At 58.6% G+C, this 57,671-nt stretch carries 51 protein-coding genes and 1 pseudogene (2 of these 52 cut by a window edge); 17 read left to right on the top strand and 35 right to left on the bottom strand.

The window, feature by feature from the left end:
- The 10 genes from acnA to EP28_RS09140 all read right to left on the bottom strand — a co-directional run.
- Positions 1 to 1,396 carry the 5' portion of an aconitate hydratase AcnA gene (gene acnA, locus EP28_RS09185; protein WP_049983736.1) on the bottom strand. The gene continues 1,394 nt to the left of window position 1, outside the view, so only the first 1,396 of its 2,790 coding nucleotides appear in the window; it begins with the start codon at positions 1,394 to 1,396; the stop codon falls past the left edge of the window.
- Between the two features lie 186 nt (positions 1,397 to 1,582).
- A complete protein-coding gene (locus tag EP28_RS09180) occupies positions 1,583 to 3,988 on the bottom strand; it encodes a heavy metal translocating P-type ATPase (RefSeq protein WP_080506118.1) in 2,406 nt (801 codons plus the stop codon).
- 59 nt (positions 3,989 to 4,047) lie between these two features.
- A complete protein-coding gene (locus EP28_RS09175; RefSeq protein ID WP_049983735.1) occupies positions 4,048 to 4,797 on the bottom strand; it encodes a helix-turn-helix domain-containing protein in 750 nt (249 codons plus the stop codon).
- A gap of 61 nt (positions 4,798 to 4,858) precedes the next feature.
- Positions 4,859 to 5,143: a DUF7967 family protein gene (locus EP28_RS09170; RefSeq protein WP_049983734.1), complete on the bottom strand. Its 285-nt coding sequence runs from the start codon at positions 5,141 to 5,143 to the stop codon at positions 4,859 to 4,861.
- A 37-nt stretch (positions 5,144 to 5,180) separates the two neighbouring features.
- Positions 5,181 to 5,843 carry a DUF6735 family protein gene (locus tag EP28_RS09165; protein WP_049983733.1) on the bottom strand — a complete coding sequence of 221 codons (663 nt, stop codon included), beginning with the start codon at positions 5,841 to 5,843 and terminating at the stop codon, positions 5,181 to 5,183.
- A 68-nt stretch (positions 5,844 to 5,911) separates the two neighbouring features.
- Positions 5,912 to 6,292: a hypothetical protein gene (locus tag EP28_RS09160; protein ID WP_049983732.1), complete on the bottom strand. Its 381-nt coding sequence runs from the start codon at positions 6,290 to 6,292 to the stop codon at positions 5,912 to 5,914.
- A gap of 106 nt (positions 6,293 to 6,398) precedes the next feature.
- Complete coding sequence (locus EP28_RS09155; RefSeq protein ID WP_049983731.1) at positions 6,399 to 6,587, bottom strand: DUF8012 family protein; 189 nt, start codon at positions 6,585 to 6,587, stop codon at positions 6,399 to 6,401.
- A gap of 142 nt (positions 6,588 to 6,729) precedes the next feature.
- Positions 6,730 to 7,617 (bottom strand): biosurfactant protein 1, encoded by an 888-nt coding sequence (locus tag EP28_RS09150; RefSeq protein ID WP_049983802.1) that lies wholly within the window; start codon positions 7,615 to 7,617, stop codon positions 6,730 to 6,732.
- Between the two features lie 99 nt (positions 7,618 to 7,716).
- On the bottom strand, positions 7,717 to 8,643 hold the full coding sequence (locus EP28_RS09145; protein WP_049983730.1) for a transcription initiation factor IIB: 927 nt from the start codon (positions 8,641 to 8,643) through the stop codon (positions 7,717 to 7,719).
- A gap of 224 nt (positions 8,644 to 8,867) precedes the next feature.
- On the bottom strand, positions 8,868 to 9,764 hold the full coding sequence (locus EP28_RS09140; protein WP_049983729.1) for a DNA-binding protein: 897 nt from the start codon (positions 9,762 to 9,764) through the stop codon (positions 8,868 to 8,870).
- A gap of 739 nt (positions 9,765 to 10,503) precedes the next feature.
- On the opposite strand from EP28_RS09140, the gene EP28_RS09135 reads away from it, so the two are divergent.
- On the top strand, positions 10,504 to 11,427 hold the full coding sequence (locus tag EP28_RS09135; protein ID WP_049983728.1) for a winged helix-turn-helix domain-containing protein: 924 nt from the start codon (positions 10,504 to 10,506) through the stop codon (positions 11,425 to 11,427).
- Positions 11,424 to 12,236, top strand: coding sequence for a DUF6036 family nucleotidyltransferase (locus EP28_RS09130; protein WP_049983727.1), 813 nt, complete (start codon positions 11,424 to 11,426; stop codon positions 12,234 to 12,236). The genes EP28_RS09135 and EP28_RS09130 overlap by 4 nt, the downstream gene beginning before the upstream one ends.
- A 165-nt stretch (positions 12,237 to 12,401) precedes the next feature.
- On the opposite strand, the gene EP28_RS09125 is transcribed toward EP28_RS09130, so the two are convergent.
- From EP28_RS09125 to EP28_RS09050, 16 genes are all read right to left on the bottom strand, one after another.
- The gene (locus EP28_RS09125; RefSeq protein WP_049983726.1) at positions 12,402 to 12,725 is read right to left on the bottom strand and encodes a DUF7558 family protein; all 324 of its coding nucleotides are present in this window, start codon (positions 12,723 to 12,725) and stop codon (positions 12,402 to 12,404) included.
- Complete coding sequence (locus EP28_RS09120; protein WP_049983725.1) at positions 12,725 to 13,015, bottom strand: DUF8069 family protein; 291 nt, start codon at positions 13,013 to 13,015, stop codon at positions 12,725 to 12,727. The genes EP28_RS09125 and EP28_RS09120 overlap by 1 nt, the downstream gene beginning before the upstream one ends.
- A 220-nt stretch (positions 13,016 to 13,235) precedes the next feature.
- Entirely contained in the window at positions 13,236 to 13,676 is a 441-nt protein-coding gene (locus EP28_RS09115; RefSeq protein WP_049983724.1) for a DUF8030 family protein, read from the bottom strand.
- A gap of 74 nt (positions 13,677 to 13,750) precedes the next feature.
- Positions 13,751 to 15,004, bottom strand: coding sequence for a phage NrS-1 polymerase family protein (locus tag EP28_RS09110; RefSeq protein WP_049983723.1), 1,254 nt, complete (start codon positions 15,002 to 15,004; stop codon positions 13,751 to 13,753).
- Positions 15,005 to 15,451: 447 nt separating this feature from the next.
- Positions 15,452 to 19,861, bottom strand: a complete 4,410-nt coding sequence (locus EP28_RS09105; protein WP_230455310.1) for an ATP-binding protein — start codon at positions 19,859 to 19,861, stop codon at positions 15,452 to 15,454.
- A complete protein-coding gene (locus EP28_RS09100; protein WP_049983721.1) occupies positions 19,827 to 22,034 on the bottom strand; it encodes a VirB4 family type IV secretion system protein in 2,208 nt (735 codons plus the stop codon). Before EP28_RS09100 ends, EP28_RS09105 begins: the two co-directional genes overlap by 35 nt.
- Entirely contained in the window at positions 22,027 to 23,148 is a 1,122-nt protein-coding gene (locus tag EP28_RS09095) for a TraC-like domain-containing protein (protein WP_049983720.1), read from the bottom strand. Before EP28_RS09095 ends, EP28_RS09100 begins: the two co-directional genes overlap by 8 nt.
- Positions 23,149 to 23,150: 2 nt before the next feature.
- A complete protein-coding gene (locus EP28_RS09090; protein WP_049983719.1) occupies positions 23,151 to 24,266 on the bottom strand; it encodes a TrbL/VirB6 family protein in 1,116 nt (371 codons plus the stop codon).
- A 2-nt stretch (positions 24,267 to 24,268) separates the two neighbouring features.
- On the bottom strand, positions 24,269 to 25,105 hold the full coding sequence (locus EP28_RS09085) for a hypothetical protein (protein ID WP_049983718.1): 837 nt from the start codon (positions 25,103 to 25,105) through the stop codon (positions 24,269 to 24,271).
- A 3-nt stretch (positions 25,106 to 25,108) separates the two neighbouring features.
- On the bottom strand, positions 25,109 to 26,845 hold the full coding sequence (locus tag EP28_RS09080; protein WP_049983717.1) for a DUF8186 domain-containing protein: 1,737 nt from the start codon (positions 26,843 to 26,845) through the stop codon (positions 25,109 to 25,111).
- Positions 26,846 to 26,872: 27 nt separating this feature from the next.
- A complete protein-coding gene (locus EP28_RS09075) occupies positions 26,873 to 27,295 on the bottom strand; it encodes a DUF7985 family protein (RefSeq protein WP_049983716.1) in 423 nt (140 codons plus the stop codon).
- 6 nt (positions 27,296 to 27,301) lie between these two features.
- On the bottom strand, positions 27,302 to 27,550 hold the full coding sequence (locus tag EP28_RS09070; protein ID WP_049983715.1) for a hypothetical protein: 249 nt from the start codon (positions 27,548 to 27,550) through the stop codon (positions 27,302 to 27,304).
- A gap of 203 nt (positions 27,551 to 27,753) precedes the next feature.
- Entirely contained in the window at positions 27,754 to 27,936 is a 183-nt protein-coding gene (gene xseB / locus EP28_RS09065; protein WP_049983714.1) for an exodeoxyribonuclease VII small subunit, read from the bottom strand.
- A gap of 2 nt (positions 27,937 to 27,938) precedes the next feature.
- Positions 27,939 to 28,982, bottom strand: a complete 1,044-nt coding sequence (gene xseA, locus EP28_RS09060; RefSeq protein WP_049983713.1) for an exodeoxyribonuclease VII large subunit — start codon at positions 28,980 to 28,982, stop codon at positions 27,939 to 27,941.
- A gap of 85 nt (positions 28,983 to 29,067) precedes the next feature.
- Complete coding sequence (locus EP28_RS09055; RefSeq protein WP_049983712.1) at positions 29,068 to 29,628, bottom strand: TATA-box-binding protein; 561 nt, start codon at positions 29,626 to 29,628, stop codon at positions 29,068 to 29,070.
- Between the two features lie 71 nt (positions 29,629 to 29,699).
- Entirely contained in the window at positions 29,700 to 29,867 is a 168-nt protein-coding gene (locus EP28_RS09050) for a DNA-binding protein (protein WP_004048632.1), read from the bottom strand.
- Between the two features lie 221 nt (positions 29,868 to 30,088).
- Here EP28_RS09050 and EP28_RS09045 point away from each other — a divergent pair, with 221 nt between their 5' ends.
- The 7 genes from EP28_RS09045 to EP28_RS09015 all read left to right on the top strand — a co-directional run bounded on the left by EP28_RS09045 (position 30,089) and on the right by EP28_RS09015 (position 38,212).
- Positions 30,089 to 30,766: a metal-dependent transcriptional regulator gene (locus EP28_RS09045; RefSeq protein ID WP_049983711.1), complete on the top strand. Its 678-nt coding sequence runs from the start codon at positions 30,089 to 30,091 to the stop codon at positions 30,764 to 30,766.
- Positions 30,767 to 30,894: 128 nt separating this feature from the next.
- Positions 30,895 to 32,154 carry a multicopper oxidase domain-containing protein gene (locus EP28_RS09040; RefSeq protein WP_049983710.1) on the top strand — a complete coding sequence of 420 codons (1,260 nt, stop codon included), beginning with the start codon at positions 30,895 to 30,897 and terminating at the stop codon, positions 32,152 to 32,154.
- A gap of 1 nt (position 32,155) precedes the next feature.
- Positions 32,156 to 33,412 (top strand): ZIP family metal transporter, encoded by a 1,257-nt coding sequence (locus EP28_RS09035; protein ID WP_049983709.1) that lies wholly within the window; start codon positions 32,156 to 32,158, stop codon positions 33,410 to 33,412.
- A gap of 84 nt (positions 33,413 to 33,496) precedes the next feature.
- Positions 33,497 to 33,859 carry a cupredoxin domain-containing protein gene (locus EP28_RS09030; protein ID WP_230455306.1) on the top strand — a complete coding sequence of 121 codons (363 nt, stop codon included), beginning with the start codon at positions 33,497 to 33,499 and terminating at the stop codon, positions 33,857 to 33,859.
- A 318-nt stretch (positions 33,860 to 34,177) separates the two neighbouring features.
- Positions 34,178 to 36,853: a heavy metal translocating P-type ATPase gene (locus EP28_RS09025; protein ID WP_121564801.1), complete on the top strand. Its 2,676-nt coding sequence runs from the start codon at positions 34,178 to 34,180 to the stop codon at positions 36,851 to 36,853.
- Between the two features lie 22 nt (positions 36,854 to 36,875).
- Positions 36,876 to 37,802, top strand: coding sequence for a cation diffusion facilitator family transporter (locus tag EP28_RS09020; protein ID WP_049983707.1), 927 nt, complete (start codon positions 36,876 to 36,878; stop codon positions 37,800 to 37,802).
- A gap of 2 nt (positions 37,803 to 37,804) precedes the next feature.
- Positions 37,805 to 38,212, top strand: coding sequence for a SpoIIAA family protein (locus EP28_RS09015; RefSeq protein ID WP_230455305.1), 408 nt, complete (start codon positions 37,805 to 37,807; stop codon positions 38,210 to 38,212).
- Between the two features lie 144 nt (positions 38,213 to 38,356).
- Here EP28_RS09015 and EP28_RS09010 read toward each other — a convergent pair whose 3' ends face one another.
- From EP28_RS09010 to EP28_RS13770, 6 genes are all read right to left on the bottom strand, one after another.
- A complete protein-coding gene (locus tag EP28_RS09010; protein WP_049983705.1) occupies positions 38,357 to 39,097 on the bottom strand; it encodes a TMEM165/GDT1 family protein in 741 nt (246 codons plus the stop codon).
- Positions 39,094 to 39,798, bottom strand: a complete 705-nt coding sequence (locus tag EP28_RS09005) for a metal-dependent transcriptional regulator (protein ID WP_049983704.1) — start codon at positions 39,796 to 39,798, stop codon at positions 39,094 to 39,096. Before EP28_RS09005 ends, EP28_RS09010 begins: the two co-directional genes overlap by 4 nt.
- A gap of 511 nt (positions 39,799 to 40,309) precedes the next feature.
- Positions 40,310 to 41,278 (bottom strand): arylsulfotransferase family protein, encoded by a 969-nt coding sequence (locus EP28_RS13780; protein ID WP_230455304.1) that lies wholly within the window; start codon positions 41,276 to 41,278, stop codon positions 40,310 to 40,312.
- 220 nt (positions 41,279 to 41,498) lie between these two features.
- Entirely contained in the window at positions 41,499 to 41,777 is a 279-nt protein-coding gene (locus tag EP28_RS08995) for a DUF7521 family protein (protein WP_049983702.1), read from the bottom strand.
- The gene (locus EP28_RS13775) at positions 41,774 to 42,151 is read right to left on the bottom strand and encodes a winged helix-turn-helix domain-containing protein (protein WP_080506116.1); all 378 of its coding nucleotides are present in this window, start codon (positions 42,149 to 42,151) and stop codon (positions 41,774 to 41,776) included. The genes EP28_RS08995 and EP28_RS13775 overlap by 4 nt, the downstream gene beginning before the upstream one ends.
- Positions 42,152 to 42,523: 372 nt before the next feature.
- Positions 42,524 to 43,483, bottom strand: coding sequence for a transcription initiation factor IIB (locus EP28_RS13770; protein ID WP_080506115.1), 960 nt, complete (start codon positions 43,481 to 43,483; stop codon positions 42,524 to 42,526).
- Positions 43,484 to 43,758: 275 nt separating this feature from the next.
- Here EP28_RS13770 and EP28_RS13765 point away from each other — a divergent pair, with 275 nt between their 5' ends.
- From EP28_RS13765 to EP28_RS08985, 4 genes are all read left to right on the top strand, one after another.
- Positions 43,759 to 44,073, top strand: a complete 315-nt coding sequence (locus EP28_RS13765; protein WP_308201076.1) for a disulfide bond formation protein B — start codon at positions 43,759 to 43,761, stop codon at positions 44,071 to 44,073.
- Between the two features lie 368 nt (positions 44,074 to 44,441).
- Complete coding sequence (locus EP28_RS13760; RefSeq protein ID WP_199712343.1) at positions 44,442 to 45,014, top strand: CPBP family intramembrane glutamic endopeptidase; 573 nt, start codon at positions 44,442 to 44,444, stop codon at positions 45,012 to 45,014.
- Positions 45,015 to 45,176: 162 nt separating this feature from the next.
- A complete protein-coding gene (locus EP28_RS08990) occupies positions 45,177 to 46,334 on the top strand; it encodes a multicopper oxidase domain-containing protein (protein ID WP_049983701.1) in 1,158 nt (385 codons plus the stop codon).
- A gap of 154 nt (positions 46,335 to 46,488) precedes the next feature.
- Positions 46,489 to 47,691 carry a hypothetical protein gene (locus EP28_RS08985; protein WP_049983700.1) on the top strand — a complete coding sequence of 401 codons (1,203 nt, stop codon included), beginning with the start codon at positions 46,489 to 46,491 and terminating at the stop codon, positions 47,689 to 47,691.
- A gap of 146 nt (positions 47,692 to 47,837) precedes the next feature.
- On the opposite strand, the gene EP28_RS08980 is transcribed toward EP28_RS08985, so the two are convergent.
- A complete protein-coding gene (locus EP28_RS08980) occupies positions 47,838 to 48,023 on the bottom strand; it encodes a DUF7333 family protein (protein ID WP_049983699.1) in 186 nt (61 codons plus the stop codon).
- A gap of 169 nt (positions 48,024 to 48,192) precedes the next feature.
- On the bottom strand, positions 48,193 to 50,691 hold the full coding sequence (locus tag EP28_RS08975; RefSeq protein WP_049983698.1) for a heavy metal translocating P-type ATPase: 2,499 nt from the start codon (positions 50,689 to 50,691) through the stop codon (positions 48,193 to 48,195).
- An 897-nt stretch (positions 50,692 to 51,588) separates the two neighbouring features.
- On the opposite strand from EP28_RS08975, the gene coxB reads away from it, so the two are divergent.
- The 3 genes and pseudogenes from coxB to EP28_RS14760 all read left to right on the top strand — a co-directional run.
- Positions 51,589 to 52,380: a cytochrome c oxidase subunit II gene (coxB, locus tag EP28_RS08970; protein WP_049983697.1), complete on the top strand. Its 792-nt coding sequence runs from the start codon at positions 51,589 to 51,591 to the stop codon at positions 52,378 to 52,380.
- Positions 52,377 to 54,875: a cbb3-type cytochrome c oxidase subunit I gene (locus EP28_RS08965; RefSeq protein WP_049983696.1), complete on the top strand. Its 2,499-nt coding sequence runs from the start codon at positions 52,377 to 52,379 to the stop codon at positions 54,873 to 54,875. The genes coxB and EP28_RS08965 overlap by 4 nt, the downstream gene beginning before the upstream one ends.
- Before the next feature lie 199 nt (positions 54,876 to 55,074).
- A pseudogene (locus tag EP28_RS14760) lies at positions 55,075 to 55,641 on the top strand (hypothetical protein); the annotation flags it as partial.
- On the opposite strand, the gene EP28_RS08955 reads toward EP28_RS14760, so the two are convergent.
- A complete protein-coding gene (locus EP28_RS08955; protein WP_173231026.1) occupies positions 55,576 to 57,525 on the bottom strand; it encodes a copper-translocating P-type ATPase in 1,950 nt (649 codons plus the stop codon). The pseudogene EP28_RS14760 and the gene EP28_RS08955 sit on opposite strands and share 66 nt — an antisense overlap.
- Positions 57,526 to 57,558: 33 nt before the next feature.
- On the opposite strand from EP28_RS08955, the gene EP28_RS14405 reads away from it, so the two are divergent.
- Positions 57,559 to 57,671, top strand: the 5' portion of a protein-coding gene (locus EP28_RS14405; RefSeq protein WP_196219628.1) for a hypothetical protein. It continues 100 nt past the right edge of the window; the window shows 113 of its 213 coding nt (coding positions 1-113); the start codon lies at positions 57,559 to 57,561; its stop codon lies off the right edge, out of view.

The raw sequence follows: 57,671 nt of genomic DNA, 5'->3' as shown, positions 1-57,671 counted from the left end.
TGGCGCTAACGACGACGCTCCCGTGCCCGATTTCGACGTCGTTGCCGTCGATATTCACGGAGGCGCGCTTCGTGAGAGGGTCGAGGTCGGGGCGGTCTCGACCGGTGTCCACGACCGCCTTGCCGCCGTCGGTCTGCCCCATCGATTGGTCGCTCTCACCGAGCCACCGGGCCAGCGCCTCCTCGTCAGCGTCGTCGAGTTCGTCCTCGAACTCGCCGTGGAGTAATTCCCGGAAGTGGGTTCGCATGTCACCCATCTCGACGCGGGACTGGGGTTTCTTGGGGCCGGCGAGACTCGGCGTCACGGTCGAGAGGTCCAGTTCGACCGTCTCGGTGTACTCGGGGTTCTGCTCACCGAACAGCCCCTGGGCGTCCAGATACTTTCGGACGAGCTCGATGTGGTCCTCGTCGCGGCCCGTCAGTTCGAGGTAGTCCAAGGTGGCCTCGTCGACGGGGAACATGCTGATGGTCGAGCCCTGCTCGGGCGCCATATTCGCGATTGTCGCCCGATCAGGAACAGTCAGCGTCTCCACGGCGGGCCCATAGAACTCAACGAATCGATCGACAACACCGACATCCCGCAGCAGTTCGGTGACGTGCAGTACGAGGTCAGTCGCCGTCGCACCCTCGGGGAGTTCACCTGTGAGTTTCACGCCGACAACCTCGGGGAGGTTCATCGTGATGGGCTGGCCGAGCATCGCGGCTTCGGCTTCAATACCGCCGACGCCCCAGCCGACGACGCCGATGCCACCAATCATCGGCGTGTGGCTGTCGGTCCCGACGAGGGTGTCTGGGAACAGCCAGTTCTCGCCGTTCTGCTCGCGTTCGTGGACGACTTGCCCGAGATACTCCAGATTCACCTGGTGGACGATACCCGTCCCTGGCGGCACGACACTGAAGTCGTCGAAGGCGTTTTGCGCCCACTTCAGCGCCCGGTACCGTTCGCTGTTGCGCTCGTATTCGAGTTCGACGTTCTTCTCGTAGGCGTCCTCGTTGCCGAAGTAGTCCACTTGGACGCTGTGGTCGATGACCAGGTCGATGGGGACTTCGGGTTCGACGAGGGTTGGGTCGCGGTCCTTGCGTTCGACGGCCGATCGGAGTGCCGCGAGGTCTACAACGGCGGGGACGCCGGTGAGGTCCTGGAGGATAACCCGGGACGGCTGGAACGGGATGTCGGCGTCGGGAACGTCCGGTTGCCAGCCAGCGAGGGCCCGGATGTCGTCCTCGGTAATGTCCTCCCCGTCGGCGTTACGGAGGACGGATTCAAGCATAACACGGATACTGACCGGGAGTTTGTCAAGTTCACAGAGGCCTTCCTCTTCGAGGACGGTGAGGTCGGCCATTTTGTAGGTCGTTCCATCGGCTTCGAACTCGCGGATCGCATTGAAAGGGTTCATTATTGTGGAAGATTTCAAACGGAGTAACCTTATTCTTGTTCCCGTTCTCGGGAGACGGGATTCGAGCAGTTCGACGTGTTCGTTGGACCTGCCCGAAGGGGTTCAGAGAGCTCGTTGCTCTCGTGTTCGACGAGTGACACAGTTCTGCATAAGGTGGCACTGCCTTCCTCGCTAGTGTTCATGGGTTCAGGCACCCGTTTCTTGGCCAGTCTTACTGTCCATGCGTTCAGGCGCGATTCGTGACAACCGCATCGCGTTCCCGGTGACGCCGAGGCTCATCCCCATGTCGCCGACGATGACCGCGACCGCGACGCTCACCAGTCCCAGCGGGACGCCGAGTGCAAGCAGGGCCTTCACGCCGAGGCTCGACCAGATGTTCTGGCGGATCACGCCGTTCGCCGTGTGCGACAGCCCGTAGAGATACGGCAGCTTGCTGATGTCGTCGCCCATCAGCGCGATGTCGGCGGTCTCGATTGCGGTGTCCGTTCCGGCCGCGCCCATCGCGATGCCGACCTCAGCGGTCGCCAGCGCGGGCGCGTCGTTGATGCCGTCGCCGACCATCGCCACGTCGCCGTACTCCGCCTGTAACGCCTCCACGGCATCGACCTTCTCGTCGGGCAATAGTTCTGCGCGATACTCGTCGACGCCGACCTGTTCGGCGATCGCACGGGCCGTCCCCTCGTTGTCGCCGGTCAGCATCACGACGTGCGCGACGCCGAGTTCGTGCAGCCGTGCGACCGCCCGTTCGGCGGCCGGCCGCACCTCGTCGGCAATGGCGATAATGCCGATCAATTCGGTATCCGTGCCGACGAGGACGACCGTCTTCCCCTCATTCTCGAACCGCGAGATCGCGCCGTCCTCGAGGTCGGCACAGTCCTCGCGTTCGCACTGCTCGTGGGCCACTTCGGCGACTGCGCCGCCGTCGGCACGGAGGTGGGCGTGCGACAGGTCGAAACCCAACTCCTCGAAGAGGGCGGGCTTGCCTGCATAGTACGTCTCGCCGTCGATGTCTGCGCTGATCCCCTTTCCGGTGATGCTCTCGAATTTCTCGATACTCGGCACGTCATCGCCGGCATCCTTTTCGGCGCGTTCGAGTATCGCCTCGGCGATTGGGTGTTCGCTTCGCTGCTCGAGTGCAGCCGCGTGCTGGAGTACCGTCTCGTCGTTCGTACCGCCAAGCGCTACGACGTCCGTGACCGCGAGTTCGCCCTTGGTGAGGGTACCAGTCTTGTCGAGGGCGATGGCGTCCACCTCGCCCATCGCTTCGAGGTGGTTGCCGCCTTTGATGAGGACACCGTTCTTCGCGGCACTGGTGATCCCCGACACCACGGAGACTGGGGTCGAGATGACAAACGCACACGGGCAGGCGATCACCAGCAGAGTAAGCCCCCGAATGAACCACGCCTGCCAGTCGCCCGCGAAGGTGAACCCGTAACCGGCTAGGTCCACCGACACCGGATCAGCGATAACCAGCGGCGGGATAGCGGCGGTCAGGATTGCCAGCACGACGACGAGGGGTGTGTAGTAGCCGGAGAAGCGGTCGACGAACTGCTCAGACTCGGTCTTATTCGCCTGTGCGCCCTGGACCATCTCGATGATCTGCGAGAGCGTCGACTCCGAGGCGGCCGAAGTGGCCTCGAACTCGAGGTATCCTTCCTCGTTGATGCTGCCCGCGTACACTTCGTCGCCGGCAGCCTTGTCGACGGGGACGCTCTCGCCCGTGATCGGCGACTGGTCGACTGCACTCTCGCCTTCGATGACCGTCCCGTCGAGCGGAATCTTGTCACCGGGGCGAACAACCACGGTCTCGCCCACCTCCACTTCGTCGGCGGGCACCGTGACTTCCTCACCATCGCGAAGGACGGTCGCCTCCTCTGGCGAAAGTTCCATCAACTCACGCAGGGAGTCTCGCGCCCTGTCCATCGCGTAGTCTTCGAGCAGTTCGGCGATACTGAACAAGACAGCCAGCGTCGCGGCCTCGACGAAATAGCCGATGCCGGTCGCTGCGATGATGGCCGTCCCCATTAGCAGGTCGATGTCCAGACTCCGGTTCTTCGCGGAGTAGTACCCGCTACGGACGACCGGGATGCCACTGGCCGCGACGGCGCCGAGGAACAGGACATCTGCGATGTGGAGCGGGTACTCGAGGACACTTGCGATGGCGATATTCTGTCCTGCGAGGAGGAACTCGAAGAGGAGCCCGGCGGTGAGGAACGCCGCGCCGAGCCACGTCTTATTCGCGCGAGGACTCGTCCAGACCTCCGATGGTGGTGCGATGTCGACGCCATCGGCCGCCTGGTTGTCCTCATCATCGCCCTCGGCGTCCGAGCCCCCGACGACCTCGTAGCCGGCGCCTTCAATCGCCTTGACGACGTCGGCTTCGCTAGTCCGATCAGGGTCGTACGTGACGTTGGCTGTGCCGGTGGTCGGCTGGAGCGTGGCGTCAGTAATGCCGTCGACACGCTGGAGGCTCTTGTCCACCTTTTGGGCGCAAGAGGGACAGTCCATCTCGGGGACGACGAGGCGAGCGGTCAGCTCCCGCCGCTGCCCGCCGCCGCTCGTCTCCCCCGCTGTGTCCGGATTCTCTGTCATCACCTCACGGTAGGTGCGTCAGATCGATAAGCCTTTGTTGGAGTATTCCAAATCAAGGGTCAGCGTGTTGCTGGGGGCTCTTCGGGCAATCGTTCCCCGGCGACGTGCTGCTTCGCCAAGTGTTCCTCCGCCCGGCGGAGCCGGTAGGTGAGCGTCGACCGCGGCACGTTGAGATGCTCGGCCAGTTCGCCGACGTCGACCTCACGTGGGGACTCGTAGTATCCGTGTTCGACGGCTGCCTGAAGCGCGGCCTCTTGCTTCGGAGACATGTCACTTTGCGTCTCGTCGACTCCTTCCCCCGACGCCGTTGTGTCCGCGGTTCGGAGCATCTCCATCTGGGCGCAGTCCCCGACGGCGATTTTGAGGGCGTCGAAGAACGCGGACACGTCGCCCTCTCCGGAGTGGATGAGTCGCCACGTGTAGTGGTGGCCCTCGTGACGAGTCTCAAACAGCACGCCGTCGCCGAGGTGGTCGCGGGCGATGTGGGGGACGGACGCGCAGGAAGGGGTTCGCTCCCAGTCGGAGTAGAGGACGAGCGTGTCGTCCATGCGGTCGAGAACGCGGGTGGTCTGGGTGGCATTGCAGTCCTCGGTAGCCAAACAGTCGGCGTAGTAGTCGCTGGTGCGAAACGCGTCCTCGATGGCGTTGAGCGCCTCAGGCGTACCGGTGGCATGGTCGACCCGCCAGAGACGCTCGGCAGTGGCGTGCAGCGAGAGCGAGCGAACGCGAGCGTCGGGGTGGTCGGCGAGGGCGTCCGCCACCCTGTTGCAGCCGGGCTCGTATTCGAGAGCGAAGACGAGTTCGCGCATACCCCGTCTAAGGCCTGCTACGACATAACCCATGGCCTGCAGCGTTGTCGACCAGTAGATCTCAGATTACGTCGTCAGGGTCGTGAACTTCCTGCATTCGCTGTGCTTCGGCCGCGTATTGCTCCTGGAGGTCGGGGTCATCGACCATGCCAAGATTGCCGGGTTCAGCATCGACTGCTGCCGTCGTATCTCGGACATCGGTAAATGAGGTTAGCGCCCGCTCCTTCCGATAGTACTGTTCGCCATCGGGCGTTGCGTAGGTGAGGATGATCAGGTTCTGTTCGTCATCGGAGTACGTTCGTTCGACAAGCCAGACACGAAGACCGTCTTCAGATTGATTTGACATACTTGTGTGTTCCCCGGTATCCACTAAGGGATTGGTGTTACGGCTTGCCGAGACTCGCTGTCTCGAAGGGTGATTCTTCGGTCGGAATGAGCAGCTCCTGTCGGTCTCCGACTCGCTCGGCCAACTTCCGTTTCAGGAACTGCCTCGCCGTCGACAGCGTGAAGACGCCCTTGTCGAGCATATCGCCGACGACGTCTTTGAGGGCCGCGAACTGTCCCTGCAGGTGGCCGTCGCCGACCGGCTCGCCGTCGTACCAGCGCACCGTCGCAAGCGCGCCGTTCCCGACCGTCTCTCCCTGTTCGACTGTCTCCGAATCGTACTGCAGGCCGAACCACAGCGTCCGGTAGGCGGTCACCTCGAACGTCGTCGACACCACGAAGAACGCCTCGTGGTGGAGGTAGTCGAGGTGGTCAGCGACGATCTCGTCGAGGGTGAGCCCGGTGGCACGGGGCTTCGGCTCGACGACTGTCGACGGTCGATCTTCGCCAGCGAGGTAGCCGTCGACCGCATCTGCCTCGAGGCCATCGGCCAGTTCCGCCAGCAGCTGTTTCGCCCACTTGGAGTCGGTGTCGTCGCCACCGAACGGTGTTTCGGCCGAGATTCGGTGCTTGAGCTTGAGATTCGCTGCACCCCAATGAGAGTAGTGGAGCGTGTACTGTCCGTCTGTGCGTTCGTACGCAACGAGTGCGCGGTGGCCCATTGAACAATCACCTTGCAGGACGATCCACGACTGGATCGCCCCGCACCCCTCCCGGGGGACGAACAACGCTACTCGTCGATCGGGTCGGGGGAACTGAGGTCCGCGTACAGCACCTCACCGTCGCGGATGATGTACCGTTTGGCCAGCACGGGAAAGCGGCACTTGGTAAATCCGGCTGTCTGGATGTCGAATTCTTCGTCCGGTTCGAGATACTCCGCGAGCGACCGGAGGAACTCGTGGGTGACGATGCCACCGTCGTAGTCAGGAAGCCCGTTCTCACGAGCCTCGTACACTTCGAAGCTGTCGTAGCCCCAGATGATCAGTTCGCCGTCGTCGTCCACCTCCCAGTTGAGCGTCCCGAAGCAGTAGGTCTCACAGAGCTCGCGGACTGCCTGTGGATCCGATACGAGCGCGCCGGTCGATGTCGTTGCGGCTTGGAGTGTTGCCATTGGTTGTTCTCGGGAGCTGTCTCGCGCCCCCGCACCCCTTCAGGGGGCGAACAACTGCTCACGCTGTGACGGCCACATGACGTTGCGCTGCCGATGCGTCGAGCTGTCAGGATTCTCTGTTGACGTCACCGTCCCTCGTCGTATTCGGTTGGGTGAGAACATCCACCTGCTCGAGGAGCGTCGTCGCGGTGCTAATTCGCTCTTGATCAGCGGGCTCCAATTGGTCGCTGTCGATACTGGTGAGGCTACTGAGCGCGCGGTGGAGTCGATAGCCGGGGGTGTCTCGTGGGTCCATGTGTGCGCCTCCGCCAATTTCCGGCGCGAAAAAACACCGGCGGGCAGTCAGCGGGGCGGTTCGGGAGTGATCACGAACTGACCTCCAGTTAACCAACAGAACGAATCGATCTCAGGATCCGTTGGTTAAACTGACGCCGTCTCTACTGACTGGCTTCGGGTTCGGGCCCATAGCGCGGTGTCCCGCATCGCTGACACTCCCACATGGGCTGCCCGGTCCACTCGTCATCGTGGACGGTCTCGAATTCGCGAAATCGATGCTTAGTCTCCCGACCACACTCCCGACACTCGAGGTGAGTTCTGTTTGGGCGCTCGCGTCGTGGCTGTTCGGTATCGGTCTTGTCAACGGATTCCTGGAGCGCAATCGCTGGCACCAGCCAGAAGTCGTCGTCTGCGTCCTCACGAAGGCTTGCAAGCCCCTCTTCGGTGCGAACCGCGCTCCCGGTTTCGTCGTAGAGAAACGTCGCGTGTTCGCCGTCATGACACGACGTCGTCGTCTCTGGCGGCGATGTCTGGTTGCGAGCGGACGTGAGCAGCTGAGTACCACATTCAGACGTGACTCGTGTCGCCGAGGGGAGCGAGGGCCACTGATCGACAAGCTGTGGGGCCGGTTCCTCGTCGAGGTCGTAGATTAGCTTGCAGTCATCGACGACTGGGTCATCGTCTGCCTTCACGAGGAGGGTAGCCGCAGCAGATCCCTTCCCGACGGCGCCGTAGAACGTCGACGCCTCGACGAGCAGCTGGATGACGTGGAGGAGAGTCCGTTCGGCAGTCGATGTGTCCTGATCATCGGCTGCTTCGAGATGGTTCGTGAGACAAAACCGGCACTTCGACTGGCCAGCGGGGATCGACGCTCCACAGGAAGCGCACTCGGTCGCATCTGCTGTCGGGCCGTCTGGATAGCCCGCGTCGACGCCACCGGAGCGCTGCCGCCGGGGCTCGCCACTACTACTGGCGAGTTGGTCGTCGGGAACGTGGGTTGCTTCGCCGAGCGGTCGGAGGGCTTCGTAGTCGGCGTACTGGTCGGTCATAGAGTGATCTGGCCGTATCATGCTTCGTCTTCGGATTTAAACAATGGCTCTCACATCAATCAGGCAACAAAATACAACCGAAAATCAGCAGTGTGGGCGTTAGACAGCCAGTTCGTCCAGTGTGTCGCGGTGGGTCCGTACGGTGACCACTGAGACGTTCGCAACGTCAGCGACGTCCGACTGGGTGAGCCATTGCCCGTCTTCGCGTCCGGCTTTGTACAGACAGGCTGCAGCGAACCCGGACGGCCGAACCCCGGTGGTTGCCCCAGTCGATTCGGATGCTTCCGCCAACTGCCGAGCCCGCTGCCGGATCTGATCGGAGACGTCGAGCTCCGAGGCCAACCGCGGAACGAACGCACTGGGCGTCACGGGTTGGGCTGGCAGGCCAAGTTCCGTATTCAGCGTCGTGTATGCGTTCGTCACCCGCGATTGCTCGACGCGCGCCGACTCGGTGATGTCGTCGAGCGTTCGTGGTCGCCCGTTACACCGACACGCTCCGTAGACACTCGCGGCGGCCATCGCCTCAATCGACCGGCCCTGCAGGAGTTCCTCGTTCTGAGCGCTGCGGAAGAGCTGGCAGGCCTGGTCACGGATCGTCTCGGATAGTTCGAGCGTACTACTGATCCGGCGGACTTCACTAAGCCCGTGTGCGAGGTTGCGTTCGGCTTTCGACTGAAACCGCCCACGCGTCTGTTCACGGCGCATCCGAGCGAGCCGCCGTCGCTTCTGTCCTGAGAGTTCGTTCCCGTTCGCATCGGTCCCGTGGCCGATCTCCGTCGACAACCCACGATCGTGCCGCGCCGCTGTCAACGGAGCACCCGTGCGCTCCCGTTCGTCTTCGTCGAACCCTCGCCACTCTGGCCCGTGGTCGATCCGCTGCTCGTCGACGACGAGTCCACAGTCCTCGCAGACGGTTTCAACCGCGTTGGTTGTAACTTGCCCGTTACACTCGGGACACTGCGTAGCATTCGAGTCGGTCTGGACGTCTTCGTCGAACGTCGTTTCGTAGATCTCTCTGGTTGCCATGGATACTCACGAGGGGACTCACGCGGATCGCGTCTCTCGGAGTGCCCCTCACCCATCAGGGGCACATACACACCACACGGAACAGCGCTGACACTGGAGGGCTGCGGTGGCGAAAGCCCGGCCGCGAAACGGCGCGTGAGCGCCGTGAGCAGCCCGGACCGTGGAGGTGGTGGGAGGTGGCGGTGACCGCGTACACACCAGCAAAAAAGGGGTGCGCCGACCGGCTATTCCCACCACCGACCGCGCTCAGGGAACATAATGGTGCTCCACCCAGTGACAGCCAGTGAGACGCGCCCCTCGTACCAGTTCCGGGCTACCTTGTGAATACGCACCTGCTCGCCCTCTTCAATCCACGGCGCATCTGATTTCTCCCAGATCGTCACCTTCGTTTTTCCACTGTCGTCTGCGATCAGCCCGACTTGAGCGATGGCCGGCGAGTCCGCATCCCAGAGTACTTCGACTCGACCCTCGATGCTCACCTCTTTGCGATTGACGTCCTCGAGCTTCCCAATGGGGATCACCGTCCCAGGCGCCGTCTGCAACTCCTCGAACACCCCGACGACTGCACTCGTTAGGTCTTTCCCACCGACGACGGCTTCACCCAACCGCCGGCCAATCGCTGCTCGCGACCAGCCATCCAGTTTTTCCGCCAACCGCATCGACTGCTTGTTCACCGCCGCCAACTGCTCCTGCGTGAGCTCTGCACGAGGATCGTCTCGCTCCGGGTCAGCCATCGGATTCACGCTCGCTGCCCGCTTCTGGAACTTCACACGCCGCTCAGCGCTTCGCTTCGCTGCGATGTCTCGCGTCCGCTTCGCACGCCCCTCCTGCTGACTGAGTTCTGCCTGGGCACTGATGTGTTCCAACTCGGCCTCTCGTGCCTTGATGCGCTCTTCCTGTTCGAGGGTCTTCCCGAACAGGTGATCCGGGCCTTCCTCGACGCGCGCGTCTGGGTGGTTGGAATCGACTTTGGCCTGGACTTCCATGTCGACCGTCGCCCGGAACTCCGGGGTCTCGTCGACGACTTCGAAGCCATCCTCGTCGACCTCGCCTTCATCGTGTTTCTCGAAAGCCTGTTCATCGACCGAAACTACATCCGTGGTGACGTTGTTACTAGACATTGGAATCTACCCTGATTCCTGAAGGCGCTCAGCGCCCGACACCGCGATGCTACAACATCGCGGATTTCCTCGACGACAACGACCGACAGACTCGTCTGCGCGCTCTCGCTCGCGCCTTCGCGAGCGCCCCTTGGGGCGCGAGCGAGAGCGCGCCATAGGGAGGCCACTCAACCAGCACCGCGCGCCGACCCGCCCGGAGCGAGCGGCCAGCGGGATATGCCCGCTCGTGTCCGGCCCGATGTGCGGGTCCGTGTCCAGGGCGACTGTCGCCGAGAACGCGCGCCGCGGTGTGGCGCGCGACAGCGCAGGCGGCACCAAGCGCTGGAACGCGAAAGCCCGCAAGGGGCGCAACCGACGGGGATACCCGCTGGCGCCGAGGGCACATGCATTTTAGCCCGGAACGGGCGCGGGCGGTGCGGAGAGCGCCCGCACGCCCGGAATGGTCGGTCGCGAGCGACGCGGAGGGCGGAACGCGGCGAGCGGTGCGGGCCATAACGGACACACCTGTCCACCCAGCCGCGACACTCAGCGACCCAACTACTGCCCTGGCGGACTCAGAAAGGGCGAGGCCGTCTCGGTCACCGGGAAAGCAGGCTCTCCCGAGCTAACGGGCGGCGCGCCGCCCGTGAACGGCCGAGGGCCTTCATCGTGTTGCTCACCCAGCAACCTCAGCTGAGTCAGTCATACTCGTTGCGAGATAGCGAAGTTATTTAAATATCGGTTCGTATCTACGCAACAGATGCTTACCGAAGGCGAGGTTCGCGCGCTCACCGTCCTTCACGGTGAGCAGACAGTCTCCGAATTTGCGACCCAGCTGGACCGCAGTCTCAGCTACACGTCTGAACTTGTCGATCGTCTCGAAGCGACCGGACTCGTCGAGACGCGTCGACAAGGGAAAACAAAGCAGATCCGGCCATCGGACGCGAAAGCACTCGAACTCCTCGCAGACATCACCCAAGAGTATTCGCACATCGACTGGCCTGAACTGTTGTCGGGTGCGACGCTCCGCGTTCTCTACTATCTTGAAACACCGCGGGTCGTAATGGAGCTCGCACGCCGGGCCAACATTCACAGGAGTACCGTCCATCGCGCCCTCGATCCACTTCAGCATCGAGGGATCATCTACGAAACTGACGAGGATGCATATGTGCTGAACGAGGGATTCGAACAACTGAGTACGCTTGCTCGGGAACTCGTTCACCACGACCATCGCCAGACCGTCGAACAACACACCGACACCTACACGATTCTCTGGGAGTCACTCGACGAGTTCCTCGTCCAGACCGCAGATGAGATTACCGCCGAGGACTTCCTTTCGACGGGGCCAGAGCGTTTCCAGACCTACGACCTGCCCCTTCTGGCCCGCGACCGTCGGTACTATTTCCATTCAGAGACGATGAATGATCTCTCGCCGGCGATGCTGTGCTGTCATATGCTCGTAATCGATTCGGGCGCACGTACCCAGTCATACTGTCTGCTCCTGCTCAGCCACGTTGACGTCGACCGTGACGAACTGCGTGACCAGGCCACAAAGTACGGCGTCGACGATCTCGTCGAGGACTTGCTCACGTATCTCGACACGAGTGGCGAGGAGCGGGCATCTCGACTTCCCGAGTGGGAAGAGTTCCAAGAATTGGCTGCGGACTACGGGGTGTCAGCATGAGGGCGCGATTCGACAGTTCGTACATTCGGTCGGAACTCGAGCGCATCGGCGAGCAGCTAGACGACCCACTCACTGTCTTCTTGATCGGCGGTGGGGCAATGGCGTTCCAGGATCTCAAGACCACTACCAAGGATATCGATCTCATCGTCGCATCCGGTGATGACCTCGGGCAGCTCCAAGCAGTACTGCTCGAACTTGGTTACGATATCGTTCGGGAACCGGACGAAGAATACGAAGCGCTCGGTGCTCAGCGAATCCTCGAGAACGATGATGGGTGTCGAATCGACATCTTTCACCAGCAGGTAATCGATAAACTGGTTCTTTCTGACGGGATTCGGAAGCGTAGCGAGCGGTACCTCAACCCCAGCAACTTGGTGGTCGAACTCGTGAGCCCAGAGGACATCTTCCTATTCAAGGCGGTCGCCGGACGGGTGGACGATATCGAAGATATGTTTTCGCTGCTGCAGACTGACCTCGATTTCGACGTCGTCGAAGCAGAACTCGCCGCGCAGATCGACCTCTTGGATCAAGAGCTATTCGTAACATACGTGAACGAGGCGTTGGCCGATCTCACCGAGCAACACAACGTGAGGACACCCCTGCATGAGCCGGTCGCGGAGATTACAGAGCGCGTATACGAGGAACTCGAAGTGCTTCACGCCCTCGACGAACCGAAATCTATGCCTGCCCTCCAGCAGGAACTCGATTACACCACGGTTGAATTACAGGATATCGTGAGTCGTCTCGAGGAGAAAGACGCAGTCAAGGAAACCGCTGATCGCATCGAGCGTCTTTCGACGACGATCTGACGGCGAGGGATACCGGAATCTATGGCGTAATGCCAAGCGGTGCGGCTTATTGGATACTTTCCCTATCCATGGATAGGGAGACTCCCCATTAGTCGCGGTCAAGCGCGACGTCGACTTCGTCAACGAGGTCCTCCATGGAAACGGTGTAAGCGTCGGCAATATGTCTCACTCAACGAGATGCTCATCGAGGTCGTGCGTCCAGTACGTCGCGGGCCCGCCAGGACTACATCGCGCACACAGCTGCAGCGGCCCCTCGAGATGGCCGAGTTCCACACGGAAGCGCGTGAGCGCCGCGAGGGCGTCGACGACGAGCCCACAGCCATCGCAGGCGTAGCGATCGCGCTCGTTGGGGTCCGGCTCCATCTGGATCGCGCAGTCGACGCAGATGGGGTGGGTGACCCGCTCATCTTCCCCCCATGTGTGGGCCTCGCCAGTCTCGGTGCTGGGCGGAGCGTCGCAGAACGCACACCCTGTAAGCGTCTGCTGCATTACTCCGCCTCCGCGTCGGCGTCGCGGCCGGCCGTCCAGCCACGGTGGAAGACGGCCAATTGCGTCGTCGAGTCGAAGGTAGTAACACTCGGCTCGTGAACGAGAACGCGATCCTCGGGAACGGGTGTGACGACGTCCGCGTCGATGAGGTCGTCGACTAGGCTGCGGGCCGTTGCGTCGTCGACGTCCGCGGTCGCGACGCTCGCGGCGTCACGGTCCTGTGCGAGGAGTTCGGTTTCGAGCTGTTCGTGGTCGGCACTCGTGTCGTCGTGAGGATCGGGACCAACCATGGTGAATCACGCCGCGCACGCTCTCGCGCGCTGCACGCCTCCCGGCGCCGATAAACAGCCCAGTCGGAGGGCGTCAGTCCGACCCTGGGTCGCGGTACTCGAAAACGGCAACGTCGCGGAGGGATAGGGCGGTGGGCGTGGGTTGAGGGCATAAATTCTGGCAACGTCATTAACCAACACTTCGACAGAACTGGTCCCGAGTGTTGGTTAAGAGTGTGGCCTATGGAGTCCGGAGTTCCTGAACCGGCTTCACGGTGAACGTGTCCGGCTCGCTGGCTGCTGCTTCTCGTGTGCGTTCCGCTTGTGAGGCTGCCGACCGGGTGAGCTGGGTGACGAGTTCGTCGCGAACGATCTCACGAGGAACGGTTGTCTCGTGCCAGCCCAGCCGGGCGTCGAAGTGCCGCTTTTGGAACTGCTCGCTGACGTCGTCGACGGCGACGTACTGCGTGTGGTTTGTCCCCCGGACCTGGTGGGTGACGACGACTGCCCCCACGTGCTCGTGCGTCAGCTCGATTAGGGCACACTCCACGAGCGCGACGAGCGACGCGTGATCGCGGTCGTTCGGGATCGCCACCTCGAGGTCTGCCCACGGAGCCTCCCCGTCGGAGTTGGTTGCTGCTTGCTGTACCGTCTGCGTTTGGGTCGTACGTTCCGAAGCCATCGTCTATCGGGGGCACGTGATGTACCCCGCCGCCCCCTGGCGGGGGTGACAGACGTGCCGCTGCGGTCGCAACGCTACTTGGACCGACCGCCGAATAACCGACCCAACAGTGAGGATGACTCTGACTCACTACTGTTCTCACTCGTAGTAGCGGCGTGCTCGCCCTGGCACTCCTCCTCCTGGCCACGGGTGGCAAGTTCGTCAGTGAGTCGCTTGACCTCCGCTTCGAGAGCGTCGATGCGCTCGGTTTTCTCCGTGAGTGTCGCCTCGAGCTCGTCGACGCGGTCGCTCAAGATCTGGTTCTTCTCGGCGAGATATGCGCGACTCCGCTCCGAGTCAGCAGCGCCGACGTCTGGCGACGATGTGGCGGGGATCTCGTCCGCGGTATCGTCGCCGGCGTCCGGGTCGTAGAACTCCGAAGTAGTCGCAATTGCTCGCTCGATGGTCTTCTCCCCATACGTCGACCCATCAGCGTAGTGGACCTCGTCCCACTTCTCTCGCATCAATCCCGACTGGCGGAACAGCTGCTCCATTTGGGTCCGGTCACCACCGGTCCAGAACGCCAGCAAACAGCACAGCGCCATGTCGGCCTCGGACTGACTGTCGTAGCCGACCGTATTCCCGTTCCAGAGCCGCTCGAACTTCTCGCCGTTCGATGCGTTTCGCGCTTTCTCGAGGAGGTCATCGTCTTCGAGGTCGACGTCAACGCCGGCTGCACCGGTCGTCGGTGACTCGTCGTCAGCGCTACCACGCTGTTCGGGCTCTGCTGCCGTGTCACGCTCTGTCTCCTGAACGTACTCACGGTGAATCGCTCTGAGCGCGTCCTGTCGACGTGCGACGCACGTTGGTGTCCGCTCGACGTGATCGCCAGTGACGGTGAAAAAGCGTGCCGTGTCGTACAGTTCGATGCTCCCGCGACGGTTCCGCCCGTCGGGAAGTTCGCCCCTGATGAGGACGTGATAGCCGGTGCCGGACGGTGACACCTCCGTATAGGAGTCGAGGCGCTCGATGATGTCTAGTGCCGCGTCGTCGACGTCGCCGGTTTCCGGGTCGCGGCAGTCGTCCAGATCGACGCCGACGATGGGGTCGTCGTCGGTAAACACGAACCCGACGCCATCGGCGTGTGCCGTCTCGGTGTAGTCGAGCGCTGTCTCGAAACTCGCCCAGGTCTCCGACTCTGTTGATGACGCGAACCCCCCACCTCCCGGCGTCACCGGAATCTTCGTCGGCTTGCCGTCCCGCTCTTCTTCGCGCCAGCACACCCACTGGTCCCGTTCGCGTAGCGTCTCCGGAATCTCCTCCGGTTCGTCGATGATATTCTTATTCATGTTCTCACAGTACCTTGCATGGCTCTCACTAATTCTGAGCCAGCACAGAACTCACTCAATTCTACTCCTCGATCCAATCCCTTGGTCCCAACGGGGACCCCCCGTTCTATCCTAGTTGGTTTTCGCTCGGTGATACCCCTGACCAGCTTCGCCGTCTGGTGGTTTTTCCCCTGACCGCTGATACGGGCGGGAGTACCCTTTCTTAATTTCCCCTGACCAGCAGCGCCGTCCTGCGATTTCGTATGTTCACTTGATGTTAGATACTGTTGCCCCTCCCAGATGCCCTGACCGGCGGTTCCGTCTTGCGGTTTTCTCGGTCCATAACCGAGTATTAACTCTTGATTCTTACCCTCTCGTGCTGTTACTGGTCGTTTCCCCTGACCGGCAACGCCTTCGGGCGGTTTTTTGATAACCCGTCTCGAATTCAAGTACCTCATAGATTTCTCTTCATTCAATCAATTGTTGCCCTGCTGCCGTGAGCGAAATACCTGTATAGCAGTTCACGCGGGTTTCGTTTTGACGAATCCGACTCGTATCATACGTTACGAACTCCCCGAGAGAACGGGAGAACCACGCTTTCGATTGAACTTCTTTGTCGTGTCTGATTGCCCATATCCGATACGCATTATAGAGATCATCCTTCGGGAGTTCCGCCTCCTCTTCTTCGGTAACGTACACGTCAACGAATGACTCGAAATCGTCCGCGTCGTGATCGAGTTCACTCCCGTTAGTTTGGGAGATTTGCTCTGAGGAATCTTCCCCCGGCATATCCTCTCCCGGAGCAGATTCGGCCCGATAGTCAGTCTCCGCCCGGTCACTATTTTCGTCGTCGTTTTTGGAGTCCCCCTCTGATTCATTGTGGGCGGTTGAGTGATCAAATAGGGTTGTGAGAGGTTTCGTTGTCCCGTCCGTGTAGACGACTGATGACTTCTCATCGGCAAGAATCACGATTACGTAGCTGTCGCAGCTGTACTCTGGGGTGGAGAACTCGTCTTCCGGAACGAACGGCTTTTTGATCCGAATCCAGTCGTCCTCGAACGCCGATTTCGTCTCGTAGATGTGTTGTTCACCGTGCTCATAAACGACGTACTCGTCGGCAGCGTGGTCGTAGCTGTAGATGGCCGGAACACGATCTTTCGAGAGTTTTTCCAGCGACTCGAGGCGGATATGTTCCGTCCCGCTGGCATCACGAAGGACGATCTCGTCGCCATCACGCTGCCAGATGTTCTGGGTCCCGTTCTCGTCGTCGGTCGCCGGTCGCACGGCCGTCACTCCACCTTCTTCGGTCGCTCCACCGCTGAACGTGAGATTCGAGTCAGTCGTGTAGAACCGTGTCTCACCATTCTGGAGGGTACGGACGGGAGGTGTGAGAATGCCGTCAACACGCTCGGCCCACTCAGTTTCGTCGTTTCCTGGTCGAACGACAAACAGCGGGATATCACCTGCTGCTTGGGCCTTCCGGAGATTCGTGAGCACTTTCGCGGGATTCTCGGGTGTCGTCGTTTCGACTTCGATGGCGAATCGGTCGGAAACGTCGGGGTGGCTCGCCCTCGCGTCAGGTTTCTCGCTGCCATCCTGTGCGAGGATCGAGACGGTGAAACCGAGTGCGGTGAGCTCTTCTTCGATCTGAAGGAGTGCTGCGTCGTGGGCACTCCCACCAGCGGCCTGCACGCCACCAGTATCGGGTGTCGCGACCTCTTCTCCGGCGTCAGTGAGCCGGATGCGGAGCTCGTCGGCGTCGATATCGACGGTCGTATCGAGGTATCGTGATCGTTCTCGGATGTCCGCGAGGGCATCATACGATGGCGGCTCGGCGTCGACGTCGTCGAAGAGTCGTCTGAGTTCGTCGTCAACTGCTTCGACGGCCACCCAGCCGTTTTCCTCACGGCAGCCCTCTCGAAGCTGCAGACTCCGAACCACGTTCGCAATCGCGACGTCCAGGTCGTCGCTCGCGATATCGAGCACCTCGTGTCCGTCGGCAGGTGTGCTCGTTGTTGAAGTGTCTGGCTCAGCCGGCACACCGTGTTCGTCATTGATGTCCTCGTGCATCGAGGAGAGTGTCTCAGTGAACTGCTCCTCTTCACGCTCTGTGAGCGGGGATTCGCTCTCGGGGTGGCCCGGTGGAATCGGGAGTGGTTCGAGACTGAACGGATACGGCCCCGTTTCACCGAACGTCGGGCTTGGCAGGCTGGCGATCCACTCCCCTCGTGGCAACGAACGAATCCGATTGGCGAAATCCGCGGGGTCCATCTCTTCGTGGGCCATCGCTCGCGCCAGTTCCCGGTCGACGTTGATTTTCCCGATGAGTGAACTGCCGATGTTGTTCAGAGCATTCAGGTAGATCTTCCGCCCACCTTCAGCCTCCATCTGTTCGGGGAACTGCATCGACAGACCAACAGAGAGCCGGAATCCCCGGCCTTTCTCGAGGAGATCATTCATGATGTCGGAGACCACGACCGATGCTGCCTCGTCGACGAGCAAGTTCACGACGTAGTCGTCCGAGTGCTGGGGGAGGGCCTGTTTGCGGTCCTTGAGAGCTGCATCGAGATTGGTCAGGATCACACCGGTCATGATCCGGGCGGCGTCGTCGCGGAGGTCGCCGAGGTCGAAGAGGATGACCGTATCCTCGTCGAGGACATCCCGAAAGTCGAACTGGTTCTCGGTATTATTGAAGATCTGCCGCAGGTGCGTATCCTGTGAGATGTAGGCGAGACGGTTTCCGACACCGCCCATCACGTTCGCGAAGGTGTTCGAATCTAACTGGAGCTGCCGTCGAATCGTCCGGGTGACTTCCTCGTCGCTCGACCGTGGGGCGTCGCCGATGTTCTCGTTCGGTGGCCCGGCCTCCCAGAGCTGGTCGACGACGTGTTCGAGCTGTCGGTGGGCGAAGTAGTCCGTCGACGCTCGGTAGAGCCCGTTCTCACGCCCGTATTCCTCGTCGAACAGTGTCTTGATGAGTGTCTTGATGAGAGTTGGGGCCACAGTCGCCCGCTCGTAGCGGTCGGTTCCCATCACGAGCTTCAAAATCTCTTCGTAGTGGTCGGCCTTCCGTTGGACGGCGTCTTCGCGGCGCCGTCCGCTCTCCATCGACGGTTCGAGATCGAAAAACGAGAACCCGGGGAGGACGTCCGGGATCGGGAAGTGGACGACGTTCTCTTGGAGGTCGGTCATTCCGAACCGACGCGCGTGAGCCCGCATATAATTCTGGGCCATGTCGTCGTTCTTCGGGATGATGAGGATCGTCGGCCCCTCGGTGTTGGCGTACAGCGATAGCATATCGTTGATGAGGGCTTTCGACTTCCCAGAGCCGGTTGTTCCGAACCGGCCGTAATGAGTGGGCAGCAGTCCGGGTGGAATGTGTGTCGGCTCGTCTTCGGCCTCGCCGGTGTCGTCGAGGGCATACCCGATTGCCATCCCGTCGCGGAATTCACTCATGAGGTCCTGGTGGGGGCGTGGCAATGGATTCCGACTCTGCTGTTCCGCACGCGTCCCACGTGCCCCCTCGACAGTCAGCTGTTCCGAGGAGGGCACGAGTACGAAATTCGCGAGTTCTCGGCCACTCAGGACGAACTCGGGTCGGGTCGTCCCACGGCCGGTCGTGATCTCACGATCCAAGAGCCGCTGCAGCGCCGCTCGTGCGTTCCGTTCTTTCGTGGCTGCCCGGAAGCCGCTGTCGCGTACCCGTTCGGCCGCAACCTCGTAGTACGGTCCGTCAAGCGGGTCGAATACCGGGACAAGTGATTGCATCCGATCATCGAGATCATCGCGACCGTCGTCCCCGGACGGAATCCCGATCGCTCGGATGTTCGCGGTGAACGACCGCTTCGGATTTTTCGCCTCGATTGCCGCGACACGTTTTGCAACGGCGTCGCTCAGCTGGTTTCTGTCCCGGCTCTCCGACTGATCGTCGAGTTCGAAAAGGGAGCCAATAATCTCCTGAGCGAGTGTGTCTCGGCCGTCGATGACGTCCTCCTTGCGAAGGTCGGCATCGGACTGCCAGCTCTCGCGTCGCTGGAAGACGGCCTGGAACGCTACTGGTGCTGTCGCCTCCATCAGGTGGTCGACAAGCGACGCGAGCGCACCACCTGGCTGATCGACGGTTGGGAGTTCTGCTTCGTCGTCAGCAGTAAATGGCGAGAGTGAGGTCATCCAGTCTTGCTTCCGAGTCGCCGACCCTTGCCACCGTACGCCGGGTGGGGAGACGGATTCGGTCGTTGGCCGGGCGAGTATCGTCCCTTCTGATGTTACCGTTGGTTTGGCAAGCGTCGTGAGTGGCTCATCCTCGGGAATCGCATCTGGTGGGGCGAGTTCGAGGGCAGTATCGCCGATCTCGATGAAGTGGTCGGGAAACTGGTCGCTGACCGTTCCTCCATCCGCGACTGATTCGGCGTCCCCTGGCCCCGCTTGACTGTTGTCGTCAGTGCCACACTCGTATTGCTCGTCAGGGCCGAACTCGTACGTGAGTTCACCCGACTCATAGTGCTCGACGAATGTCTCGCGGTCGAATTCGACAGGCTGTACGAGTCGGGATGCGATGTCGACCTCGGTACGCTCGATGTCGAACGTCTCGGGATAGACCGACCGGAGCCGTTTCTCAAGGGTATCCAGATGGTCGTCGGCACCGTAGTAGAATTCGACGGGGTCATCCGCCCCTTCGCTGAGAGCGAGGAATTCGAATCGTAGCGGTGTGTCGCTATGTAGCGGATTGAGTTTGTCAACTAGCCCTGCTGAGTCCGCTGAGGTCAGTTTGTGAAGACTTTCCAGTGCCTGCGGCAGACGCTCCGGATTGAGGCGTTCGGAGGTTGGCGTCACGCGAAGGTACTCACGCATCCTCGTCACCTCCCGCTGCGCCACCATCAGTCTCTGCTGGCGTCTGCTCAGGTGTGTGTTGTCCGTTGTCGGTCGCTCGGCTTTCAATATCGTCTTGGAACGCCTGCACGTCCGCGTCTACAGCATTCTCGCCAGTCCCGGGGAGTGAGTCTCGCCGTTGCTCGGTTGGCTCGAAGTCGATGACCTGCTTCTCCTTGGGCATCGCTTTGACCTGGATCCCACGCCATTCGCCGTCGACCCCCACCAACGCCTCGGAGAAGCCGGCGTCCTCGTTGCCGGGGACGGCGTCTTGGACGAACCGCATCTGGGCGTAGTTCAGCCCGAACTCGTCGGCCCACTCATCATCCATCCCGTCGAGGCGGTGGAACTGCTTGACCGCACACTGATCCAGAATCGCCTCGCTTTCGGCGTGCTCGAAGAACTCGTCGACGGTTTGGGTGACCAGCCGAATCGAGAGGTCGTGGTGGCGGTGGTGCCGGAACACCGTTTCGAGGAACGCCAGACTCGCAGCGTCTTGCATGATGTAGCGCGCTTCGTCGATGTAGAACACGACCTCCTTCTCCGAAACCTTCGCCCGTTCGTACACCAGCGATATGAGCAGCTGCATCGTCAGTGCCGTGCTGCTGTCGACGCTGCCCTCCTGCTGGGCGAGGTCGAGGTAGATGACCTTCTCGTCCCGGATGTCGAAGTCGGACTCCTGGCCGAGATTGGCGTGGCGACCGTCGTCCTCGAAGGGGCGGAGCTGATCGAGGAGCCACGTCGCGTCCTCCTTGATCTTCCCGGCCTCCTCGTCGGACCGGACGACGAACTCCTCGGGGTCGTCGACCATATCCTCGAAGACGTCCATCATCTCGCGGATGGTCGGACTCGAATTGCTGTGCGTCGAGATGTCGTCGGTGATCCCGTTGCGCTGGTAGGCACGTTTGAGGGCGAGTTCGAGCGTGGTGCGCCGATCTCCCAGTGAGATACCCCGGAGGGCGAAGAAGTTCGTGAGGAAGCTCATCGCGTCGTCGAGTTTCTCGTTGAACGGACTGGCGTCCTCACCCATCGCTCGCTGGACGTGCTCGGGCGTCTCGCGGATTTCCAAGGGGTTGAGACCGAGCGTCCCGCCAACCGTGATTCGTTTGGCGTCGAGGGCTTCCGAGACACCAGCCCAGTTGTTCAGCGGTTCGAGGATGATGCCGATGCGATCCTTGCTCTGCTCGATGGAGCGGATGAAGTTCTGCTTCGAACTGAACGACTTCCCCGACCCCGTGTCGCCGACGGTGAACATCGCGTACCCGTTGTCCCGGGCGAACGGGTCGATGACCACGGGGCTTTGATTGTCTTTGTGAATCCCGAACTCGACGCCGCCCTCCTCGAGAATCGTCGCGTTGTGCGGCGAGGAGAGTAACGCCCCGACGGCGCCGCCGAGCGCGATCGACGTCCGCCCGAACTCGTTGTCACCGATGGGCGCGGCGGACTGGAGAGCGAGATCCTGCCGACAGATAGCCGTCTTCGGCGTGAGGTTCGCCGGGTCGTCGCGGAGCGCGCTCTTGACCGTCTGGACGGCATCTCTGAGCTTGTCTTTCTCGTCGGCTCTAACCGTGATGAACATCCCTTGGTCGAAGACGTTCGCGCCGTTCTCGACGGCCTTGTACGTCGCTGCGGCCTCGTTGGCGCGCTCTTGGAGATAGGCGCTCCGAATACTCTGTTCGAGGTCAGCATCGACCTGGAGGTCGTCCGCGATGTCTTGCAGTTCGTTCCGGGCCCGCTCCTGATTCTTCGGCGTGATGTGGGCCGTCAGATCGAACTGGACGTCGGTCATCTCGAAGAGGTCGCTCAGATACCCGTCGTTGGGATAGTCGGCATAGTTAGCGATGTAGAGTGTCGTCGTCCACTGTTCGCCGACCCGTGCGGCTCGCGTTTCCCACTCGACAGCTCCGGGCGCGGTGACGGTCTTGTGCGACTCGGAGATGTCGTCGAGAAGCTTGCGTTCGGCCTCGCCTTCTTCGAGTGTCTCCTCGTTGAGGACATCGGTAAAGTCCACGTCTGGTTCATCATCCGCAGTGAAGCGGTCCCAGAGGTACTTACTGCCGACGCCAAGGCCGAGACCCGCTGCAAGGGCAAGCACTGTACTCTCTGCTGGCGTCAGATTCTGGAGCCACCCGGCGACGGAGCCAAGCGCACCACCACCGGTCTGGAGGATCACATTACGCATCGTGTGGGTCCTCCCGGCGCGAGTGGCCGATGATCGATTGGTCGCGAACGACACGTTCCGCCTCGTCGTAGTCATGTTCGCGACCGTTCCAGAAGTCCATATTCAGAACGAACAGCTCGACCGTGCTGAGCCTGCGTGCGGACCACCCCGACGCCTGCTGGATGAACTCGGATCGAACGTCGTTCACCCGACTGTCGAGCTTCTCGAACATCTGCGCGCGGCGCTCGACGTCAGTAAGGTCCTCGCGGCGGGTGACGAACGGGTTGAACAGGAACCCGATGACGGGGAACTGCGTCAGCTTCTCTGCGGGGGTGCCCTCGTCGCGGAAGCGGTCGTACACTTCTATCGGGCTGACTTCAACGCCGATGTAGTACCGGACCTGCTGAATGCCCCGGTCGCGCATCTCCTTCGGCCGTGTCTCCCGGTACTCTTCGAGGAGTTCCCGGAAAATCGGGTTCTCCGTGACGTCTTCGTCCGTGAGCCGATCTTCGATGGTCTCGGTGATCTGCTCCACCGGAAATGAACGGGTTGTGGCGTGGAGTTTGAGCTTCGAGTCCAGCTCTTTGTTGGCGAACTCTTCGCCAGCGTCCTGGAGCTGTGCCCAGTCGTCGGACATCGCGAAGTCCATGTTGGCCGGATCGATCTCGATGAACGCCTCCATCGCGCCGTCTTCACGCTGGATGGCACCAGCGCCTGGCCACGCTCGCTTGATGTTGGTGAGATCCTGCGTTCGCTCGTCCGGCTTGAACGGCGTGTAGTTCGCGAGTCCGCCTTCGTTCCGCTCTGACTCGTTGGTACTCGTGTCGGCTTCGGCGGGCGCACTGAACGTGACCTGAGGTCGTTTGAGGTACCGATAGACATCTTTCGTCCACGTCCAAGCGTTCAGGTGGGTTGGTGAGACGTAGATGACGGCAACGCCAAAGCCAAGCCCGCCAGCAACGAACGGGAGGGCAAGCGACTCGATCCCGGTGAGGCCAGCGATAAACAGCCCAATAATGGGGAAGGCGATGAGCATACCGACGTCCCCTTCCTCGATATTGAGATACGGGATGCGACTCTCCTCACCGAACTGATCCATGATGCGCCGTGCGGCCGCGTCTTGATCTGCTGACATTGTTAGTGGATTCCTCGATCAAACTCCATCCCACGGTCGGCACTCGCCGATTCCGCTGTCGCTCCACCTGGGTCATTCTCTGTTCGACGGTACGACGGCGTGCCGCCATCATTTCCTCCATGTCCACCGCGGGCGGCTGCTTTTTGTGCGACGGCGTGGCCGGCGGCGGCTTTCGGCCCCCATCGGGCGGCGGTCGTCGCGACGCCGGCGCCACCGACGTAGGCTCCAGCGGCGACACCGCCTACGAGTGCTGCGCCTTTCGTTGCACCGCCGACGACTTTGGCCGTCAACGGCGTCGCGTATTTGAACGTCTTCCAGGTGATATAGAGGGCGACCAGTGGGAGGGACGCTGCGACGAGATATTTGAGGAACGCTGTTCCGGGTGTGAGCGTTCCACCGCCGTAGATCAAATCGTACCCCTTGAGGACCATCGCTGCTGGGAGCGGGAGGACAGCCAACGGGACAAACCGTTTGCAGAACCCCATCGCGATATCGGATACGACCGGAATATTTCCGTAGGCTAGTGCAAATGCAATCGGCATTCCGTACAGGTAGACATACAGCAGAATCATCCGGATGTAGAACAGCGCCTCCAACGCCCACATTGAGATTCCACCAATCACGGCGAACAATAGCCCCAGCCCTGGGTTTGTGATGGCTGCACCCAAGAACTGAAGCATTGCCGAGGCTACGGAGGAAAGCTCCGGCATCAGTGCAATAGTGAACCCGTCGACGAGGTAGAGCGTAAGAGTTCCAACCCAATACCACGTAATGATTAGAAAGGCCCCGACCCAGGCCGTCTTCTTCGTTTTTCGGGCTTCGTAGGTACTTCCAATATTGAAGATCCGAACCGTGTGACGACCCTGAACACTCATCACAAGGAGCAAAAGGGCAATCAGCATAATTTCGCCGCCGATGAGAGCATCGTGAATCGCTGGCCAGGGTGCGTTGGTTGGTTCACCGAAGACAAATGCTCCGTTCGTCTCTGGGGTCGGGGTTCCGAACATCTCCTCAGTCAGAGTCTCATACCCCGACCTGAGACCGTCCATGAACAGCCCGATGAACCAATCAACGACGCCTTTGATACCCTCAAGGACGACGTCAATGAGATCAACCATCGTCAGGCCTCCGTGATCGTGACCTCACAGTCAGTCATCTCATCAGACCCGGAATACTGGACATCGTAGGTACTCGTGACCCGATTGCCACTGACTTGAGTCTCGACGATAACCGTGAACTGCCCGCTGTTACCATCTGGGGAACACCCCATTCCGTCCTCACTCTCGGAACCGAACGGGAACGAATTACTGAACAGGTCGGCCGTCTCGCCAGGGGAGACTACTACCCGGTCTATTTCGTGCATTCCACTGCCTCTGGGGTTCTCAATTGGATTGGGAACGTCCCCGGAGAAGATTAGTTCAGTTATCGCTTCCGGACCACTTCCTGTGTTCTCTACCGTGACGAATGCCTCGCCATTCTTGATCCGGTCAGTCTCGCTCTCACCATAGACTTCGTCCCACGGTTTATCTGGATTATTCCGATAGAGTCCAACATCCTGTATCTGCATCTCTGGACGGAGTTCAGTCGTGGTCTCAACTACTGTCTCCTCGCCCTTCAGTGCGACAATCCGGTACTCACCGGGCGCATACGCGGTGCCAATCTCGAATGAGACCTGCTGAGCACCTGCGGCTACGTCACGCTTCCCGAATAGCTCGCCGTTCGGCTGGATGAGGTTGACTTGGTCGACGTCGGCCTCTTCGGAGAGTTCGACGACGAGTGTTGTCCCCTCAATAGTAATACGCGTGAGTGGGCCTTTGCCATCTGGAGAGGTCGTTCCGTCACCAGGCGTCCCAGAGCCGCCATTGTCGTTCAGACAGCCAGCGACGCTTACGAGCGCAGCACCTGCGACTGTTCGGAGGGCGGTTCGCCGACTGATGTGTGGATGGTTTTGAGTCATGGGCTATGGGTTTCGCTGGAAGATGTCTTCTGGACCGAGCATTCGGAGAAGTCGCTTGCCAGCGTAGAACATCACGAAGAACGGGATGAGCTGCCAGCCCACCTCGAAAATGAACGCGAACCAGCCGTCGATGGTGCCGAGCGGATGCCAGCGAGCAGTAGCCGTCGCACTCACATATGCGGGGTCGTGCCCGAGCCACGAGCCTGGGTGATACCGAGCCGTGTAGATGCCCGGCTCGTCGATCGTCACGATCGCCACCCCGGAGGCGTTGGTCTCGACGCGTTGCTCCGCGACGGTGATGTAGCCGTTGCGAGTGTTCCCGCCGATTGGATATCGTCGGTCGGGATCGCTGAGCACGATTGGTGCGCCGGTCTCGTTATCCCGGAGCTCGATGCGGAGTGTGGCCTGGCTTTCGTTCTGCTGGAGCACCTCAACAGTCAGATTACTGCGCCGGAGCTGCCGCTCTGAGCCAGCGTCAGGTGCCACAATCGAGGCGTTCACACCCCGCACGATCCCCGCCACCTGGAGCGCGTCGCGGTCGACGTTCTCCGCGCGAACCGCAACACCGTACGTCGTCGTGTACGACTGGTTGACGATGTCGATGTTGATGTCCTCGCCGAGCGTGCCGTCCGGAGACGGTCGGTCAGTGCCCCAGGTGTCGATGATCTCTGGGCCATCGCGAACTGGTTCGGCACGCGGGCCGATTCGCGACGGGTACGCGTGAACATAGACTGGAATCGCATCCGACTCGACGGTGGCGCTGTCAGTCCGATTCGACCTGACGAGTGTATCCCAGTTGGTGTTCCGAGCGGTGTAGAACCGCCAGACGCCACGCACTCGTGCGCTTCCGTTCTCCGTGAGCGTGTACCCTTGCCACGGTCTGGACTGGAAGATAGCCACACCGGCGTCACCATTGGGATACTCGGCGTAGTAGGGGTACGCCGAGAGGTCGTAGATCTCGACGGCGATCGAATCCGAGACGTTGAGCGACTCGGTACGATACGTGATCTCGACATCGGTCTCGTCGCCTCGGTCGATTCGCGTGGTCTTCTTCAACCGGACGCTGATCTCGGCTTCGAGCGTGAGGTTTGTACTCCAGTCATCCTCGATCTGGTAATCAAGGGCCGGCGTGTGCGAGCCGTCGCGCTCGACGATGGTTTCGCCGTCCTTCTGCAACCGAACCTCCTCGACTTCGCTGCTCGTGAGCGACCACTCGATGGTCGTGTTCCCTGAAGAGCTTCCGTTCGGGACGCGAACACGATAGTCCACGAACCCCCGCATCGTGCCGTTCGGCGCGATATAGAGCGGGGATTCACCCGACTCCAAGTGACCTCGCGTCGACGGCTGCACTGCGAATACCGTGGCGTGGGCGTCCTCGATGAACACCCCGTCTTCGAGCGACGCGTGGCGCGGATGCACGGACGTATCCGACCCACCGGCTTCGAGATCAGCGAAGTCGTTTCGCGTCCACGTTGCAGCTGTCGTCGTCGGGCGCGTGAACGTGATGTCCGTCCCGTTTGCGAGTTGGTGCATCGCGGTCCGGCTCTCGCCGTATCGCTGCTGGTACTCCTCCTGGCTGATGTAGTTGTCCGCGTCGCGAGACCACAGCGTCGCTGATTCATTCTCTGTGAGCCCATTCCCCTCCGTGCCTGGCCGTGGCGGGCTTGCAGTAACGAGACCGGTGACTAGGCTCGTCACGAACAGGGCGGCCATTAGCACGGAGAGCTCTCGTTGTTTCATGGGGGCTCGCGACGGGGTGGTAGTCGCCTACCAGGGGGCGAGGTCGACGCACTGCGCCAGCGGGAGGTTCATCATCGATCCAGCGACGGTGTAGAGTGGCCCGAGCGCGACAAGAACGACCGCAGACTTCATCGCGGAGCGCTTGTGGCGCTTGAGTCCCTTCTTCTGGTCGGGTGTGATCGTGAACATCTCGATAAGGGAGTCAGCCTGCCACACGACTGCGAGGCCGACAATGCCCAGCGCCGTGGTAAGCTGGAAGAAGCCTTCGATCATACCCGGGAGGTTGTCCGCACTGCAGACGGCGTTCGTCTGTGCAGCGGCGGGTTCCACAGCGAACAGGCTCAGGAAGACGATGACGAGTGCCGCCTGCTTGGGGAGCCTACTTGCCGCCGTCGACTGGCTTTCGGCGCGATTCGGAGTCGTTTCGGAGGGAGTGGTGTCCTGTGACATAGTGGGTTACTCCTCTGCGTCGTCGACGAGTGTCTTGAGATCGGCGTATCGATTGGTCTCGGCGACGATTTCGTCTTTGCTGTAGCCCTGTTCGCGGGCCCGTTCGAAAAGGTCTCGAAGCTCGTCGGGATCGACATCCCGAACCGCCATCTCTTCGCGGAGGGCGCGGCGATAGAGGGCCGAGGCGTTGATGTGGTCGTTCCACATCAGGTACAGCTCATCGATGTCTTCGATGGTGACTGACCGTGTAATCATGTGTGCGGGTTCAGGTATGCACCGATTAAATCGTGGTACACGTTGACGTGGTAGTTGTATGTGAGGTAAATACTTTCTGGCTACCAACTGGCGCAAAACTCTAAAGTAAATTATAATCGGAGAGCTCGTTCACCCTGCAAAGGTACCGTTAACCAACAATAGAGTTAGATGCCATTGATTGTTGGTTAAGACTAAATGGCGCTCTACTCGAGTTCCACGACCTCTCCACACCCGTTGTCGAGGATTTCTCGCACCTCGGCCAAGAGTTCCTGACCTTCCTCGTGAAGCCTTGTCCCTTCATCGAGGTCACACTCGTCCGCATCGAGCTGCTCAATGATTTCTTCGACACGGGCCAGCCGATCGTGGATCTCTTGGTCGTTTACCACGCTTAGATCACCCCCAACCAAAGCCCAGTGATGGCCAACAACAGCAACAGCAGCACAGCGATTGCGGCCTTGTAGTAGACCGGCGGGAGCCCCTCGGATGCGGCCGCCTCGTCGACTGCTTCGGCAAGCTCTCGTTCATGTTCGTGCTCCTGCTGGAAGGTTTCGTACGCGGCGTCGAGCTGTTGCTCCAGCGGCTCGATCTCACTCCCAAGGAACTCTTGGCGGGAGTTTACGATATACTCGCCGGCGGCTGTCGGCGTGATCGTCGCGACGTCCGCCACCTGATCCGCGATAAGGCGGTCATCAGTATGTCCAATTGCGGTGACAACCGGGGTATTGGCGGTGAAGATCGCCTCCGCGACCCGCTCGGTGTTGAACGCTTGGAGGTTCGAATCACTCCCACCGCCGCGGCCGACGATGATGGCGTCGACGTCCTCCGAGCGGTCGAGATGGTGGATACCGTTCGCAATGGACATCGGCGCCTCTGACCCCTGGACGGTGGCGTCCTTCACCAGGATGTCGACGGTGGGGTCCTGTCCGTGGATCGCGTTCTGGATGTCGTACCGGGCATCTCCTCGAAGGGACGTGACGACACCGACCCGCTCCGGGAACGCAGGCGGCTGTTGTTTCTGCTCGTCGTCGAACCAGCCACGCTCTTCGAGTTCGCTTCGCAGTCGCTCGACGGCAGCCGCCTGGTCGCCGTCGCCGACGACGATCACCTCCCACGGCTTGAGGTCGATTTTCCCACCCTCTGTCCAGTAGTCGATATCGCCTTCGAGGATGACCTCCGTCCCGTCCTCGAGGTCAGCGTCCATCTTCTGATAGCGGTTCGCCCAGAGCATACAGGGAAGCTCGGCGTTACCGTCTGTCAGGGTGAAATAGAGGGCGGTACTGTTCTGGTGGAGATCCGTGACCTCGCCAATACAACGGACGCCGTTGAGGGCAGGCGTGTCCTGGACGACCGATGCAATTCGGTCGTTCAGCTCTTGGACTGAAAGAACATTCCCGGACAGGGCATCATCTACCTCTCGTTCGGCATCAGCCATCGCACTAACTTAAGACGGAGAGAGCAGATTCAAAAATGTACCCCTCAGTGCCAGTGTACCCTGCCAACTGTTCTGTGTCCTTGAATTACTCTAGTAACCCGAGATCAGTCAGCCGGTTTTCGATCACTGTAAGCGCTTGTTCAGCATCGTCAAGCTGTTTTCCGCCCGTGATGACGAGCTTGCCACTCCCGAAGAGGAGTGCGACGACGTCTGGGTCGTCAAGCCGGTAGACGAGCCCCGGGAACTGCTCTGGTTCGTATTCGATGTGTTCGAGACCTAGGCCGATCGCAATCGCATTCAAATTGAGTGTGTGGTCGAGGTCCCCACTTGAGACAATATTTTGGATTTCGATATCTGGGGTGGTAGCGACATCGACACCCAATTCACGGAGTTCGTCGAAGACGTATTCCAACGCAGTCGTCACATTGTCGACGCTTTTTGCACCCGTACAGACGACTTTCCCCGAGCGGAAAATGAGCGCTGCGGCTTTGGGATCGTGCATCCGATACACGAGTCCAGGGAAGTTATCGGGGTCGTAGTCGGTGGCCCCTAAATCCTCAGAAAGTGTTTCGAGATCGAGTTCTTGACCGATATCGGACGACGCAACCACATTCTCGACTTGAATTGATTCGGCTGTGACACTCATGGGAGTACCTTCCAATCACAACCCCCTTAAAACGGGGAGTGACTTCGAGCGTTGGTGTAGTTCCTTCCGAATTAGAGGTCGCGGGGCTGGACCGTCTTCCGGTCGTTGGCCTCGGCACGCTCTGCGGCGTCGTCGAGCAGTTCGGCGACCTCTTCGTTGAGGGCGTCGTAGAAATCTGCCGAGACGTTGTGGTCCGAGAGTGCGTCCTTCACGGCTGCTTTGACGATGAGGTCAGAGATTCCATCGCGGACTTCTCGTGTCTATGTTATAAAGGTTCGAACTCTCGGTTTTGTCATTCTGTGTGTCAGCGAGTAACACAACAGGAAGATACGGAAAATCAATGCGCCAGTGTTGACCGTGGCGATAGCCGGCCCCATCTCAGACTTACGCCCACAGCTGGCGACAAGACGAATTATTCCTAGGGCAAATTATAAACTTAGCCCCGTCTAATTTCTCTCTAATGCTGAGCGCCATCATGGAGGACTATCTCAAAGCAATCTATTACCTCCAGGACGAAACGGATGAACGGGTGCGGACCTCGACGCTCGCTGAGCATATGGATGTAGAACAACCGTCAGTCACCAGTATGGTGAAAAAATTGGCCGAGCGCGATTTTGTCCATTACGAACCCTACAAGGGCGTTGTACTCACAGACACTGGAGTTCCTGTCGCGCTCGAAATTATTCGCCACCATCGGCTCTTAGAACGATACCTGACGGAGCGCCTTGAGTACGATTGGGCTGAGGTACACGACGAAGCCGATCGCCTCGAACACCATATCAGTAGTCAATTTGCCGACAGAATTGCAGAGCAGTTAGGGAATCCGGCAGTTGACCCACATGGCGACCCGATTCCCACAGCGGATCTGGACGTTTCACCGCTACAATCCGGTGAAACCCTCGCTGATCAGCAGGTTGGCGACAAGGTTCGAATCGAACGGGTGCCAGACAATGACCCAGATCTACTCCGGTACCTGTCTGAACACGGGATTACCCCAACAACTGTTGTCGAAATTGTTGAGACTACCTCATTTGGGATGGTGACGCTTGATCCCGATGGCACCGACGAACGAGTTGCACTCCCAGAAGAAGTGTCCCGATCCATATCCGCTCAAACGCTCACTGGGGCTTCAAACTAAACTGATGATTCTCCATTAGCGAAGTGATTGGTTTAGACTCAATCTAAGTTTAGATAGGTCTAATTTATATATTGGGTGGTACAATAGACGTGTATGGGTACGCGAAGGCTTGACCAGCGGAGGAGATCATGCCATCGATAGATTACAGTAGCGCAGCAGACGTCACAGAACGCCTCGAGCAGCAACTGGTTGAATCACTCACCGGTGATACGAGTGTCAGTCGCCGCACAGTCCTTGGCGGTCTTGGTGTTGCCGGGAGTGCAGCAGTCGGACTCGGTAGTTCTCGGGCAAGTGCCTCATCCGATCATGACGATGAGGATGAACACGGTAACTTCGGTGCGGTGGGTGAATACCGAGATTTGGATTTCGACCCTCACGAGTTCCTCACCGCGTTCAATACCGGAGAGAGCGGACAGGATAACGTTCCCCAACAGGTCTACGAAGAGGACGGCCAAACCGTACGGGAATTCGAGTTTACTGCCGTCGACACGACGATCACGATTGCGCCGGGTGTCGAGTTTCAAGCGTGGGCGTACAACGGCCAGGTACCGGGCCCGACGATCCGCGCCGTCGAAGGTGACCTGATCCGCGTGAAGTTCACCAATCTGGGACGACACGCACACACGATTCATCCACACCTGAAGAACCTCAACCCGCGAATGGACGGGATTCCCCAGAATGGACCGGGCGTCCTCGATACGGGTGAGTCGTTCACCTACGAGTGGATCGCCCAGCCCGCCGGTACTCACTTCTATCACTGTCACTCGCTTCCACTGAAAGAACACATCCACCGTGGACTCTACGGCACGATCATTGTCGATCCGGACCCCGAACGCGTCAGGGAGAATCCACGCGACTACGTCAACTACCCTGGCCCAATTACCGACGACATGCGGACGCGGTTCGTCGAAGAGGCGAAGAGCCGGAACCACGAGTACGCCGAAAACGACGCCGTCAACGAGATGGTCATGGTGATGAATTCGTTCGACACCAACTTCGACGGCGGGAACGAGGTCTACGCGGCGAACACACGGGCGTTCGCATACGGGATCGGTAGTACCGACGGCACCGGCAACTGGACGGCGGGCGAGACGAAGCGTCCCATCCAGATCGACAAGAACGAACGGCAACGCGTCTATCTCTCCAATGCGACTGAGTTCGACCTCATCAACTCGTTCCACACGCACTCGCAGTTCTTCGATTACTATGACCACGGGACGACGCTGACACCGACGCGCAAGACCGTGGACACGATCATGCAGACGCAGGCGCAACGCGGTATCATCGAGCTCGACTACTCGGATCACGAACCCGGGCTGTACATGTTCCACGCCCACCAGTCCGAGTTCGCCGAACTCGGCTGGATGAGCTTCTTTGAGGTGATCTAACATGGCGGATAAGACACAAAAACCGACGCCAGACGGTGGTGTATCTACTGAAAACGAGGTCACACAGCCGCTCGGACTACCGCGATGGGTCAGCGCGATACTCCCGATCGTGTTGCTCGTGCTCGTCTTGGGTGTGTTCGCGTTCACGTCACCACTCGCGAGTATTCAGAGCCAGAGTGGTGAACCGCTTCCCGACGTGACGATCACGCACACGACGCTTCCGAGCGACGAAACGGTCGTGTTACATGTAACGAACAACGGGCCCGATTCCGTGACGATAGCACAGGTCCTCGTCGATGAGGCCTACTGGAATTTTCAGGTAGAAGGAGCTGGTGGCGACCAAACGCTCGCCCCAATGGAAAGCGCACAGATCGTGATCCCGTATCACTGGAATCCGGGGTGGGATCTCAACGTCGCCCTCGTACTCTCTGACGGAGCGACATTCGAGAATACGATCGTCGCTCCGAGTCAGGCACCCGGATTCAGCCTCAGTCTGCTCTGGACGCTTGCAGTCATCGGGCTGTTCGTCGGTGTGATCCCGGTCGCATTAGGGATGCTGTGGTTCCCCTACATCAAGACGATGAGCGATCGATGGCTGCACGCCGTGCTCTTGTTCGCGGCCGGCGTCCTCGGTTTCTTGGCGTTCGACGCCGGATTCGAGGCGTTCGAACTCGCTCAACGAGTTCCGGGCGCGTACGAGGGCAACCTCTTGGTCGTCTTCGGGATCCTCGGCGCGCTCACTCTCGTTCAGGCAATCAGCGCGTGGCGCAAAGGCCGTGTCGCCGCCGGTGACAGTCGGGCGAGTAGCGGTCTCTGGATCGCCTATCTGGTCGCGGTCGGGATCGGCCTGCACAACCTCGCGGAAGGACTGGCGATCGGGAGTTCGTTCGCACTCGGACGTGTGTCGCTCGGCGCGTTCCTCGTGATCGGGTTCATGCTCCACAACGTGACGGAAGGCCCGGCCGTCGTTGCACCGGTCGCCCGCGGAGAGCGCCCGTCGTTCAGACACTTCGCCGCGCTCGGCGTCATCGCCGGTTCCCCCGTCATCCTCGGCGGGTGGATCGGTAGTCTCGCGTACTCACCGACGATCGGTGCCTTCTTCCTCGCGATCGGGGTTGGTGCGATCCTACAGGTCAACTGGGAGATCGCGGGTATGGTTCGGGATGCAGGCGGTCGGGTGGCCAGCGCCACGAACCTGCTCGCGTTCCTGCTCGGCCTCGGCGTGATGTACGTGACCGACCTCTTCGTAGTGCTCTAATCGGCACCACCCATCTCTGTGTCAATGTCACCCGAATTCTACGATCGGCGAACGGTGTTGCGACTCAGCACTGCCACCCTAGCGATGCTTAGCACGGCTGGGTGTCTGGGCGGACAGTCCTCGGCGGCCCAGACCGTCACGATGCCCGGCGACCTCAGATTTGAGCCGAAGATCGCGACGATCGAACCTAGCGAGACGGTTACGTGGACGAACGAGAGTGACATCGATCACACGGTCACAGCGTATGAAGACGAGATTCCAGACGAAGCCGCGTACTTCGCAAGTGGTGGCTTTGAATCAGAGCGGGCTGCGAGGAATCGGGTCACCGAGGGGCTCATCGCTCCGGGTGAAAATTACGAGTATACGTTTGAGGAACCAGGCACGTACAGGTACTTTTGTATCCCACACGAGGGGTCTGGAATGATCGGGACAGTTCGGGTAAAGTAATCGAAGAATCAAGTTCTCGTTACGGCGAAGGGTCACGTGATCGTGGGCCCACTCGCTATCGTAACGAGGAGACGATGATGAGCCCAATGAATACCACTGGTGATGTGGTCAGCGTCGGTCTCATCGTGTATTGAGTCCGTACGCATCTCCTCGGGTTCAAACACGGCGAGTATCGAGCAATCCAGACTTTGGTCCGGGGGATGGGACGAATTAACGGTTGAGTTAATAATCCAATACAGTTATTTTATTAGAGATTATCATAATATGGGGTTTTAATAGCAGCTGATTTAATAAGTCTGTAGTAGCTAGCAGTACGTAATGACCTCACCTAACGAGGAATCCCACGACGGAAGTGGTGAACTACCGGATCATACCCACAACCACGGAGAGGATTCTCACAAGCAGGGTCATACACATGACCATGATCACGAGCACATCCAGCACACAGGACAAGATGGTGATGACGTTACCTCATCGATAGACCAGGGAGACGTTGCACAATTCTCCGTCCCGGAGATGGATTGCCCGTCCTGTGCAAAAAAGGTCGAAAACAGCGTCGAAAAACTGGACGGAATCCAGAGCGTCGACCCGCAAGTGGCAACAGGGACATTGACCGTTTCGTACGACGACGAGCAAACGAGTGCCACCGCGATCGAAGATCGGGTTGAAAAGGCCGGATACACCGTGGAGAACACCGGCGAGGTCACCTCGAAATTCACGGTTTCAGAAATGGATTGTCCGTCGTGTGCGGGCAAAATCGAAAACGCTCTTGACAGAGTCGGTGGAGTGACCACTTACGAGACGAAGCCGACGACCGGAACCGTCGTTGTCACGTACGATTCGTCGAGGGCTGGGGAAGCTGACGTCATCGACGCGATCGAAAGCGCTGGGTATGAGGTCACGGATACGACAGGCGACAAATCAGAACGTCAGGAAGCGGGCGGAGGGCGCGAGAGTATCTGGACGAGTTCGCGCGCACTCAAGACGTGGGTGAGCGGTGGATTCGTCGCCCTCGGCTTACTCTTCGAATTCTTCTTGACCGGCCAGAATGTACAGATTGCAGGTCTTTTTGGTACGGAGCTACTGGTTGCCGACGTCCTGTTCCTGATTGCTGTAGCCACCGGCGGCCAGGAAATCCTTCGCAACGGCTACTACTCGGCGCGAAATCTGAACCTCGATATCGACTTCCTGATGTCGGTGGCTATCCTCGGAGCACTCGTTGCGAGCCTCGCATTCGGCGAGGCACTCTACTTCGAGGCCGCCACCCTCGCGTTCCTGTTCAGCATCGCGGAACTGCTGGAGCGGTACTCGATGGACCGTGCCCGAAACTCCCTCCGCGAGCTAATGGATCTCTCACCGGATGAAGCGACCGTCAAGCGGAACGGGAGCACGGAGACGATTCCCGTCGACGAGGTCGCAGTTGGTGACATCGTCGTCGTCAAGCCAGGGGAGAAAATCCCGATGGACGGAAGCGTCGTCGACGGTGAAAGCGCCGTCAACCAGGCACCTATCACGGGTGAAAGCGTCCCTGTCGACAAGACGACTGGCGACGAAGTGTACGCCGGCACCATCAACGAGGAGGGGTATCTCGAGGTGGAGGTCACCTCCGAGGCCGGCGATAACACGCTCTCCCGAATCGTGGAGATGGTCGAAGATGCACAGTCGAATAAGACAGAGCGCGAGCAGTTCGTCGAGCGCTTCTCGACGTACTACACGCCAGTGGTCGTCGTCTTCGCTATCCTGACGACACTAGCAAGCCCGTACATCCTCGGCACAACCTGGTCCACGGCCGTCGTCTACGGGCTGACCTTACTGGTCCTGGCCTGCCCGTGTGCGTTTGTCATCTCGACGCCCGTCTCGGTGGTGTCGGGAATTACGAGCGCCGCGAAGAACGGCGTCCTGATCAAAGGCGGCAATCACCTCGAAGCGATGGGAGCCGTCGACGTCGTCGCGTTCGACAAGACGGGAACCCTCACCAAAGGTGAACTCACCGTCACCGACGTCGTTCCCTTGAACGGGAACTCGGAGGAGGACGTGCTCCGGTGTGCACGCGGGCTCGAGCAACGGAGTGAACACCCCATCGGCGAGGCAATCGTCGCCGAAGCCGGCAGCGCAGGGGTTGCCGAGCGCGAGGTTGATGACTTCGAGAGCATCACCGGAAAGGGTGTTCGCGCCGATCTCGACGGGACTCCTCACTTCGCAGGCAAGCCGGGTCTGTTTGAGGAGTTAGAGTTCGACCTGTCGCACGTTCACGCGACGACCGAGGGTGGCGTCGTGACGCAGACAGCCCGACAGATGTGTGACCGGAACAACTGTCTCGATCTCCTCGAAGAGACCGTTCCCGAACTCCAAGCAGAAGGCAAGACCGTCGTTCTCGTTGGGACCGAAGACGAACTCGAAGGCGTCATCGCGGTTGCCGACGAGATTCGGCCGGAAGCGAAGCGAACGGTGGCGCGACTGAAGCAGCTCGGTGTTGCCCGAACGGTGATGCTGACGGGTGACAACGAGCGGACTGCCCGCGCGATCGCCGAGCAGGTCGGCGTCGACGAGTACCAGGCCGAATTACTCCCCGAGGACAAGGTGACGGCGATCGAGGAGCTCGTCGACGAGTACGACGGCGTTGCGATGGTCGGTGACGGCATCAACGACGCCCCGGCACTCGCGACGGCGACGGTGGGCGTTGCGATGGGCGCGGCCGGGACGGACACCGCGTTAGAGACGGCCGACATCGCCCTGATGGGCGACGACCTCGCGAAGCTCCCGTACCTCTACGAACTCGCGAACGACGCGAACGGCGTCATCCGACAGAACATCTGGGCGAGTCTCGGAGTGAAGGCTGGACTGGCGCTCGCGGTCCCCTTCGGATACGTTCCGATCTGGCTCGCCGTCCTCGCCGGAGACGCCGGCATGACGACCGCGGTGACCGGAAACGCGATGCGACTCTCGCGGATCCGTCCTGCGACTGACGATAGAGACGCGGTGGCCGACAGCTAACCACTCTTCACTGGTCGAGACGATGTCCCTCCATACGCACGAGCACGACGACGAGGACCGGCGTCAGACGACAGAGCAGAGTACTCGACGGTTGGCGTTCGTGGCCGTTATCAACTTCGTCGGCTTCGCCGTCGAGCTGGCTGGTGGACTCCTGTTCGGTTCGGTGGCGCTCATCAGCGACGCACTCCACATGCTGTTCGACATGCTTGCGTACGCGATGGCGTTCGGGGCGAGCTACACCGCCGAACGATTCCAGGGCGGTGAGGCGTGGTCGTACGGTCTCCACCGACTGGAGCCGGTTGCGGCCTTCCTGAACGGGGTCTTGCTCCTTCCAATGGTCGGATACATCGTCTGGAAGTCCTACCAGCGGTTCCTTGAGCCGGTAGCGATCAATCCGGAGTTGACGCTGATCATCGCGACGGGTGGACTGCTGGTAAACATCGGCTCCGTGTACGTGTTACAAGGTGATAAGATGAGCCTCAACGAACGGGGCGCGTTCTACCACCTGCTCGGAGACGCCGGTGGCTCTGTTGCGGTAATCGTCTCGACTGTCGCTGTCGCAGTGTTCGATCTCCCCATCGCAGACCCTATGGCGGCCGTAGTCATCGGGCTGGTGGTGCTCGCGTCGGCCGGGAACGTTCTCCGGGAAAGCACCTCGATCCTGTTGGAACGGAGCCCGGTGTCGTCAGAAGAGCTTCAGGATGAATTGACGACACTCGACGGCGTCGACCAGGTTGAGGACCTCCACGTCTGGCAGGTGTGTAGTCAACTCACCGTCGCAACCGTCCGGCTCATCGAGACAGCGACCACTCTCGAAGAACAACGAGAGATCCGGGCGCGAGTTCACGATCATCTCACGGATCGAAGAATCGATCACGCAACCGTCGAGGTCGTCGGGCGTGCCGACCCCGATACCGACCCTGTCGGTACGACGAATCACTCCCACTAACGATGGCTCACGCAGCACCCAATCGAATGTTCGAAGTGTTAGACGAGACGAACGAAAAGATCGTTGCGATTCGCGTCGGGCGGGGGTCGAGAGCAGGCTATCGAGAGTTGTACTCGCTACTCGTCGAAAAAAGTGACCAGCACGGACGCATCCATGTGTACGAGGAAGTTCCGAACTGGACGTTCGGGACGTTTCTCACACATCTCCACGGGGTGATTCCCGATCTCCGGTACGGCCCTGACTTCGATATCGACCGGTACGCCGCAGTCGGCGATTCGAGGTGGGCGACGCTGCTCTTTGACTGGTGGCGTGTCATCCGGCCGATCTGGCCGGTCGCGCCCGACGAGATGCGATATTTCGACAGTATCGAGCGCGAGAGAGCGCTCGACTGGCTTTCCGAGAAGGGATGAGTGACAGATAGGCTTCGGTTCCCGTACCGCAAACAGCACGTTCTCGCCCCGGAAGATTGGCATCCCAGCGGATGAGATACGTCTCTGCCGTGAGTTTCGATGAGGAATCAACAGTTCCACCGTAGTACGGCAAGCGAGAAGTGGTCACACGACTGCGAGGAGCGCATCCGAAGCGGCGCTGACGATCGCCTCCCAGAGGCTGTTGTGACCGAACACCGCTTCCGGGCCGGTCGCTATCCCTAAGATCGTATCCACCCCAAAGAACGCAAACAGTGCCGCGCCGGCGTAGTGGGCCTTCCGGACGTCGAAGCGGTGTGAGAACGTGTGGAAGAAGTACGCGTTCGCAAGGCTCACCGGGATGATGACCAACATTTCACCCGCCCAGATCGCGGCACTAGCCCCGTACTGTGCCGCCAGCCCGATGGTGACAAGCTGGGTCTTATCGCCGAACTCCCCAGCAGCCATCATCGCGAAGATGGTGAGAAATTCGCCCAGTTGCCCGCCGATCGTGTAGCCGAACGCTTCGAACTCCGGGTTGATATCCGTGATTCGTGTCCCGACGACGCCACCATCCGTCTGTGTGCCGCTCTCGACTGGGACAGTATGGCTGCCAGGTGCTGACCGGACGAGTAACACCGCGAACAGCAGGAAGAGCGCCGCCGTAATCCCGTCGAGGACGACGCCCGGGAGCGCCTGCTGGAGCGCCTGGCCGAACAGGATCTCGAGGACGGTCCAGCCCGCGAATGCCGTCCCGGCCGCCGCGACAACCAGCAGTGGCTTGAACCGGGTCGACAGTCCGGCGATAATGAACTGGACTTTCTCCCCTGGCAGTACGGTGAGCTGTGCGATGGCCGCGATTACGACGATCTCCAGAAATGGCGTCATGCGTCACCCCGGTGCTCAACGCTACCCGAGTCGTCGGCGTCGTTCACGGGGGTCACTCGGATCGACGTCGCAACCCCTTCGGGAATGGCTTGCTCAGTATCGTCGACAGCGAGAGTAAGCATTCCGAACGGGGCGATGTCAACAATACGGACAGCTGTGCCCGGCGTGATCCCGACGTCGGCCAAGTATGCGAGGTCGTTCTCGTTGCGATCGCTAACGCGAGTGATGACCACTCGATCGCCGACCTCACAGGCTGACAGGGGTGTCATCGGGTCCTGATTCGGCGGCTCTAGGTCTTCGCTTGGAATCGGATCGCCGTGGGGGTCTCGCCGGGGGTTTTCGAGTGTCTCGGCGAGCCGCCGTTCGAACTCCTCGCTGATGTGGTGTTCGAGTCTGTCGGCTTCCTCGTGGACCTGTTCCCAAGGGTAATCGAGGTGGTCGGCCAGATAGGTTTCGAGGAGCCGGTGATGCCGGAGTACTTCGACCGCAACGGTTTTGCCGTCGTCGGTGAGTTCGCTTCCATGGTACGGTTCGCGTGCGATCAGTCCCTGCGCTTCAAGTCGGTCAAGCGTACTCGTAACCGTCGCCTGTGCCTTATCGAGCCGATCGGCAATATCAGATGTTGACACCGGTGGACCCGCTTCCTGCTGGAGGTGGTAGATCGTTTTGAGGGTGTCCTCAACTACTGGACTCGAATCCATTTAGACCGTTATTTAGACCCATCTAATTTAATACTTGGGGATCATTGAGAGAGTCGGTTACATCAATTTTCTGTAATTGTGATAATAGAGTTCATCGGCCTTGTTTGGACGCTTCTGAATTGGTTGGTTAGTGGCTCTGTTGGGGTCAACAGGATCTGTCCGTGAGTGCCTCTCAATCCGCTTTGGTGGTTTGGATAGAGACCGGAAACGGTGATTCCACCGCGTCTAAACAAGCCCGAGTTCATCTTATCGCAGCAGGCGAAGTAGGTGTATCAAAATGAAGTTGGTGAAAAGAGGTTAACCGTCTCTGGGGGTGATAAAAAGAAGCCTACGAACTCTCCTTGGTCGAGTTGGAATCGTACAGAGATGTGATTGGGTACCTCACCGTTGATTGATTAGGTCCGACGATGGTCAATTCCACCGGCGACGTTGAGGAGCGCGGAGACTATCGTTAGTCCGAGTTGTGGTTCCCGAAACCAGAAGGCCGTAGAGGTAATGACGGCTCGAAGCCCTACGAGCAGCAGTGAGAGAGCCGGCACGTCTTTATTGACACTTCCAACGCCACCTCCATCACTCGTGTACCGGGCCCCTCGCCAGATTCACCAACTGGGAGGCGACCTGCTTCATATGGAATACGCTCAGTTTGGACGCTCCAGACCACCTTTCCTGATTCGTTTACTTCGACAAACCGGCGATTCAACGTGTCTGTGATCAATGTATTCCCGTTCGGGAGATGATCAGCATCTTGAGGCCAATTAAACGTGATACCACCAGCACGGTCGAGTGTCCACGCTGGTTCCACACTCCCATTCTCAGTCCGGTGGAGTTCGACGACCCAGTCGTGCTCGCTATCAGCGACGAGGACGGCATCATCCCCGAGCCACTGAGGATTGTGCTGGTGGTTGAGCACGTCAGGGTCGCCACATCGAATATCGCCATCACTGTCATAGTCGGCTAACTGGCATGATATATGACAGTTGGTCTCGTTTGAATCGGTCGTGTCTTTGTTGTTGACGTCGACGACACCCTCTCCGCGCTTGATGACGAGAAGCTGGTTGGCGTTCCGCACTGAGACGAGATAGTGTCCGGTGCTGGTGACGCCCACGTCGTTGATGTGTAGCCAGTCGGTCGTTGTCGGATCTTGTGGGGCGTCGTAGAACGAACTCGCATTCCACTGCCACGTGACTTCGCCGTTCTTGACAGTAAAGATACGCTTGTACTCCATATCGGTGACCAAATATTCACCCGATTCGAGTCGTTCGACATCGTGGACTACGCTGTTCTTGTTCGTTCGCACCGGGAAGCTATACCCCGAAAGCACCTGCAGGTCTTTCCCGGGGTCAATGACTCGGAATCCCGTTCGGGTACAGGGAGACTCGTCTGATCCGCACGAAGCGTACCCGCTGTCCATGAACCCGGCTAACACTGTTCCGTTCTCTGTTTGGGTGACGTTAAAAATAGCTATCAGCACTCGATTCACGTCACGTAGTGTTCGTACCGTTGAGGAGGTAGACGCTATGCCGCATTCGTGCCAGCCTGGACCACCCCTCTGAGACTCGACCAAGGTTTGGGACGTCTGGTTTATCTCCGAAGCCGTCCCAATCGCAGGGGCGAGCATTGTACTGCTAACAAGCGTGAGAACGAACAGAACCACGCCGAAAAGGATTGGATAGCTGCCCCACGGAGATCAGGAACGGGGTTCATTTCTGGATATACAGCGAGTACATGATAACCGCGAGACCAAGGGCAACGAACAGGCTGTTGATGAGCACGCCGAGGGCCAATCCGACAGAAAAGAACTGGTTGGCCACGCCAGTCAGGATTGCCCCGAGTGTGATAATACCGAACCCGACACCAAGGACACGTAGTGAATCCTCACCCGTGCGTCGATAGGCCTTAAATGCAATGTAGGTGATCCCGCCACCGAGAAACAGGATTACGAACTTGACGACTGCAATCGCCGTGATGACGCCGTTCATACTTCGTCTCCCATCATCGACCAGATATCTACAAGCCGTTCATCGGTGGACTGTGGGGGCCGCTCAATACTCACCGAAAACTCGCCTGTATCGTCCACAGATATCATCACGTTATCGAATGATCTTTTGTAATGGGTAACACGTCCACCCCCGGAATTGATCGTATCCCACTCTCGGACAAGGGAAGCGGAACTGAGTAATTCTAATTTACGATACAACGTCGACTTTGGGATGTCACAGACATCATTCAATTCGTTCGCGGTCATGGGTTCAACGGTTTGGCGGAGGATGGAACGACAGTCGGGATCATCCAGCGCATCAAGGACTTCCTGTAACGCCGGTGCGTCCTCGGATGCCGCTGAATTATTTCCCATAATTCAATTAAATACATTGGACGAAAAATAGTGTCCGATTGTTTTTTGACGGTTCTCCTGATGAAGCAGGGCTGGGAAAAGTCTCGATTCCCAGCTCAAAAGTAACGATTTGAAAGAATAGAGAGGTGAGCGAAGACTTAGTGACATAATATTGAGAGGAGTATATTTTGTATTGATCTCTGAGTCGGGGTTCATTATTTTCAGATGGATCTTATATTCCCCTACAGAGCGAGCAGGGATAGGAAACGTATCATGAATTAATATTTCATGAGATGTGATACATAACCCACCTTCTGTCTGTGTCTGGAAATCATTCATATTAAATTAAATTTGTATGACCCAATATCCATTATTATACAACAAATTGCTATTTTATATATCCTTTTCGTACACTTCGAGAAGCTCCTTATATCGATTTTGTATTGTAACTTGGCTTATGTGGGCGACTTCGCTCACAGTCTCTTGTGTGAGCTGTTCGTTCGTAAGATGGGTCGCAGCATATAACGCAGCAGCCGCTAATCCTGCCGGGTTCTTCCCACTGTGTACCCCATTTTCTGTCGCAACCTCAAGAATTTCTCGAGAACGCTGTTCCGCTTCATCGCTCACGCCAAGTGATGAAGCGAATTGTGGAAGAAATTGAGTCGGAAGCTCCGGTTCAATTTTTAACTCAAGTTCACGGGATAGATATCGATACGCTCGCTGGACTCGGATTTTTTTAACACGACTCACATCAGAGAATTCTTCTAATGGCCGTGGCATTCCATGCTGTCGTGTAGCCGCGTACAGCGAAGCTGTTGACATCCCTTCAATCGATCGGCCGGGTAGTAAGTCCTTCTCTACAGCACGTCTGTATAGGATACCCGCTGTTTCTCGGATTGATTTCGGAAGGCCGAGTGCAGACGCCATCCGGTTTATTTCACCGAATGCTTGTTTAAGATTTCGTTCATGAGAATTTTTTGCTCGAAACCGTTCATCCCACATCCGAAGACGCTGTAACAGAGCGCGTTGACCATCAGGAACTGATTTTCCGTTAGCGTCCTCATCTCGCCAGCCGATAGTTGTACTTAAACCCTTATCATGCATCAGCCGTGTTGTTGGGGAACCAACACGACTCTTCTCATCGCGCTCCTCTGACGTGAACGCACGCCACTCTGGACCATGATCGATCCGGTTTTCCTTGAAAATCAACCCACAATCTTCACAAGTTGATTCACCTCCGGTATCGTTATGAGTGATTTGACCTGAACACTCGGGGCACACGCTGTTTTCAATGTACTCTGAGGCCTGATTGAGATTATCTAACGGCTGTTCGATGTTATGTTCTTGGCGCATAATAGTAACCCGATGAATAGGTTTGTTCCCCCCAAATCGTGGGGCTTCTTACCTGTTCTGAGGGGTAGCTGCGTATTGAACAAGTGGCGGAATCCCATTCGGGAGGAATCCGACCTATACCTTTGTAACCAAACTGTTGATAGACTTATTGTAATTAGGAAGCATCCTATCAATAAAAATATGTTCACCGGTATAATGAATACTAATCATTCAATTCACGATGGGGTGGTCAGCCTAGTAAATAAAGAACAACGACCTGTCCCCTTACTAAACGAATTTTAGATGGGGTACGAACGGAACCAATTCGTATTGGAAAGTCTATTTCCGTCGCAGAGATCGCAACAATTGGGATTTTCTGGTTCAGCCTCGGCCTCGGACTGCGACCATGTGTCCTCGGTTGGTACCAACGAATTCTGATGAACCCACTAGTAATCGTCCTAGGTGTTACAGCAATCAGGTCTCATCTGTCAGTTTGGTGGACTAACATTCACTTATCGGTTCCTAGTAGAGTGTTCTCAACGTATCACCCGATGGTACAGGCGGCGACAACCTCCTGCTCATACAAATCACCGTGCGCCGCTGTACGATGACAGACTCCCGTAGATGGACTAACAATTCCGAATCTCCCACTCCTGGCATTCATGCACATTACAGCCACAGAAGCTATTTGTTTGGCTGTATCTGAGAGACAAACGAACAACATCAGACAATTAATGATCAAAAGCGCCAATTTATCAGCACAACTCAGTATCGGAACTCGACGTATTGCTCACGCAAACCGATCAGTAACAGGTATTTTCAAATGACAAATTTAATTACACGGATCCAGTCTGTCGGCAGTGCAGTTGGACTGACGTACGGCTCAACGGTTATTGGATCGATTATTGTCACCATCGCTGCCGCATTACTGGGCGCATTCGGGATCGACGTAACCGCTCGTCCATCATTGCGCCTCGTGATGACCACGATCTTGTTACAAGGAGTAACATTCGGAGGGCTCTCAATCCTCTATCTCAGATTCCGCGGTCTCAACTACACATTCGTTTCGCTTTCGATTCCGGACCGCCGGGATATTGCTGTGACTATCGGAGGAATAGGTACGCTTCTCAGCCTACTCGTTGTCTCATCACGCATCACTTCCGCACTTGGACTGGAATCTGCAGAAAATCAGGTAGTAACGATTGGTCAACAGAATCCAACAGCCTTTCTGGTTCTAATTCCTCTATCGTTTTTGTTAGTTGGTCCGGGCGAAGAGCTCCTATACCGAGGATTGGTTCAGGGGACACTTCGAGAAACACTACATCCAACCCGTGCAATCGTTCTTGCAAGCATCCTCTTCGCGTCGATCCATCTCTTTTCGTTGAGCGGGGAAGGGAAACTCGTGTACGTCGGTATCGCATTCATTCTCGCCTTGGTACTCGGTGCGACCTACGAATACACCGATAACCTCACTGTTCCGGCCGTGATTCATGGTGCGTATAATGCGATACAATTTACCATCGCATATCTAACAGCTACTGGCGGCGTGTAACTGTTCGCTATCTGTTGATAGCGTATTTGTTTCTTTGACCGCTACACAAGTGCCTTACTTGCGGATAGTTTGACTGTAGCCGAATATGTTCGTAGGGGTCTCTCACTGACGGGGATTCCGCATTCCTGTTTTAATACGACAACAAAGTATTCCAAATGTACCATGACTAGATCTTTCGGTGCCCCTGGAACCGGACTATCCCGGAGAGAATTTCTCGCTGCGACTGGGGTGACAGGCGTGTCGGCGTTGGCGGGCTGTTCATCCAAAACAATCGACGCGCCGACAGCGGCCACGGGCACCCCGAGTGAAGCACAGACGACATCGTCTGATCTTCCCTACACCAGTCCTCCGACGGTGATTAATGTCGACGAACAGGGAGGATCCGTGACGATGGGGACGCAGCCGGCGCGACACGCGGTCCATCCACTTGATTCAATGGGCGGCCCGGTCGAGTTTCCCCGAGTCTGGGCATGGCAGGCCGACGACAACGACCCGAGCGTTCCAGGCCCGATCCTTCGGACAACCGAAGGGAATGACATGGAAGTGACCCTCGACAATACGAATGGGCGTCGACCCCATACCATCCACTTCCACGGGGTCACCAAAACATGGAAGAACGACGGTGTTCCGACATCGACCGGAATCCAAGTCCCGGCGGGTGAGAAACACACCTATGAAATTCCGGCGAACGTTCCGGGGACGCACCTGTACCACTGTCACTTCCAGACACACCGTCACATCGATATGGGAATGTACGGTATCTTTCGGGTCGACCCCGAAGGCTACGAGTCGGCGGACCGGGAGTACTTCATGACGATCAAAGACTGGGACTCACGGATCCCGGAAAAATGGGCCGGAGAGGCGGATTTTACCTACGATACGACCTCGCGGACTCCGGACGTCTTCACGGTTAACGGGAAGAGCGCACCCCGGACGCTCCACCCCGAACAAGGGTCACCGATCATTGTCGATCAGGGCGATCAGGTCCGTATTCACCTCGTCAACGGGGGATACATGTCACACCCGATACACATCCACAACCACCGCTTCCGGCGCGTCGAAAAGGACGGTGGGACGGTTCCGGAGGCCACCCGCCACGACATGGATGTCACGAATATTGCACCCGCTGAACGACACACAATCGAGTTCACGGCGGACGCAGACCCCGGGATCTACCTCATGCACTGCCACAAAGTCAACCACGTGATGAACGGGTCGTTCTACCCCGGTGGCATGCTTACGGGGGTTGTGTATCGCTCCGTCATGGATACGGACATCTTCAGCCAGCTCATGGAATACGCCGGCTACGAACCGAACTGACACGATCAGACACCCTCCCCCCTCCCTCCGAGCCTTTCTAGTCGGGGCTCTACAGCACGGTTCCACTCATACACAGACTCTCAGGTGGTCACGAGGTGCGTCTCGGGGAAACGAGAGAGACAGATAGTTGTGTGTGAGTTACTAAGCTCGCGTAATGACTCAGAAAGGCCGGAAAGAGAAAGCGGATGGTGACAGACCGAAATCTCGCAGAAGGTCGATCCGCCTACTCGTCCTGGTTTCTGTCGGGATCAGTCTCCTTTCGCTGGTCCCCACAGTTTCGGCCCACGGTGGCGCCGAGGCGTCGGGTTTCACACAGTCGCACGGGCTGGCGATCGCTGGTATCGGCGCCCTCGCAGTCGGTGCGCTCGTTCTCCTCAAGCGAAGGGAACGGATCTCACCGAGAGCCGCTCTGTACGGGATTGCGGTCGGCATCGGAGTTGCTGTCGCCGGTGCGATCCTCTTTGAGGGCCTGGCCCCGGATCCGACGTATCAGGCAGATTCGATGCCGTTCTCGCGGTCTTTGTATCAGCCGCTCGCGATCGGAACCGGCCTGTTAGTCGTGGTTGCGAGTTTTATCACCGGACTCGTTCGATGGACGACACGTCCTCGGTACATGGCTCTCGGAATACTGTTCGGCGGCTGGATACTGTATCCGTATCTGCTGCCCGGGTTCAGCGGCTACACCAATCCGATAGGATACGGGATCGTCCTCGCGACACCGCTGCTCGTCGGATACATTCTCTGGAAAGACGTTGGCGCGGCGCTGTCGACGATCCTTCGGGATTCGGTGGCGCGTCGGTTCGGATTCAGCGTCGGAGTCATGGTGAGCCTCTTCTTCATGGCGACGGCAGGATACCTGTCGTTCTTCAGTGAAGAGGGGGCTCCGCAAGAGACGACCATAGCTGTCCTGAACGTGCTGTATCAGATCGTGCGATGGCCCACCCTTGAGGTACTGCTTCCTGACGTCCCGTTTTTCATCGCGATCTCGCCTGGAGTGGTCATCGTACTGGGACTACTCGGCGTTCTCGTGGGATTGAACGCAGCCGCCGTCGCTCACTCGTGGCGTCTCGATCGGCAGGCGGGCGCCACACAGAGCACGGCCGGGACGGCGACGGTCGTCGGTGCGTGTACGTGTGGGTGTTGTGGGCCACTCGTCTCCCAAGTCGCCGTCATCGCGGCCGGCCCGACGATCGCGGCGCCGATATACTGGATCTTCGTCGATTCGGCGTCGCCACTGAGTTCAATATTCTTGTTAGGTAGCATCGCACTGTTCACCGGCACGCTCGTGTATTCGATTGACTCCCCAGCACCTATCCGAAAAGATACGTCTGAGATCAGTACGGGAGTCACAGAATAGGCGTCTCGGCCACATCGATCCTCCGTTGCTGATCGTTCATCAAGTTTTGTTGAAACGAAGTGCGGACCACCGGACGTAGTAACCCGAATGAAGACGCTTCAGACGGACGGACACTGTGAGTTTGGGGGCAGTACCGGACAGGACCGCTACGGACTAACGCGGAATTCGCCGTGTTTCATCCCGAAAAAGTACGCGACCACCGAGAACGCGATCATCGAGGGAAGAACCATCATAAATACGGTCGAAGGTGCCATCACTGCGGTTAGCGCGACCGTTGCGACAGCGACGATCACGGCGAGCGGAACCACCGAACGTGTAAAGTCGAACTCCATAGTTGTAGTAGTATCTAGACAAGCATAGTCCTTAAGAAACAGAAGGAATGAGGAGCCGGATGGTGACCCCAACAGTCGGATCAACGATGCGCGAACCTTGATATCCACCCTTCATACCACGTCGGTGAGACAGCTCGGATCCGTGCTCGTTTGGAGGCCGTACCCCTCATCAAATTAGCTTCCGTTGAGTGTTTACCGCGATCAACCCACCGCCGGCAATGACCGCGGCCGCTGCCGTCAGCGGATTGAAGAACCCGACAGCCAACGCCGCGAGGGCGATACCATTGTAGGAGAACGCGAGGAGGTTGTTCTGTTTCACGCGGCGGCGAGCCGCTCCCGCGAGGTCGAAGGCGGTTTCGACAGAGCGGATGTCGTTGTCGACGATGGCAATGTCGGCAGCGTCGGCGGCTAGTGCTGTACCGCCGCCCAGAGAGATACCGAGGTCGGCAGCGGCGAGGGCCGGGGCGTCGTTGGTACCGTCACCGACCATCGCGACCTCCCCATCAGATTTGAGCCGCCGGATCGTTGCCGTCTTCCCCTCCGGCGGAACCGTCGCAAAGACGTGCGTCACGGCGTCGTGTCGCTTGAAGAAGTCCGTTGCCTCCTCGTCGTCGCCGGTCAGGACGACGATCTCCGTGCCCCGTTCCCCAAGCCGAGAGACGGTGTCATCCCAGCCGTCTCGCGGCTCGTCCCCGACGACAATCAGCCCCTCTGCTGTCCCGTCACGACCGACGACCACCGGAAGCTGTCCGAATTCCTGGGCGTCGGCGATCCGAGATCGGATGTCGTCGTCGACGGTCCACCCCTGTTCTGCGAACAGATCAAGGTTTCCGACGAGGTACGATGTGTTGCCGATCACGCCTTCGATACCGGACCGATGGTTCGTGAACTCGCGTATCTGACCGACGCCTTCCGTTCCGGCCGCGTCATCTCCGGAGTCCGGCTGATCCGCTGTGCCGTCGCTACCGTCTTTCCCAGCGAATGCCGTCGTGATAGCGTTCGCGGCGGGATGTGACGCCCGTTGTTCGAGTGCGGCGACGGCGTCGAGCAACTCGGGAGGCGCGTCCGCTTTGATCACTTCCATCTCTCCGGTTGTGAGTGTCCCCGTCTTATCGAAGACGACGATATCGACGTCGCGGAGCCGTTCAAAAACTGTTTCGTCGAAGATGATGATCCCGCGGCGGAGCGCACTGGAGAGGCTCTTCGCGACCGACAGGGGCGTCGCAAGGCCGAGAGCCCACGGTGAGCCGGCAAGGATGATCAACAGCGCGAGGAGGAGGGCATCTGGCAGGCCCATCCCGAATGCGAGTACACCGACGCCGCCAACCGCGACAGCGGCTCCGACGACGAGGAAGACGGCGTACGACGCGAGTTGGTCAGCATGGCGTTGGACGCCGTGAGTCGCGCTCTGTAGGTCCCAGACGGCAGTCGTTATCCGGTCGATACTACTCGTTAGGTCCGGGGCGACACGGACCAACGCTGCCCCGTCCGTCACGATCGACCCCCCGATCACGTCGTCGCCGGCGCGTTTGAGCACCGGAAGTGACTCCCCTGTCACGATCGCTTCGTCGACGGTACAACTGTCTTCAACCAGTTCACCGTCTATTGGAACACGTTCGCCCTGTCGGACGAGCACGACATCCCCTGTACTGAGATCCTCCACGCGAACTTCCTGAGTCTCCCCGTCCGAGTCGTACGTTCGTGTACTCTCGACCTGTGAAATGGTGAGTTCGGTGAGACGATCAAGTGCCCGCTGTTTGATCGACGATTCGTAGAATACCATCGCGGTAACCGCAGCCGTGACGATGATCGCGAGATCATAGAAAATGTCGTTTTGCCCGAGAATAACGGCAGCCGTACTGTACGCGTACGCGCTAACGGCGGTGAGCGCAACCAACAGGTCGGTGTTCGGGCGTCGCATTTTGAGACTGATATACGCGCCACGCAACACTGGCAGACCGGTGAAGACGAGAATGATACCAGTCATCACGAAATACAGTCGGAGGAACACGAATGCCCCTTGACTGTTTAGCCGAAATGTGCCCTCAAATATTTCGAGCACTTGCCAGTCGAAAATCGACGCGAGCTGCGCTGGATAGAGGATCGCAACGTATGGAACCAACAGAAACGCACCGAAGAGGAACCCAACGGAGTATCGCATACCCAAGAGCTGGTCGTCTCGGCGCTTTCGAATCCCACCCATCTCCCGCGATCGACGTGTCGTGCCACCGGCCTCACCCACGTCTGATGAGGCATCTTCACGGAGATACGCGGTGTAACCCAGCGAGCTCAGTGCCTCGCGCAACGATTCCTTCGAAACAATGGCTGGGTCGTGTTCAACTCGGATCGTCTCCGTGACGTAACTCGCCTCGGCACTAGCCACTCCCTCTTGTTTATCGGCAAGAGATTCAAGATACGCCTCACACGTCGCAGAATACATTCCGTCGATCCGGAGGAACGTTTGAGAACGATGTTGATTGGGAGGACCCGTGTCGTCTCCCTCTTCGATCTTGCTCTCAGATGAGGTTTGCGTGGCATCGGGAGAATCGGAAGCTCCGAGCGTCGTATACACATCGTGGCAACCACTCGAACAGAACGATTGTTCACCGACAGTCTCAAATGTGGAAGAGTGAACCTCGCGACCACACAAGTAGCAGTTATCAGTCATAGTTCAACAGAGGGGTGCTTGGTCTGCTTGAAACTATACCGGCCTGAATAGACATCATAAAACATATTATTCCATATAGATTGATCAGGCGCTAGGACGTTGATCGCTCAGTATACAATAATCGGGTCATGTTTATGTGGTTGTTGCTACCTTCCGTATGGTGAGATTCACAGTAGTGTATCTGTGTCGATCCATATTGGTTCTACACGTACACAGTACCCTCAAGAGCAGCCCTTTGTAGGCAGCATATAGGAGCAAAGCACGTTCTACACGTACACAGTACCCTCAAGAGTACACGATAACCATCCTCGCTCACTGATCTCTATGTGTAATTGTACCATGATACCCAACAGGGCAGTTCCAAATGAGGGCTGATCACCGCGCCAGCGGGATGGGTAGTTCCTCGAGAACGTGACAACAGCGGTCCCAAGTGTAGTTAGAGAGTTTCTCGACAGAATTACGCTGTTGAAACACATGGATTCCTCGCACGAGAAATAAAGCACACTCCCGACAGCAAATCCCACGCTGCGATTGATCGCGTAGAAGTCGTTGACTAGAATTTCCATTAGTGCCATCAGCCGCAGATTTTCAAGTGTAATACTACCATTTGCCGAATTTTCACCGATTATGAGACTCAAATTACGATCGATAGTGGATTCAGGTTCGGAAGAAAGCGCCGGATGAAATTGCTAGCTCCGCCTTCAGGGCAGTCTTCATCAAGTTACGCCTCCAAAGGCAGGTTGAATGACTACCACGAGCAAGATATTTTAATAGTAACATTGTTGGTAATCCCACGTGGCAGGTGTTCCGAAAACTCGGTACAACTATTCTACTCAGGTGATACAAAATAATAAGTGGACCCTCGTGAAGTAGAGGGGCGAGACTACGGAAGCAAATATGATTGACACAGTTATCTTACAACGAGGGAGCGACTGGCGCGCGCAAGCGGAGGTTTTCGACGAGATCTTCTTCGTCTTCCTCGCGCTCGGTACCCTCGTCGGCACCATCGTCGTGGCGTACACGCTGTGGAACGTGTACAAGTACCGCGACGACGGGGGCGAACCGAAAGAAGACTTCGACGCGCCGACGGTCGGCGAGCTCCCGACGGGACAGGGTGGTCCGAAAGCGAAGAAGCTCTTCCTCTCATTTGGACTGAGCGCGATCGTCGTTATCAGTCTCGTTGTGTACGCGTACGGGATCCTCCTCTACGTCGAGGAGGGGCCAGACACAGCAGACGAGAGCGACATCGAGATCCTCGTCGAGGGGTACCAGTTCGGCTGGGAGTACGAGTACCCGAACGGCCACACCACGACGGGCGAGATGGTCGTGCCGGCCGATAACCGAGTCAACCTCGACGTGACCTCACGCGACGTGTGGCACAACTTCGGCTCGTCAGAGTTGCGGATAAAATCCGACGCTATCCCCGGAGAGACCAGCGAGGTCTGGTTCTCCGTGAGTTCCGAAGAAGTCGAGGCACAGGGCGGCGAGGCAACGTACCGAGTCGAATGCTTCGAGCTCTGTGGGGCCGGTCACTCTGCGATGACTGGTCAAATCACGGTGCTCCCGCAAGACGAGTGGGAAGAATGGTATACAGGTACCCAAAGTGAAAACACCTCCAATATCGATAGGACTTCCGCCGGAAATACTCCCAGCGTTGACAACGCGATCATTCGAGGTGCCCCTACATGAGCGAACTCCCGCCCACGACTTCGGTCAAACGATGGCTCGTCACGACTAACCACAAGGACATCGGGATCCTCTACACGATCACTGCCCTGTTCTTCCTACTATTCGGCGGTGTCCTTGCTTTACTGATCCGTGTCCAGCTCTGGGAACCAACGAATCAGATCCTGTCCGGGCTGGCGTACAACGAGGCCGTCACTGCCCACGGACTGATAATGGTGTTCTGGTTCCTCTCCCCGTTTGCCTTCGGCTTTGCAAACTACTTCGTGCCGCTCCAGATCGGTGCCGACGACCTTGCGTTCCCACGGCTTAACGCACTCTCCTACTGGATGTACCTGTTCTCAGGCGTATTATTATCAATCAGCTTCTTCCAAGGCGGCACGCTGAGCGCTGGCTGGACGATATACGCTCCGCTCAACATACCCGCGTACACACCGAGTATCGGCTCGACGGGTGCGATACTAGCACTCGCGATGTTCACCATCGGAGTCACCGCCTCGTCGATAAATTTCCTCGTGTCTATTCATCACTCGCGTGCCGAAGGGATGGGAATCATGGACATGCCGATGTTCACATGGTCCATCCTCGCGACCGTGTGGATGATGCTGTTCGCATTCGCCGCATTACTCGCTGCGGGACTAATTCTTGCATCCGACCGTGTACTAGGCTCGGTGTACTTTTCCGCAACAGAGGGCGGCTCCCTTCTGTGGGGCCACCTATTCTGGTTCTTCGGCCATCCGGAGGTGTACATCGTCTTCTTCCCGGCGCTCGGTGCAATGTTGGAGCTTTTCCAGACATTCTCTGGGCGTCGCCTCGTCGGGCGAAAGTGGGTGATAATCGCCATCTGTCTTGTCTCCGTCCAATCGTTCCTTGTGTGGATGCACCATATGTTCCTGACGACGATCAATTTGGAGATCAAGACGCTAATGATGGCAACCACCATCGGTATTTCCTTACCCTTTGACCTGATCGTGTTCTCGCTGATCTACACGCTCATCAAGGGACGAATCCAGTTCACGACACCGTTCCTCTTCGCGTTCGGGGCGCTGCTATTGTTCATCCTCGGCGGCATCACCGGGGTGTTCCTCGGCGCTATCGTCCTCGACTACGAGTTCCGTGGCACCTACTGGGTGGTCGCGCACTTCCACTACGTGATGTTCGGGGGGGCGACAGCGCTGATCGGCGCTGCGTACTACTGGTTCCCGAAAATAACTGGGAAGATGTACGATGAACTCCTCGGGAAGATCCATTTCATACTGTTCTTCATCGGGTTCAACGCCGTCTATTTCTCGATGTTCCTCGGGTGGGAGACCCCCCGGCGTGTCTTCGAATACAACCCCGAACTCCAAATTTACCACCAATTCGGGACTATCGGCGCGTTCGTACTCGGATTCTCCTTCTTCATCATGTTCTATAACTTCGCGAAGTCGTATGTCTCCGGCGAGCCTGCCGGCGACAACCCATGGGACTACTCGCGAACTGCTGAGTGGGCCATCTCTTCACCCCCGCCGCTCGAGAACTGGCCAAACCGGCCGTCCTACGCGTCCGGTAAGCTTGAATTCGTGAAAGATTATGTGCCAGACGGAGGTCCGGCTGTCAAGACCGACGCCAATGGGAACGGAACGACTGACGGTGGTGACACCCACTCCGAACACATCAAAAAATATCCGTACTGGGACAAGCACCCAAGCCACGCAAGTATCTGGCCGCTGGCCCTATCGCTGGCAGTCGGTGTATTGTTCCTCGGACTCACCGGGTTCCGCGATAACGTTGTCTTCGAGCTGGGCGAGTCGCTCACATCGACTGGCGTGACAATCTCGAATCCAGTATACCCGATACTCATAGTTATCGGTCTGGTCGGACTCATTTGGACCGGGGTGAAGTGGGGCCTTGAGGACTTCTATGCCCCACCGACAGAGTTCGCCGAGCGGTGGCCGTTCGACGGCATCGAAAAAGTCAAGCTGGGGATGTGGTTCTTCATCGCGTCAGACGTGATCGTCTTTGGCGCGTTCCTCTCTGCAGCCATCTTCGTCCGGTACAACGCCGGCTGGATGACATGGGAGCCACTGGCCGAACCACTACCGGGGCTGATCAACACGTTCGTACTCCTCACCTCGTCATTTACCGTGATCTTGGCGCTGGTCGCCGCTCGTCGAAAGAATCGGCAGGGCCTGCTCGCGTCACTCGGTACAACGATAGTGCTTGGATTCACATTCTTGGGTATCAAGCTCTGGGAGTGGAACAAAGAGATCTTCGAACGAGGCGTGACAATTTCGGCGAATGCCCATGGTGACCCTATTCAAGCATCGATCTACTACGTCACGACCGGCCTCCACGGGATCCACGTAGTTATTGGCCTTGTGATCGCCATCTTCCTGTTCATCAGGGCCTACCAAGGCCACTACCTCGACGACGAGCGGCCAATCGAGTACTTTGGCCTCTACTGGCACTTCGTCGACATCGTCTGGGTGTTCATCTTCCCGCTGTTCTACCTCTTCTGAATACATCGGAATAATTATAAAATTCCGAATATATTGAATTTTATATTATCAACAGTGTAGATATCTACGACCCATAAATCTCCGCCCACTCATAGTGATTACTGCGACTATTTTCACGGGCGGTGTCGAAAGACGGCGGTTCAGAGGCTCCAATCACCGATCCAGATCATCACGGCGGTAAAGAATCGCAGTAATCACTATCAGTCACGTGTCCTGGGGAGCACCAATTCCGACCGTCGCTGGGGAAGTGATGTCGAATTTGATTCTCCGACATTCCCTCCCGAATGCGAATCATCGAACTGGCAGCGTGATGCTACAGTTCTGTATTGAGAGTGTGGACGGATTTTGCGATGCCACGAACACACGTCGACGACAACACTTGGCGAGAGTGGGTCGATCCCTACATCGTCGATTCCAAGCGGCTCATCACGGTCTGCCGGAACAACCTCCGTTTCAAGCAACTCGAAGACCTAGATGTCGACCTCGTCGAAGGGAAAGACGGGATCCAAATCCAATTAGCCGAGTTCGAGCTGGATATACACTGGCGAGAAGCTCTTTCGAAGTACGCTGAGCAGCATGAATCCCACTGTACGGCTTCGCACAGGCAGTTCTCGAACGAGCAGAACGGGACGATCTGCTCGACCGTCAAGGACCAACCGTAGATCGTACAGTCGCGCGAATACCGGATGAGACGGTTCAGTCATGCCGAGAGGTCGACTCCTTTGAGTCGGCGGGCGTTGATCGCGACGATGATCGTCGACAGTGACATGAACACGGCACCGATGGCCGGCGACAGTAGAATGCCGATGGGTGCGAGGATTCCCGCAGCGAGTGGCAGCGCGAACACGTTGTAGCCGGTCGCCCAGACGAGGTTCTCCTGCATCTTCCGGTAGCTCGCCTTCGAGAGCTTGATGAGACGGACCACGTCGAGAGGGTTGTTGTCGACGAGGATGATGTCGCCCGACTCGATGGCGACGTCGGTCCCGGAGCCGATGGCGATGCCCACGTCAGCCCTGGTGAGCGCTGGCGCGTCGTTGACGCCGTCGCCGACCATCGCGACCAGTTTGCCCTCGGACTGGAGTTGTTCGACCTTCGTGTCTTTCTCCTCCGGGAGCACCTCAGCAAAGTACTGGTCAATGCCGAGTTCTTCAGAGACGGCCTTCGCGACGTCTTCGCTGTCTCCCGTAAGCATCGCCACCTCGATGCCCATCCCATGCAGTGCCTCGATGGCCTGTCTGCTCTCTTCCCGAATGACATCGGCCAGCGCGAACGCCGCGACGACCTCAGATTCGTCGTGAATCAGATAGATAACCGTCTGTGCGTTCGCTCCGGCTTCCTCGGCGAAGGCAGTAATGTCGTCGGATCGCTCGATACCGAGTTTCTCGATCAAATTGGGGCCACCCAGGTGGACCGTTTCGCCATCGACGGTGGCTCTGACACCGAGGCCACGGAGGTTTTCGAAGCTCGAGACCTTCGCCCGTTGGATGTCACGTTCGGCGGCGGCGTTCCGGATGGCGCGAGCGATCATGTGTTCGGAATCGCCTTCGACGCCCGCAGCGACCTCGAACGCCCGCTGTTCATCCCAGTCGCCTGCCGTCTCGACGCCGACGACGCCCTGTTCGCCCTTCGTGAGCGTCCCGGTCTTGTCGAACATCACCGTGTCGAGGTTCCGGGCTTCCTCCATAGCGATACGGTCGCGGATGAGCATCCCGTTCTGGGCAGCCGTGGAGGTGTTGATTGCCACCACGAGCGGGACGGCCAAGCCGAGTGCGTGCGGACACGCGATGACGAGAACCGTCACGACGCGTTCGAGGACGGTGATGTTGAATCCGACCGCGACGACCCACGCAACGGCCGTAATCGCCGCGACGCCGAGTGCGACGTAGAACAGCCAGCCGGCTGCCCGGTCGGCCAGGAGTTGCGTGCGGGATTTGGACTGCTGGGCCTCGTCGACCAGTCGCATGATGCCTGCCAGCGTCGTCTCGTCACCGGTCTTCGTGACGCGAACGCGGAGGCTGCCGTCCTGGTTGACCGTACCAGCGACGACTTCTGACCCGGGTTCCTTGTCGACAGAACGAGACTCGCCGGTGATCATCGATTCGTCGACCGAGGACTCCCCCTCGACGACTTCCCCATCCGCAGGTACACTCGCACCCGGACGGACGAGAACGACGTCGTCCTCGCCGAGTTCGGAGACAGGAATCTCTTCCGTGTCCCCACTCTCGGTGACGCGCTCGGCGATGTCGGGCATGAGCTTCGCCAGCTCGTCGAGCGCCCCGGAGGCCTGCCGGACCGAGCGCATCTCCATCCAATGGCCCAGTAACATGATGTCGATCAGCGTGACGAGTTCCCAGAAAAAGGGCGTCGTCCCTGGAAGGAACAGGCTGGCGATGGAGTAGACGAACGCGACCGTGATGGCCAGCGAAATAAGCATCATCATCCCCGGCTCACGGTTCTCGAGTTCCGTCCGGGCCATCGAGAGGAACGGCACCCCACCGTACGCGAAGACGATCACCGAGAGGACGGGCGTGATCCAGACGCTCCCGGGGAATATCGGTGCCGTGTACCCGAAGACGTCCTGGATGAACTCGCTGAAAAAGATGACTGGCACCGAGAGGACGAGCGACACCCAGAACCGCCGGCGGAACATCCCTTCATGGCCCGTGTGGTCCGTGTGGGCTCCGTGATCGTCGTGTGGGCCCCCTTCGTGACCGTTCGCCCCGCGGTCGTGTTCTGCGTCTCCGTGGTGAGTGTGTTCGGATTCGACTTGGTGGTGATCGTGTTCGGCTTCGTGCT

The organism is Halorubrum sp. BV1 (assembly GCF_000746205.1).
GTDB lineage: Archaea > Halobacteriota > Halobacteria > Halobacteriales > Haloferacaceae > Halorubrum.
The sequence above is the reverse complement of the archived record's forward strand: the minus strand, read 5'-3'. Positions and strand labels throughout refer to the sequence as shown.

Coding starts and splice junctions, on each gene's coding strand:
- EP28_RS09180 (WP_080506118.1), bottom strand. CDS start 3,988: ATGACAGAGAATCCGGACACAGCGGGGGAGACGAGCGGCGGCGGGCAG.
- EP28_RS09175 (WP_049983735.1), bottom strand. CDS start 4,797: ATGCGCGAACTCGTCTTCGCTCTCGAATACGAGCCCGGCTGCAACAGG.
- EP28_RS09170 (WP_049983734.1), bottom strand. CDS start 5,143: ATGTCAAATCAATCTGAAGACGGTCTTCGTGTCTGGCTTGTCGAACGA.
- EP28_RS09165 (WP_049983733.1), bottom strand. CDS start 5,843: ATGGGCCACCGCGCACTCGTTGCGTACGAACGCACAGACGGACAGTAC.
- EP28_RS09160 (WP_049983732.1), bottom strand. CDS start 6,292: ATGGCAACACTCCAAGCCGCAACGACATCGACCGGCGCGCTCGTATCG.
- EP28_RS09155 (WP_049983731.1), bottom strand. CDS start 6,587: ATGGACCCACGAGACACCCCCGGCTATCGACTCCACCGCGCGCTCAGT.
- EP28_RS09150 (WP_049983802.1), bottom strand. CDS start 7,617: ATGACCGACCAGTACGCCGACTACGAAGCCCTCCGACCGCTCGGCGAA.
- EP28_RS09145 (WP_049983730.1), bottom strand. CDS start 8,643: ATGGCAACCAGAGAGATCTACGAAACGACGTTCGACGAAGACGTCCAG.
- EP28_RS09140 (WP_049983729.1), bottom strand. CDS start 9,764: ATGTCTAGTAACAACGTCACCACGGATGTAGTTTCGGTCGATGAACAG.
- EP28_RS09135 (WP_049983728.1), top strand. CDS start 10,504: ATGCTTACCGAAGGCGAGGTTCGCGCGCTCACCGTCCTTCACGGTGAG.
- EP28_RS09130 (WP_049983727.1), top strand. CDS start 11,424: ATGAGGGCGCGATTCGACAGTTCGTACATTCGGTCGGAACTCGAGCGC.
- EP28_RS09125 (WP_049983726.1), bottom strand. CDS start 12,725: ATGCAGCAGACGCTTACAGGGTGTGCGTTCTGCGACGCTCCGCCCAGC.
- EP28_RS09120 (WP_049983725.1), bottom strand. CDS start 13,015: ATGGTTGGTCCCGATCCTCACGACGACACGAGTGCCGACCACGAACAG.
- EP28_RS09115 (WP_049983724.1), bottom strand. CDS start 13,676: ATGGCTTCGGAACGTACGACCCAAACGCAGACGGTACAGCAAGCAGCA.
- EP28_RS09110 (WP_049983723.1), bottom strand. CDS start 15,004: ATGAATAAGAATATCATCGACGAACCGGAGGAGATTCCGGAGACGCTA.
- EP28_RS09105 (WP_230455310.1), bottom strand. CDS start 19,861: ATGGTGGCGCAGCGGGAGGTGACGAGGATGCGTGAGTACCTTCGCGTG.
- EP28_RS09100 (WP_049983721.1), bottom strand. CDS start 22,034: ATGCGTAATGTGATCCTCCAGACCGGTGGTGGTGCGCTTGGCTCCGTC.
- EP28_RS09095 (WP_049983720.1), bottom strand. CDS start 23,148: ATGTCAGCAGATCAAGACGCGGCCGCACGGCGCATCATGGATCAGTTC.
- EP28_RS09090 (WP_049983719.1), bottom strand. CDS start 24,266: ATGGTTGATCTCATTGACGTCGTCCTTGAGGGTATCAAAGGCGTCGTT.
- EP28_RS09085 (WP_049983718.1), bottom strand. CDS start 25,105: ATGACTCAAAACCATCCACACATCAGTCGGCGAACCGCCCTCCGAACA.
- EP28_RS09080 (WP_049983717.1), bottom strand. CDS start 26,845: ATGAAACAACGAGAGCTCTCCGTGCTAATGGCCGCCCTGTTCGTGACG.
- EP28_RS09075 (WP_049983716.1), bottom strand. CDS start 27,295: ATGTCACAGGACACCACTCCCTCCGAAACGACTCCGAATCGCGCCGAA.
- EP28_RS09070 (WP_049983715.1), bottom strand. CDS start 27,550: ATGATTACACGGTCAGTCACCATCGAAGACATCGATGAGCTGTACCTG.
- xseA (WP_049983713.1), bottom strand. CDS start 28,982: ATGGCTGATGCCGAACGAGAGGTAGATGATGCCCTGTCCGGGAATGTT.
- EP28_RS09055 (WP_049983712.1), bottom strand. CDS start 29,628: ATGAGTGTCACAGCCGAATCAATTCAAGTCGAGAATGTGGTTGCGTCG.
- EP28_RS09045 (WP_049983711.1), top strand. CDS start 30,089: ATGCTGAGCGCCATCATGGAGGACTATCTCAAAGCAATCTATTACCTC.
- EP28_RS09040 (WP_049983710.1), top strand. CDS start 30,895: ATGCCATCGATAGATTACAGTAGCGCAGCAGACGTCACAGAACGCCTC.
- EP28_RS09035 (WP_049983709.1), top strand. CDS start 32,156: ATGGCGGATAAGACACAAAAACCGACGCCAGACGGTGGTGTATCTACT.
- EP28_RS09030 (WP_230455306.1), top strand. CDS start 33,497: ATGCTTAGCACGGCTGGGTGTCTGGGCGGACAGTCCTCGGCGGCCCAG.
- EP28_RS09025 (WP_121564801.1), top strand. CDS start 34,178: ATGACCTCACCTAACGAGGAATCCCACGACGGAAGTGGTGAACTACCG.
- EP28_RS09020 (WP_049983707.1), top strand. CDS start 36,876: ATGTCCCTCCATACGCACGAGCACGACGACGAGGACCGGCGTCAGACG.
- EP28_RS09015 (WP_230455305.1), top strand. CDS start 37,805: ATGGCTCACGCAGCACCCAATCGAATGTTCGAAGTGTTAGACGAGACG.
- EP28_RS09010 (WP_049983705.1), bottom strand. CDS start 39,097: ATGACGCCATTTCTGGAGATCGTCGTAATCGCGGCCATCGCACAGCTC.
- EP28_RS09005 (WP_049983704.1), bottom strand. CDS start 39,798: ATGGATTCGAGTCCAGTAGTTGAGGACACCCTCAAAACGATCTACCAC.
- EP28_RS08995 (WP_049983702.1), bottom strand. CDS start 41,777: ATGAACGGCGTCATCACGGCGATTGCAGTCGTCAAGTTCGTAATCCTG.
- EP28_RS13775 (WP_080506116.1), bottom strand. CDS start 42,151: ATGGGAAATAATTCAGCGGCATCCGAGGACGCACCGGCGTTACAGGAA.
- EP28_RS13770 (WP_080506115.1), bottom strand. CDS start 43,483: ATGCGCCAAGAACATAACATCGAACAGCCGTTAGATAATCTCAATCAG.
- EP28_RS13760 (WP_199712343.1), top strand. CDS start 44,442: ATGACCACGATCTTGTTACAAGGAGTAACATTCGGAGGGCTCTCAATC.
- EP28_RS08990 (WP_049983701.1), top strand. CDS start 45,177: ATGACTAGATCTTTCGGTGCCCCTGGAACCGGACTATCCCGGAGAGAA.
- EP28_RS08985 (WP_049983700.1), top strand. CDS start 46,489: ATGACTCAGAAAGGCCGGAAAGAGAAAGCGGATGGTGACAGACCGAAA.
- EP28_RS08980 (WP_049983699.1), bottom strand. CDS start 48,023: ATGGAGTTCGACTTTACACGTTCGGTGGTTCCGCTCGCCGTGATCGTC.
- EP28_RS08975 (WP_049983698.1), bottom strand. CDS start 50,691: ATGACTGATAACTGCTACTTGTGTGGTCGCGAGGTTCACTCTTCCACA.
- coxB (WP_049983697.1), top strand. CDS start 51,589: ATGATTGACACAGTTATCTTACAACGAGGGAGCGACTGGCGCGCGCAA.
- EP28_RS08965 (WP_049983696.1), top strand. CDS start 52,377: ATGAGCGAACTCCCGCCCACGACTTCGGTCAAACGATGGCTCGTCACG.
- EP28_RS08955 (WP_173231026.1), bottom strand. CDS start 57,525: ATGTTCCGCCGGCGGTTCTGGGTGTCGCTCGTCCTCTCGGTGCCAGTC.